The organism is Pseudomonas sp. WS 5021, assembly GCF_012985535.1.
In the GTDB taxonomy this organism is placed as follows: Bacteria; Pseudomonadota; Gammaproteobacteria; order Pseudomonadales; family Pseudomonadaceae; genus Aquipseudomonas.
Genome location: NZ_JAAQWP010000008.1, coordinates 57,672 through 115,342, shown reverse-complemented (window position 1 = coordinate 115,342; position 57,671 = coordinate 57,672). Strand labels below are relative to the sequence as shown.

At 61.2% G+C, this 57,671-nt stretch carries 14 protein-coding genes (2 of these 14 cut by a window edge); 5 read left to right on the top strand and 9 right to left on the bottom strand.

All coding sequences use genetic code 11. The features are described 5' to 3' along the window. The 3 genes in view from HBO19_RS23485 to HBO19_RS23475 are tightly spaced (at most 57 nt apart) and all read left to right on the top strand, a layout consistent with a single transcriptional unit that may run on beyond the window. A protein-coding gene (locus tag HBO19_RS23485) for a non-ribosomal peptide synthase/polyketide synthase (protein ID WP_170058412.1) crosses the window boundary here: on the top strand, positions 1-7,228 show its 3' portion. It extends 5,090 nt beyond the left edge of the window; only the last 7,228 of its 12,318 coding nucleotides appear in the window; the start codon falls outside the window, past its left edge; the stop codon is at positions 7,226-7,228. Continuing rightward, positions 7,228-24,762, top strand: a complete 17,535-nt coding sequence (locus HBO19_RS23480; RefSeq protein WP_170058411.1) for a non-ribosomal peptide synthase/polyketide synthase — start codon at positions 7,228-7,230, stop codon at positions 24,760-24,762. The genes HBO19_RS23485 and HBO19_RS23480 overlap by 1 nt, the downstream gene beginning before the upstream one ends. A 57-nt stretch (positions 24,763-24,819) precedes the next feature. Next, positions 24,820-25,782 carry an alpha/beta hydrolase gene (locus HBO19_RS23475; RefSeq protein ID WP_170058410.1) on the top strand — a complete coding sequence of 321 codons (963 nt, stop codon included), beginning with the start codon at positions 24,820-24,822 and terminating at the stop codon, positions 25,780-25,782. A 70-nt stretch (positions 25,783-25,852) separates the two neighbouring features. On the opposite strand, the gene HBO19_RS23470 is transcribed toward HBO19_RS23475, so the two are convergent. The 8 genes from HBO19_RS23470 to HBO19_RS23435 form a co-directional block, all read right to left on the bottom strand. Next, positions 25,853-28,405 carry a TonB-dependent siderophore receptor gene (locus HBO19_RS23470; protein ID WP_170043713.1) on the bottom strand — a complete coding sequence of 851 codons (2,553 nt, stop codon included), beginning with the start codon at positions 28,403-28,405 and terminating at the stop codon, positions 25,853-25,855. A gap of 337 nt (positions 28,406-28,742) precedes the next feature. Then, positions 28,743-31,265 (bottom strand): TonB-dependent siderophore receptor, encoded by a 2,523-nt coding sequence (locus HBO19_RS23465; protein ID WP_170058409.1) that lies wholly within the window; start codon positions 31,263-31,265, stop codon positions 28,743-28,745. Positions 31,266-31,463: 198 nt separating this feature from the next. Next, positions 31,464-33,950, bottom strand: a complete 2,487-nt coding sequence (locus HBO19_RS23460) for a TonB-dependent receptor (RefSeq protein WP_170058408.1) — start codon at positions 33,948-33,950, stop codon at positions 31,464-31,466. A 106-nt stretch (positions 33,951-34,056) separates the two neighbouring features. Continuing rightward, complete coding sequence (locus HBO19_RS23455; protein ID WP_170058407.1) at positions 34,057-34,989, bottom strand: FecR family protein; 933 nt, start codon at positions 34,987-34,989, stop codon at positions 34,057-34,059. Beyond that, a complete protein-coding gene (locus HBO19_RS23450) occupies positions 34,986-35,492 on the bottom strand; it encodes an RNA polymerase sigma factor (protein ID WP_262377088.1) in 507 nt (168 codons plus the stop codon). Before HBO19_RS23450 ends, HBO19_RS23455 begins: the two co-directional genes overlap by 4 nt. A 125-nt stretch (positions 35,493-35,617) precedes the next feature. Further along, on the bottom strand, positions 35,618-38,788 hold the full coding sequence (locus tag HBO19_RS23445) for an amino acid adenylation domain-containing protein (RefSeq protein ID WP_170043710.1): 3,171 nt from the start codon (positions 38,786-38,788) through the stop codon (positions 35,618-35,620). Continuing rightward, positions 38,785-44,523: a non-ribosomal peptide synthetase gene (locus HBO19_RS23440; RefSeq protein WP_262386314.1), complete on the bottom strand. Its 5,739-nt coding sequence runs from the start codon at positions 44,521-44,523 to the stop codon at positions 38,785-38,787. Before HBO19_RS23440 ends, HBO19_RS23445 begins: the two co-directional genes overlap by 4 nt. Then, positions 44,516-56,812 carry a non-ribosomal peptide synthase/polyketide synthase gene (locus HBO19_RS23435; RefSeq protein WP_170058405.1) on the bottom strand — a complete coding sequence of 4,099 codons (12,297 nt, stop codon included), beginning with the start codon at positions 56,810-56,812 and terminating at the stop codon, positions 44,516-44,518. The genes HBO19_RS23440 and HBO19_RS23435 overlap by 8 nt, the downstream gene beginning before the upstream one ends. Before the next feature lie 196 nt (positions 56,813-57,008). Between HBO19_RS23435 and HBO19_RS23430 the strand changes: the two genes are divergently transcribed. Next, positions 57,009-57,260, top strand: coding sequence for a type II toxin-antitoxin system HicA family toxin (locus HBO19_RS23430; RefSeq protein ID WP_057439099.1), 252 nt, complete (start codon positions 57,009-57,011; stop codon positions 57,258-57,260). Continuing rightward, on the top strand, positions 57,257-57,622 hold the full coding sequence (locus tag HBO19_RS23425; protein ID WP_169954779.1) for a type II toxin-antitoxin system HicB family antitoxin: 366 nt from the start codon (positions 57,257-57,259) through the stop codon (positions 57,620-57,622). Before HBO19_RS23430 ends, HBO19_RS23425 begins: the two co-directional genes overlap by 4 nt. A gap of 1 nt (position 57,623) precedes the next feature. Here the strand turns inward: HBO19_RS23425 and HBO19_RS23420 are convergent, their stop codons facing one another. After that, positions 57,624-57,671: the end of an MFS transporter gene (locus tag HBO19_RS23420; RefSeq protein ID WP_169954780.1), read on the bottom strand. 1,125 nt of this gene lie beyond the right edge of the window; the window shows 48 of its 1,173 coding nt (coding positions 1,126-1,173); its start codon lies off the right edge, out of view — the gene reads right to left on this strand; it ends in the stop codon at positions 57,624-57,626.

The following is a 57,671-nucleotide window of genomic DNA, read 5'->3' as shown; positions in this document are numbered from 1 at the left end:
GATCCTCCAACGCTACGCCGGCCAGACCTTGCCGGCCAGAATGGGGCGCTACCGCGACTACATCGCCTGGCTGCAACGCCAGGACAGCAGCGCCAGCCAAACCTGGTGGGCAGCCCAACTGGCGACACTGCAAGAACCCACCCGCCTTGCCAGCAGCCTGGTCAGCGTACCTACCACCGCCACCGGCCACGGTAATCATTACCAGCACTTCGGTATCGTCGAGACCCGTTACTTCAACGAGTTTGCCCGTCGCCAGAAAGTCACCCTCAACACTCTGCTGCAAGGCGCCTGGCTGCTTCTGTTGCATCACTACACTGGACAGGACAGCCTGTGCTTCGGCGCCACCGTCGCCGGGCGCCCGACAGATATCGCCGGTATCGAGCAGCAAGTCGGACTATTCATCAATACCCTGCCGGTGATTGCCACGGTCAACCCGCAAACCCGGGTCGATCAATGGCTACAGGCCGTGCAAACGCAGAACCTGTCGTTGCGCGAACACGAACATACCTCGCTGGCCGATATTCAACGCTGGGCCGGGCACAACGGCGAAGCGTTATTCGACACGCTGTTGGTGTTCGAAAACTACCCGATCGCCGACGCTCTTGAACAACAGGCCCCCAAAGGCCTGGAGTTTGGCAACGTCGACACCTACGAACAGACCAACTACCCGCTGACTCTGGCCCTGAATGCCGGGGAAACCCTGTCACTGCACTACAGCTTCGCCCACGACGCCTTCAGCGAAGCCGTGATCGAACGGATGGCGCAGCACCTGCACAACCTGCTGTTGCGCCTCACCGAACGGCCAGACCGAGCCATCGGCGAGCTAAACTTGCTGGACGACAGCGAGCGCGCGCAGGTTGTGCATCGCTGGAACGATACTGCCAGGCACTACCCGTTGGAGCGGCCGGTACAGGCGCTGATCGAACACCAGGTCGAGCAGACTCCCGACGCAGCGGCCCTGATATTTGCAGATGTTCGTCTCAGCTACGCCCAACTCAACGCCCGGGCCAACCAACTGGCCCATCATCTGATCGCTCTGGGCGTAGGCCCGGACCGGCTGGTGGGGATTGCGCTGGAACGCAGCGTGGAAATGGTCGTTGGTTTGCTCGCCATCCTCAAGGCGGGCGGGGCCTATGTGCCGCTGGATCCTGAGTATCCGACTGACCGCCTGGCCTACATGATCGACGACAGTGGTATCGACCTGCTGCTGACCCAGCAATCGCTGCTCAGCACCCTGCCACTGCCAGCAACACTCCATACGTTGTGCCTGGATACCCTGGCATTGGATGCCTTGCCGGACACCAATCCAGCTATTAGCGTGGCAGCGGAAAACCTCGCCTACGTGATCTACACCTCGGGCTCTACCGGCAAACCCAAAGGTGCCGGCAACCGCCACAGTGCCCTGACCAACCGTCTGTGCTGGATGCAGCAAGCCTATGGGTTAAGCGGCGACGACACCGTGCTGCAAAAAACCCCGTTTAGCTTTGATGTATCGGTGTGGGAGTTTTTCTGGCCCTTGATGACCGGTGCCCGCCTTGTCGTGGCGGGTCCTGGGGATCATCGTGACCCGCAAAAACTGGTGCAATTGATCACCGAGCACCAGGTGACGACCCTGCATTTCGTACCGTCGATGCTGCAAGCCTTCCTGCAGGACGATAGCAGTGAGCGTTGCACCGGCCTGACCCGGATTGTCTGCAGCGGCGAGGCCTTGCAGGTGGATACGCAACAACAGGTGTTCGCCCGCCTGCCGGGTGCCAGCCTATACAACTTGTATGGCCCTACTGAAGCTGCCATCGACGTCACCCACTGGACCTGCCGCGAGGAACAGGCTCACACCGTACCGATCGGCCAGCCCATCGCTAACCTCAGCACGTTCGTTCTCAATAGCGATCTGGCCCCATTACCGGTGGGATTGGTGGGCGAGTTATACCTGGGCGGTGAAGGCTTGGCCCGTGGTTACCACCGCCGTGCGGGCATGACTGCCGAGCGCTTTGTTGCCAGCCCCTTTACCAAAGGCCAGCGCCTGTATCGCACCGGCGACCTGGCGCGGCAGCGAGCCGATGGCGTGATCGAGTACATCGGCCGTGTCGACCATCAGGTGAAGATTCGTGGTCTGCGCATTGAGCTGGGAGAAATCGAGGCACGCCTGCTGGAGCAGGCCGAGGTTCGTGAGGCCGCCGTGCTGGCTGTGGACAGCGGTCGCGGCCTGCAACTGGTCGGTTACGTGGTGCCAAGCGCCAACGCCAACGAAGCAGTGCGCGAGACCCTCAAGAACACCCTCAAGGAGCACCTGCCGGACTACATGGTCCCGGCACTCTGGGTGTTCCTCGATGCCCTGCCGCTGAGTCCCAACGGCAAGCTGGACCGCAAGGCCCTGCCGGCACCAGATGCCAGCCAGGTGCAGGTCCGGTACGTTGCCCCGCAGAGCGAGTTGGAACAGCAAATCGCCAATATCTGGCAAGACGTACTGAAGGTACAGAACGTCGGCCTGACCGATAACTTCTTCGAACTGGGCGGCGATTCGATCATCTCCATCCAGGTAGTCAGTCGCGCGCGCCAGGCCGGGATTCAATTCAGCCCCAAAGAACTGTTCGAAGCCCAGACCGTACAACAACTGGCCATCCTGGCCCGCACCGGTACGCCCGCGCAGGAAATCGATCAACAACCGCTCACGGGGCCGACCCCTCTACTGCCGGTACAGCAGGCGTTTTTCCAGCGGGCGATCCCCGAGCGTCACCATTGGAACCAGGCAGTACTACTATCGGCCCAGGCACCGTTGCAGGCCGATGCGCTCGAGCAGGCGCTGCAGGCCCTGATCCTCCATCATGACGGTTTGCGCCTGAGCTTCAGCGAAAACACTGCAGGCTGGCAGGCCAACTATCGCTCGGTGGCGCAACAGCAGCAGGACTGGCAACAGGCTCCTGCGTTGTACCAAGCCTGCGCCCTCTCCACCACGGAGCTGGACGAGTTGTGCAACCAGGCCCAGGCCAGTCTCGACCTGGCCCAGGGCCCCCTGCTGCGAGCGGTGCTGGTGACCCTGGCCGATAACACCCAGCGCCTGCTGCTGGCGGCCCACCACCTGGTGATTGATGGCGTGTCGTGGCGCATCCTGTTTGAAGACTTGCAGACCGCTTACCAGCAAGCCTTAGCGGGGCAGATCATCAGCCTGCCGGCAAAAACCGACTCAGGCAAAACCTGGGCCGAGCATCTGCAACGCCATGCCACCCAGGGTGGCCTGGCGGGAGAGCTCGCTTACTGGCAGTCCCAGTTGAAAGATGCCCAGGGCAAGCTGCCTGGTGCTCGCTGCGACGCCAGCCTGGAAAACCGTCACGGTCATAGCGTCAATACCCGGCTGGACAAGGCCCTTACCCGGCAGTTGCTGCAAGAAGCTCCCGCCGCCTACCGCACCCAGATCAATGACCTGCTGCTGACAGCGCTGGCACGGGTGATCAGTCGATGGACCCACCACCCACAGTGCTTGATCCAGCTTGAAGGCCATGGCCGTGAAGAGCTGTTCGAACCCGTGGACCTGACGCGCACCGTAGGCTGGTTCACCAGCCTGTTCCCGGTGGCACTGACGCCTGTTGCCAATGACCTGGGTGCGTCGATCAAGCAGATCAAGGAACAACTGCGGGCCATCCCCAACAAAGGAATCGGCTTCGGTGCCTTGCGCTACCTGGGCGATGCCCGGGCCTGCGAAACCTTGGCGGCCCTGCCTGAGCCGCGCATTACCTTCAACTACCTGGGCCAGTTCGATGGCAGCTTCAGCGCCGATGCACAGGCCCTGTTCAGCCCGGCCAGCGAAGGTACGGGTGCCGAGCAAAGCCCGGACGCGCCGCTGGGCAACTGGTTGACGCTCAACGGCCAGATCTACGCTGGCGAGTTGAGCCTGAACTGGCTGTTCAGCCGTGAGATGTTCGACGAGGCCACCATCCAGTACCTGGCTGATGAATACGCCGAAGAGCTTGCCGCCCTCATCGCCCATTGCCTTGATCCGGCCCACCGCGGCCTGACGCCCTCGGATGTGCCTCTGGCCGCTATTGGTCAGGCACAGCTGGATCGCTTGCCCATACCTGCCGCACAGATCGCCGACCTCTACCCATTGTCGCCGATGCAGCAGGGTATGTTGTTCCATACCTTGTATGAACAAGGGACCGGCAATTACATCAACCAATTGCGCGTGGATATCGACGGGCTTGACCCGCAGCGTTTCCAGCAGGCCTGGCAAGCTGCGATGGACAATCACGACATCCTGCGCACAGGTTTTGTCTGGCAAGGGCTGGAGCAACCATTGCAGTGGGTACTCAAGCAAGCGCAGGTGCCGTTCAGCGTATACGCCCTGGGCAGCCACGATGCACAGCAACTTGACGCGCTGGCCCTGACTGAACTGCAGCGGCCGTTCGTGCTGGATCAAGCACCGTTGTTGCGCCTGGCCCTGGCACAGACCGGCGCCGAGCGCTATCACCTGATCTACACCGGTCATCACATCCTGATGGACGGCTGGAGCAACTCCCAGCTCATGGGCCAGGTGTTGCAGCATTACAGTGGGCAAGCCGTAACCGCCAATACCGGGCGCTATCGCGACTATATCGCCTGGTTGCAGCAGCAGGACAGCGCCGCCAGCCAGCGCTTCTGGCAAGAGCAATTGCGCGGCCTGGAGTCGCCAACCCTGCTCGGCCAAAGCGTGACGCTAGTACCTGGAGAAGGCCATGGCGAATACCGCAAGGTCATTGACCCCGCCACTACCGAGCGCCTCAACACCTTTGCCCGCCAACAGAAAGTGACCACCAACACCCTGGTGCAAGCGGCGTGGCTACTCCTGTTGCAGCGTTACACCGGCCAAACCACGGTGTGCTTCGGTGCCACAGTGGCCGGGCGTCCGGCACAGCTCAATGGCGTCGAGCAACAGATCGGCCTGTTCATCAACACCCTGCCCGTGGCGGCCAGCCCGCGCCCAGAGCAAAGCGTTGCGCAGTGGCTACAGCAGGTCCAGGCACAGAACCTGTCCTTGCGTGAGCACGAACACACACCACTGTTCGAAACCCAGCGCCAGGCAGGAGTGGGCGGCGAAAGCCTGTTCGACAACATCCTGGTGTTCGAGAACTACCCGATCTCCGAAGCCCTGGAACAAGGCGCACCGCAAGGCTTGCGTTTTGGTCCGGTGCATAGCCAGGAGCAGACCAACTATCCACTGACCCTGAGCGTTGGCCTGGGTGCCAGCCTGACCCTGCAGTACCGCTACGTGCGGGCGAATTTCAGCGATGCGCTGATCGAGCAGATCGCCCGGCACATGGATCAACTGTTGAACGGTTTGATGGACAGCGCCGACCGTGCGCTGGGCTCGCTAAACCTGCTGGACAAGTCCGAACAAGCCTTGATCCTCAACACATGGAACAGCGCTCCACTGTCGGTTGCCGATGAGCAGTGCATTCACCACCTGATCAATCGCCAGACCCAGGAAACCCCCGGGCAGTTGGCACTGATCGACGGTGAGCAACGCCTGAGCTACCAGCAATTGGACCAACGTGCCAACCGCCTCGCCCACAAGTTGATTGAGCTTGGGGTCGGCCCGGAAGTGCGGGTCGGCGTAGCCATGCCACGTACCGGCGACCTGCTGATCGCATTGCTGGCAGTACTCAAGGCCGGTGGCACTTATGTGCCGCTGGACCCCGACTACCCGGCCGACCGCGTGGCTTACATGCTCGACGACAGCCGCGCGCACCTGCTGCTGGTTGGCCAACAATTGCCGGACGAATTGCGCGCCCACGCGACCACTCAAGTGCTGACGATCGAGCCCGGTGACGCCTGGCTGGCCGGTTACAGCGAGCAGCCGCCTATCACTACGGTAACCCCCGATAACCTGGCCTACGTGATCTATACCTCGGGTTCCACTGGCCTGCCCAAAGGCGTGGCCATTGCCCATCGCAACGTTTGCGCCCTGGTTCGCTGGTCTGCTCAGGTGTATTCACGCGAAGACTTGCAAGGGGTACTGGCCTCGACCTCGATCTGTTTCGACCTGTCGGTGTGGGAGCTGTTCGTGACCCTGGCCTGCGGTGGCCATATCGTTCTGGCGCGCAATGCCCTGGAACTGCCAACCCTGCCAGCACGCGATCAGGTGCGCCTGATCAATACCGTGCCTTCTGCTATCAACGCCTTGCAACGTGCCGCGCAGATTCCAGACAGCGTACGCATCATCAACCTCGCCGGCGAACCACTGAAACAGACCCTGGTGGATACGCTCTACGAACAGACCAGCGTCACCCACATCTACGACCTGTACGGCCCCTCGGAGGACACCACCTACTCCACCTGGACCCGCCGCGAAGTCGCAGGCTCGGCCAACATCGGCCGCCCGGTCGGCAATACCGCCAGCTATCTGCTCACCCAGGACCTGCAACCGGCTCCCCTGGGCGTTGCGGCCGAGCTGTATCTGGCCGGCGCCGGCATAACCCGAGGTTATCTGGGCCGGGCGGCGCTGACCGCTGAAAAATTCGTGCCCAACCCGTTCTCGGCAAGTGGCGAGCGGCTCTACCGCACCAGTGACCTGACCCGCTATCGCCAGGACGGGGTGATTGAATACATCGGGCGTATCGACCACCAGGTGAAAATCCGCGGATTCCGCATCGAGCTGGGCGAAATCGAAAGCCGCCTGCTACAACACCCCGACGTACGCGAAGCAGTGGTGCTGGCCCAGGAACACCTCGACGGCCAGCAACTGGTGGCGTACGTGGTTACCCGTCAATCACTCCCAGACGCAGCATCCCAGGACCAACTGCGCCCGCTGATCAAGGCCAGGCTCCAGGAAAACCTGCCGGCCTACATGGTCCCTGCGCACCTGGTGTTCCTCGATCAACTGCCGCTGACGCCCAACGGCAAACTGGATCGCAAAGCCTTGCCTATGCCTGAGGCCGTCCAGTCGCAACGCGCCTTTGTCGCCCCCCAAACCCCGTTGCAACAACAGATGGCGGATATCTGGCAACAAGTCCTGGAACTGGAGCGCGTAGGCCTGGATGACAACTTCTTTGAACTGGGCGGGCATTCCCTGCTGGTGGTGCGTGTGGTCTCACGCGCCCAACTGGAGTTGGGCATGCAACTGACCCCACAACAACTCTTTCAATTCCCCACCCTGGGCGCATTCGTCAGTGAACTGCAAAGCAGCGGTGGGCAATTCGATACCGAAAAATTGAGCAAGCTCGAAGCGCTGCTTGACGATATGGAGCAACTGTAATGGACAAGAGCGTCGCCACCCGAATCGCCAAGCGTTTCATCACCCTGCCCCTGGACAAGCGCACGCTGTACCTGGAAAAAATGCTGGCCGAAGGCGTCTCGCCCGCCAACCTGCCGATCCCCGAAGTGCGCAGTGAGTTCGAGCTCATCCCGCTGTCGTTTGCCCAGGAGCGCCAATGGTTCCTCTGGCAGTTGGATCCCACCAGCGCCGCCTACCACATCCCCACCGCCCTGCGTCTGCGCGGCGCGTTGGACGTGCCAGCACTGGAACACGCGTTCAACACCCTGGTGGCACGCCATGAAAGCCTGCGCACCACCTTCCAGCAAATCGATGAGCGCGCGGTGCAAGTCATCGCCCCTCACATGCCTCTCGCGGTGGAACTAGTCCGCCTAGACGCACACCTGAGCGAAAGCGAACAACAACAGCAGATCAAAGACTTCGTCGAACACGAAACCCAACAACCCTTCGACCTGCACAACGGCCCACTGCTGCGAGTCAAGTTGCTACACCTGGCCAACGACGACCACGTACTGGTACTGACCCAACACCACATTGTCTCCGATGGCGCCTCCATGCAAATCATGGTCAGCGAACTGGTGCAGGTTTACGGCGCCTTCGTCCGGGGACAGGACATCACCCTGGCGCCGTTGCAGATCCAGTATGCCGACTACGCCATCTGGCAACGGCACTGGATGGAAGCGGGCGAGCGTGAGCGGCAACTGGCGTACTGGAACAAGCAATTGGGCGGCGAGCAGCCGGTGCTGGAATTGCCGACGGACTATCCGCGGCCGGCGGTGCAGAGTTTTCGTGGGGCGCGCCTGAACATCGCCTTGGAGCCCACGCTGGACCTGGCGCTCAAGGAGTTGGGCAAACAGTTCAGCGTGACCCCGTTCATGTTGCTGCTGGCCTCGTTCCAGACCTTGTTGCATCGCTACAGCCGCCAGACGGATATTCGTATCGGTGTGCCCATCGCCAACCGCAACCGCGTCGAAACCGAAGCTTTGATCGGTTTTTTCGTAAACACCCAAGTGCTTAAGGCAACGTTCAACGATCAGACCCGGTTCAGCGACTTGCTGCTACAGGTCAAGCAAACAGCCCTGGATGCCCAGACCTATCAGGACCTGCCTTTCGGCTATCTGGTGGAAGCCCTACAGCCAGAACGCAGCCTGAGCCACAGCCCGCTGTTTCAGGTGATGTACAACCACCACAGTGACAACCAGCATAGCTCTGAGCCAGCGAGCACCAATCCACAGCCACTGATTGTCGAAAGCCTGACCTGGGAGGACCGTAATGCACAATTCGACCTCACACTGACCACGCTCGAGTCCGGGGATGGCCTGTCGGCGACCCTCACCTATGCCACCGACCTGTTCGATACCTCGACTATTGAACGCATGGCCCGTCACTGGCTGCATCTGTTGCAAGGCATTGTTGCCAATCCCCAACAACGCGTTGCGGCGCTGCCGTTACTGGACAGCGCTGATTATCAACAGCAAATCCGTGATTGGAACACGACGGTATCTGAATACCCTGTGGAACGCAGTATTCACCAGTTGATCGCCGAGCAAGTTGAGCGTCAGCCGGACGCCCTGGCCCTGACCTACGGCACCAAGACCCTGAGCTATCGCCAACTGGACGGCCAGGCCAATCAACTGGCCCACAAGCTGATCGAACTGGGCGTTGGTCCCGAAGTGCGGGTCGGCGTGGCCATGCAGCGTTCCGACGCGTTGATCGTCGCCTTGCTCGGGGTGCTCAAGGCCGGCGGCGCCTATGTGCCGCTGGACCCGGATTACCCCGCCGACCGCGTGGCCTACATGCTCGAAGACAGTCGCGCCCAGGTGCTGCTGACCGAGGCCGATCTGCTCGCAGACTTGCCCCAGACCCAGGCGCAGGTGCTGCTGATGGATCAACTGTCGGGATACCCGCTGACAGTACCGGTTACTCGGGCCGCGCCCGATAACCTGGCCTACGTGATCTACACCTCCGGTTCCACTGGCAAGCCCAAGGGCGTGGCCATTGCCCATAGCAACGTTTTGGCGCTGATCCACTGGTCGCAGCAGGTCTACAGCTACGAAGATATCCAGGGGGTACTGGCCTCGACCTCGGTGTGCTTCGACCTTTCGGTATGGGAAATCTTCGTCACCCTGGCCAACGGCGGCTCGCTGATCCTCGCGCGCAATGCCCTGGAACTGCCCGACCTGCCGGCCCGCGACCAGGTGCGCCTGATCAATACCGTGCCGTCGGCGATCAATGCCTTGCAGCGCGCCGGGCAGATCCCCGAGAGCGTGCGCATCATCAACCTTGCGGGCGAGCCACTGAAGCAATCGTTGGTCGATAGCCTCTACCAGCAGGCCACGGTTGAGCACGTCTACGACCTTTATGGGCCATCCGAGGACACCACTTATTCCACCTGGACTCGCCGCGAAGTAGCAGGCCAGGCCAACATTGGCCGGCCGCTGCACAATACCCAGAGTTACTTGCTCGATGCCGACCTGCAGCCAGTACCCACCGGGGTTGCCGCTGAGCTGCATCTGGCCGGTGCCGGGATAACCCGGGGTTACTTGGGCCGGGCAGCGATGACCGCCGAAAAGTATGTACCCAACCCCTTTTCCACCACCGGCGAGCGCTTGTACCGCACCGCTGACCTGACCCGTTATCGCGCCGATGGCGTGATCGAGTACGTCGGGCGCATAGACCATCAAGTGAAGATTCGTGGTTTCCGTGTCGAACTCGGTGAAATCGAAACTCGGCTGTTGGCAATGGATAACATCCGAGAAGTCGCGGTGCTGGCGCTCGAAGGTGTCGGCGGATTGCAGTTGGTGGCATATATCGCACCATCCCACTGCGGGGAGGTGCTGGCGCACCCAGCAGTTCAGTCACGCCTGCGCGACTCGATCAAAACCCGCCTCAAGACACATCTGCCGGAATACATGGTGCCGGCGCAACTGATTTTCCTTGCACAGCTACCACTGACCCCCAATGGCAAGCTCGACCGAAAAGCCTTACCCGCTCCCGACGCTGTGCAGACGCAGCCTACATTTATCGCGCCACAAAGTGCCCTGGAACAACATATCGCAGCGATCTGGCAAGACGTGCTCAAACGTGAACATGTGGGGCTCACCGATAATTTCTTCGAGTTGGGCGGCGACTCGATCATTTCGATCCAAGTAGTTAGTCGCGCCCGACAGGCCGGGATCTACTTCACCCCCAAGGAGCTGTTCCAACACCAAACCGTTCAGGGCCTGGCGTCAGTAGCCCGTGTTGGCGAGGCCGGCCAGGTCATGGATCAAGGCCCTGCACAGGGTACGCTTGCACTGCTGCCTATCCAGCAAGTGTTCTTTGAGCAAGACATTCCGCAGCAGCACCACTGGAACCAGGCAGTCATGCTACGGCCCGCCCAGGCGCTGCAATCTGAGCACCTCAAACAAGCACTACAAGCCCTGGTGCTGCACCACGATGCCCTGCGCGTATCCTTCAGCGAACAAGCGGGTAACTGGAGCGCTCACTATCGGTCGGTAGCCAGCCAGCAACAGGCCTGGGAGAAGGCCGCGCTGCTGCAACTGATCAGTGCCGATCACAGCGAGCTGCCCACCATTGCCAACGCCACCCAACGTAGCCTCGATCTGCACGAAGGCCCTCTGTTACGGGCGGTGTTGATTAACCTGCCTTGCGGCGAACAACGCCTGCTGTTGGTGATTCATCACCTGGCCGTTGATGGCGTCTCGTGGCGCATCCTGTTTGAAGACCTGCAAACCGCATACCGCCAACTACAAGCTGGGCAAGCGTTAAAACTGCCGTTCAAGACCAGCTCGGCCAAGGCATGGGCCGAGCAACTGCAAACCTACGCCACCAGCGAAGCCCTGCAGCAGGAGTTGGCGTACTGGCAGCAGCAACTGCAAGACGTCACCTGCGACCTTCCGTGCAAAAACCCGGCGGGCAACCGCCAGAACGCCGATGCCGTAAGTGTGCAGACTCATCTTGACCAGAAGCTGACTCGCCGACTACTGCAAGACGCGCCAGCCGCTTATCGCACCCAGGTCAACGACCTGCTGCTCAGCGCATTGGCCCGCGTCATCACGCGCTGGACCCAACAACCGTCAGTGCTGGTACAACTGGAAGGCCACGGCCGCGAAGACTTGTTCGACAGCATCGACCTGACACGTACCGTCGGCTGGTTTACCAGCCTGTTCCCACTGAAACTGACCCCTGCCACCGATCCGGGGCAATCGATCAAGCATATCAAGGAACAACTGCGGGCAATCCCGAACAAAGGCATTGGCTTCGGCGCCCTGCGTTACCTGGGCGACGAGCAGGCGCGCGCTTCCTTGCGCGAGCTGCCCGAGCCACGCATCACCTTCAACTACCTCGGCCAGTTCGACGGTAGTTTCGATAGCGAGGACCACGCGCTGTTCGCCCCATCCGGGGAAAGCACCGGTGATGAGCAAAGCCCGCAAGCACCGCTGGCAAACTGGCTGAGTATCAATGGCCGGGTCTACGGCGGCGAGTTGAGTCTGAACTGGACCTTCAGCCGGGAGATGTTCGATGAGACAACCATGCAACGACTTGCAGACGAGTATGCGCAAGAGCTGGCAACGCTGATCGAGCATTGCTGCCAACCACAAAATAGCGCAATCACCCCCTCGGACGTGCCATTGGCGCAGTTGTCACAAGCGCAGCTGGATGCACTGCCAGTGCCGGCTCACCTGATCGAAAACCTGTACCCCTTGTCGCCGATGCAGCAAGGTATGTTATTCCATGCCCTTTATGATCAGGACTCTGGTAGCTACATCAATCAGATGCGCCTGGATATCGACGGGCTGTTGCCCGAGCGTTTTCAGCAGGCATGGCAGGCGGCGGTCGAAGCCAACGATATCCTGCGCACCAACTTCCTTTGGCAGGGCGAAATCGATACCCCACTGCAACTGGTGCATAAACAGGCAACGCTGCCTTTCACCCTGCACGACTTGCGCAATGAGGGGCAACAAACTGCGGCTCTCGACGAACTGGCCCACCGCGAACGCCTGGGCTTTGACCTGAGTCAGGGCCCGCTACTACGCCTGCAATTGGTGCGCACCGGCGACACTCGCTATCACCTGATTTATACCCATCACCACATCCTGATGGACGGCTGGAGCAACTCACAGCTGCTGGGCGAAGTCCTACAGCGCTACAACGGGCAGCTCCAGGCCAAAACACATGGCAGCTACCGCGACTACATTGGTTGGTTGCAACGCCAGGACAAAGCCGTCAGCCAGGACTTCTGGCGCGAACAGCTAGCGGGGTTGCAGGAACCAACACGTCTGGCCCAGGCAGTCGCTCATCGCCCTGATACCGAAGGTTACGCCGAGCACTTCCAGCAATTGGACCCGACCCGTACCCTCGTCTTGAGCGAATTCGCGCGCCAGCAGAAAGTTACCGTCAACACCTTGCTACAAGCGGCCTGGCTGCTGTTGCTGCAACGCTACACGGGTCACGATACCGTGTGCTTCGGTGCCACCGTGTCGGGACGCCCTGCGGAACTCAAGGGTATCGAGCAACAGATCGGATTGTTCATCAATACCTTGCCGGTCATCGCCAGCCCCCGCCAGGAGCAATCCGTGGCACAGTGGCTGCAACAGATCCAGAACCAGAACCTGGCACTGCGCGAGCAGGAGCACACACCACTTTACGAGGTACAGCGTTGGTCCAATCTGGCCGGTGAAGCTCTCTTCGACAACCTGCTGGTCTTTGAAAACTACCCGATTTCCGAGGCGCTGGAGCAAGGCGCCTCCGACGCCCTAAGCTTCGGCGAACTGAGTAACCATGAGCAAACCAACTACCCGTTGACGCTCGCTGTGGGTCTGAACGACAAGCTGTCGTTGCGCTACAGCTACGACCTCAAACACTTCAATCCAAGCTTCATTGAGACAATCAGTGCTCATCTGACGCAGTTGCTCGACAGTCTTTGCCACTCAGCACAACAGGCACTGGGTGATCTCAACCTGTTACTCGAACCTGAACAGCGCCTGCTATGCACTTGGAATGACACAGCGGGTGCATATCAAGACCAAGGTACTGTCGGCCAACGAATTCAAGATCAAGCCGACCGAGCACCGAACGCCCTGGCACTGATCGATGCCGAGCGCACGTTGAGCCGTAGCCAATTGAACGAACGGGCCAACCGCCTGGCCCACAAGTTGATCGCCATGGGCGTTGGCCCAGAAGTCCGGGTTGGCGTAGCCATGCAGCGTTCGGACGCGTTGATTGTAGCCCTGCTCGGCGTGCTCAAGGCCGGCGGCGCCTATGTACCGCTGGATCCGGACTACCCAGCCGACCGTGTCGCCTACATGCTTGAAGACAGTGGTGCCCAGGTTCTACTGACCGAAAGTGAGCTGCTCGCCGATCTGCCACGCACCCAGGCACAGGTATTGCTGATGGATCGATTGGTGGAGGAACTGGCTGGCTACCCACTGACCGCACCGATCATCTCGGTCTCGCCCGATAACCTTGCCTATGTAATCTATACCTCCGGTTCCACCGGCAAACCCAAAGGCGTCGCTATCGCCCATCGCAACGTGCTGGCGCTGATCCATTGGTCGCAGCAGGTCTACAGCCGCGAAGATATCCAGGGCGTATTAGCCTCCACCTCGGTGTGCTTCGACCTGTCGGTATGGGAAATCTTCGTCACCCTGGCCAACGGCGGCTCGCTGATCCTCGCCCGCAATGCCCTGGAACTGCCGGAGCTGCCGGCACGCGACCAGGTACGCCTGATCAACACCGTGCCGTCGGCAATCAATGCCTTGCAGCGTGCAGGGCAAATCCCCGATAGCGTGCGGATCATCAACCTGGCCGGTGAACCCCTGAAGCAATCACTGGTGGATAGCCTTTACCAACAGGCCACAATTGAGCATGTCTACGACCTCTACGGCCCCTCCGAAGACACCACCTATTCCACTTGGACCCGCCGCGAGGCCGGTGGCCAGGCCAATATTGGCCGGCCGCTGCACAACACCCAAAGCTATCTGCTTGATGCTCAACTACAACCCGTCGCACCGGGCATCACTGCTGAGCTTTACCTGGCCGGTGCAGGGATTACCCGGGGGTACTTGCTCCGCCCGGGCATGAGCGCCGAGAGGTTCGTTCCCAATCCATACGCAGCCCACGGCGAACGTATGTATCGCACTGGCGACCTGGCTCGTCATCGCGCCGATGGCACGCTTGAATACGTCGGACGCATCGACCATCAGGTAAAAGTCCGCGGGTTCCGAATTGAACTGGGTGAAATCGAATCACGCCTGCTGGCACAGGACAGTGTGCAAGAAGTCGCGGTACTGGCAATGGAAGGGTCTAGCGGTCAGCAGTTGGTGGCTTACCTCGTTCCTGACCAATTCCTGGCAAATAGCGATGCTCAAGCGTCGTCGTGCGAAACGATCAAGACAGCACTGCGGGAACACCTGCCGGAATACATGGTGCCAGCCCATCTGATATTCCTGGCCGAACTGCCGCTGACTCCCAACGGCAAACTTGACCGCAAGGCCTTGCCCGCTCCCGAACTTGGCGTACCGACGGACCGGTTCGTTGCACCGCAAAGCGTCCTTGAACAGCAGATTGCCGCTATCTGGCAAGACGTACTCAAGCTGGAGCACGTTGGGCGAACCGATAACTTCTTTGAGCTGGGCGGCGACTCGATCGTCTCGATCCAGGTGGTCAGCCGGGCGCGCCAGGCCGGGATTCACTTCACCCCTAAAGAGCTGTTCCAGCACCAGACCGTGCAAGCTTTGGCCTCTATCACCCAATTGACCAGCGACCGTACGGGAATCGATCAAGGTCCGGTTTCCGGAGAGGTGGCGCTGCTACCGATTCATCAGTGGTTCTTCCAGCAGGCAATCCCTGAACGTCACCACTGGAATCAATCAGTAGTGCTCAAACCCCATGAGGCCTTGAATGCCCCGGCATTGGAACATGCACTGCAAGGGCTAGTCGCACACCATGACGCGTTGCGATTGAACTTCAAACCGCAAGGCACCGGCTGGGCTGGACACGTTGTCGCCCATACCCCGCGCGCCATGCTTTGGCAGCAGGATGTCGCCGACGTGGCAGCACTGGTCCCTCTTTACGACCAGGCCCAACGCAGCCTGGACCTGCAAGAAGGCCCGCTGCTCAGGGCAGTTTTGAGCAACCTGCCAAACGGTGAGCAACGCTTGTTGATCGTCATCCATCACTTGGTGGTTGACGGTGTGTCCTGGCGCATCCTGTTCGAGGACCTGCAAGCTCTTTATCGCCAACAGATTTCCGGACAAACACCTCAACTACCACACAAAACCAGCTCGGTGAAAGCTTGGGGCGAGCGCTTGCGGGGGTATGCACAGAGTGGTGCCCTGCTGGAGGAAGTCGATTACTGGCAACAACAATTGAACGGCGTTGCCACTGACCTGCCCTGCGAACATCCAGACGCCAGCCTGCACAATCGCCATAGCCGTAACTTGCAGGTCGGACTGAGCCAGGCCCAGACGCGCCAGTTGCTTCAACAAGCCCCAGCGGCTTACCGCACGCAAATCAACGACCTGCTGCTCACAGCCCTGGCCCGGGTAGTCGGCCGCTGGACCCGGCGTGACGATACCCTGATCCAGCTTGAAGGCCATGGCCGCGAAGAATTGTTCGACGATATAGACCTGACCCGTACGGTCGGCTGGTTTACCAGTATCTTCCCAGTCAAGCTTTCGGCGGCCGGTACACTTGAACAGTCGATCAAGCACATCAAGGAGCAACTGCGAGCCATCCCGAAAAAAGGCCTGGGGTATGGTGTCTTGCGTGAAATGGGCGACAAAACGGTACAACAAACCCTAAGCGGCTTGCCCCAACCACGCATCACCTTCAACTATCTAGGGCAATTCGACGCCAGCTTCGATGCTGCACAAGGCGCACTGTTCGCTCCTTGCGGCGAAAGCGCTGGCGCCGAACAACACCCCGACGCCCCCCTGGCCAACTGGTTGAGTATCAACAGCCAGGTGTATGGCGGTGAGTTAAGCGTGAGTTGGCTATACAGCAGTCAAATGTTCGACGAGCAGACCATCGAACGCTTGGCCAATGACTACATCCTCGAACTCACTGCGCTGATCGAACATTGCTGTCAGCCGTATAACCAGGGCACCACCCCTTCCGACTTCCCACTAGCAGGTCTGAACCAGCGGCAATTGGATGCACTTACGGTGAAGGCTGCGGAAATCGAAGATATTTATCCGCTGTCACCGATGCAGCAGGGGATGTTGTTTCACTCCTTGTATGAGCACGACTCAGGCAACTACATCAACCAGATGCGCCTTGACGTCGAAGGGCTGGACCCCGAGCGCTTCCAGCAGGCCTGGCAAGCGGCGATGGATGCGCGGGATATCTTGCGTACCCAGTTCCTCTGGCAAGGCGATTTGCCGGGCCCAGTGCAACTGGTACGCAAACACCTGCACTTGCCATTCACCCTACATGACTGGCGCGCGCAAACTCATCTGGAAGAATCACTCGATACATTGGCCGTTACCGAGCAGGAAGGTTTCGAACTCAATGAGTCCGCCCTGCTGCGCCTTCAACTGGTACGTACAGGTGAATCGCGGCATCACCTGATCTATACCCATCACCATATCCTGATGGACGGTTGGAGCAACTCGCAGTTGCTGGGTGAGGTGCTACAACGCTACAACGGCCAACACGACGCCAAGCCTGCCGGACTCTATCGGGACTACATTGCTTGGCTACAACTCCAGGACCAAGCCCAGAGCGAAAGCTTCTGGCGTAGTCAATTGGTTGATCTGACCGAACCTACCCGATTGGCACAAGCTATCCCGGCGCCCGCCAAATCTGGCAAAGGCTACGGCCATTGCCCTCGGCAACTTGAAGTGGCACAGACCCAGCGCCTGAGCGAGTTTGCCCGCCAGCAAAAGGTCACGGTCAATACCCTCCTGCAATCCGCCTGGCTGTTGCTGCTACAACGCTATACCGGACAAGACTGTGTGTGTTTTGGCGCAACCGTAGCGGGCCGCCCGGCAGAACTCAAAGGCATCGAACAGCAGATTGGCCTGTTCATCAACACCCTGCCAGTCATTGCCAGCCCATATGCAGAGCAAACCGTCGGACAATGGCTGCAAACGGTGCAGGCGCAGAACCTGGCCTTGCGCGAACACGAACACACTCCTCTTTTCGAGGTGCAACGCTGGTCGCAACTGTTCGGAGAAGGACTGTTCGACAGCCTGCTGGTGTTTGAAAACTACCCAGTCTCCGAGGCCCTGGAGCAAGGTGGTTCTTCACAGTTGCGCTTTGATGGCATCCGTCTTCAGGAGCAAACCAATTATCCGCTGACGCTGATGGTGGGTTTGAGCGACACCCTGTCCCTGCATTACCACTATGCCAACAGCAACTTCTCTGAACAGGCTATCGATCAACTCAACCGGCACCTGACCGGCCTGCTGTTGAATATGCTCGACCATCCTGATTGCGCCTTGGGCGAACTCTCGATGCTTGATGCCGCTGAACAACAGGTCATGGTGCAATGGAACCCACCCGCAACAGACTACCTACTCCAGCATAGTGTCAATCAACTGATTGAAACCCAGGCTGAACGCACACCGCAAGCTGTTGCCCTGATAGTGGGTCATCAATCGCTGACCTACCGCCAACTCAACGAGCAATCCAATCAACTGGCCCAAAAGCTGAGAGATTCAGGGGTTGGCCCGGATCGCCTTGTAGGAATAGCCCTTGAGCGTGGCATACCGATGATTGTCAGCCTGCTGGCAACACTTAAGGCCGGTGGTGCCTATGTGCCGCTGGACCCGGACTACCCCGCCGACCGTCTGGCGTACATGATGCAAGACAGCGGCCTGGAAGTGCTGATCACCCAGTCCGATGTGCTCGAATCACTATCAGTCCCGATCGGCGTGCAACCGCTGGTATATGAGCACGCAAACGGGTGGCTCGACCGCTACCCACGCAGCAACCCAGCGACGCAAACGAACCCGGACAACCTGGCCTATGTGATCTACACCTCCGGTTCGACCGGAAAACCCAAAGGCGTGGCTATCGCCCATCGCAACGTGCTGGCGCTGATCCATTGGTCGCAGCAGGTCTACAGCCGCGAAGATATCCAGGGCGTATTAGCCTCCACCTCGGTGTGCTTCGACCTGTCGGTATGGGAAATCTTCGTCACCCTGGCCAACGGCGGCTCGCTGATCCTCGCGCGCAATGCCCTGGAACTGCCGGAGCTGCCGGCACGCGACCAGGTACGCCTGATCAACACCGTGCCGTCGGCAATCAATGCCTTGCAGCGTGCAGGGCAAATCCCCGATAGCGTGCGGATCATCAACCTGGCCGGTGAACCCCTGAAGCAATCACTGGTGGATAGCCTTTACCAACAGGCCACAATTGAGCATGTCTACGACCTCTACGGCCCCTCCGAAGACACCACCTATTCCACTTGGACCCGCCGCGAGGCCGGTGGTCAGGCCAATATTGGCCGACCGCTGAACAATACCCAGGGCTATATGCTCGACGCCGACCTGAATCCGGTGCCTGTCGGGGTTGCCGCCGAGCTACACCTAGCCGGCGCCGGAATCACACGGGGCTATCTCGGCAAGGCCGCGTTGACTGCAGAGAAATACATCCCCAATCCGTTCTCCTCCACCGGCGAGCGCCTGTACCGCACCGGTGACCTGACCCGTTATCGTGCCGATGGCGCGATCGAATATGTGGGGCGTATCGATCATCAAGTCAAAATTCGTGGATTTCGTATCGAACTGGGTGAGATCGAAGCGCGCCTACTGGTACAAGCCAGCGTACGCGAAGCGGCTGTACTGGCCGTAGAGGGTGCCAGCGGCCTGCAACTGGTGGCGTACATCGCTCCGACCCGCCCCGATGGAACCCTCGACAGCCTCGAAACACAGGCCCAACTGCGCGAATCAATCAAGATCCAACTCAAATCCCATCTACCGGAGCATATGGTACCGGCACAACTGATATTCCTTACGGAGCTGCCGTTGACCCCTAACGGAAAACTGGACCGCAAGGCCCTGCCGGCTCCCGATTCGGCTCTGTCACAGGCGACCTTCGTTGCGCCGCAAAACGCCCTGGAACAACAGATCGCTACAATCTGGCAAGACGTCCTCAAGCGTAACCAGGTGGGCATTAACGACAACTTCTTCGAACTGGGTGGCGATTCAATTATCTCTATCCAAGTGGTCAGTCGAGCTCGCCAAGCAGGTATCCATTTCACCCCCAAAGAATTGTTCAAACACCAGACCGTACAAGGCCTGGCGTCCGTCGCACAACTCGACCAGCCAGATATGGGAATTGACCAGGCACTGGTTAGCGGCGAAATGCCGTTGCTGCCAATCCACCACCAACTACTGGGCGTGCCAAATGGTGCAACGCTGATGGTGCTCGAACCACATACCCCATTAGTGGCTGAAATCCTTGAGGAGGCTTTACGGGCCCTGATCCACCATCACGATGGCTTGCGCCTGCGCTTCACCGACCAGGTGGGACATTTCGCGACACATGACGGACCTTTGCTACAACACCGGGCAATCCGGGACCTCAGTGGACTGAAGGCGCTTTACCAAGTACTGCAACAACAATCCACGCTGATGGATGGCCCGTTACTGCAAGGGATGCTTGCAACGTTGCCTTCAGGCGAACAGCGCCTGGTACTGGCCGCCCTGCCATTAGCTGTCGACGAATACTCCTGGTCAATTCTGCTTGAGGACCTGCAAGCTGCCTACGCGAACTTGGCAGCCAACCAGGCGGTCATGCTGCCGGCGAAAACTACCAGTGTGAAAGCCTGGGCCGAACACCTGCACACCGTTGCCGCAAATCCTCATCAGGCGTATTGGAGCCAAGTGCCTGTTACCCATGACCTACCACGGGAACGATCCGAGACTGCGGATCATCAAGTCCTGACGCTACGCAAAACCTTGGACAAAAACCTGACGGAGCAACTATTGCAACAAGCACCACTGGCTTACCGGTGCGACGTTGATACCTTGCTGCTCACAACTCTGGCCCGCGTTCTCCATCGCTGGACTGGGCAGGACAGCTGTCTGATCGAGTTGCAACTGCACACTCGTCCTGAGGCGTTCAATGGCCTGAACATGACGCGCACTGTTGTTGGTGCAACACCGGGTGTCCCGGTGCGACTGTCGACGACAAATATCCTGGATCAATCGATCAAGCAGACCAAGGAGCAACTGCGAGCGATTCCTGATGCGGGTCTTGGTTTCGGCATTACCCGTTATCTGGGAAATGGAACGCTCGCACACGTTGCAAGACCGTTGATTCGTTTCAACGCGCTGCCAGCTGTCAACAGCTACCCGTTGTTCAGCGCACACAGATTGTCGCCGATGGCGGCCAATCTGCCAGAGAAAGGTCTGAACATTGTCAGTCAACTGGAGGAAGGCCAACTGGCGCTGAGCTGGAGCTTTGATACCCAATGGTTCAACAGCACCAGCGTTGAGCGATTGGCTCAGGAATACTTCAACGAGCTACAAGCGATGATTGTGCATTGCACTCGCCCAGACAGCGCAGGCCTTAGCCCGTCTGACTTCCCACTGTGTAGCCTGACACAGGCCCAGTTGGACAATCTGCCCATCGCAGCCCACCTGGTCGAAGATATTTACCCCCTGTCGCCAATGCAGCAGGGAATGCTCTTCCACACGCTGGAGGACACTGAAGCTGCGGTCTACATCAATCAAATGGATGTTGAAGTAGACGGCCTGCACGTCGAGCGATTCATCTGCGCATGGGACAGTGTTATCAAACGCCACCCAACCCTGCGAACAGGGTTCTGGAACTCAAACCAACTCGCCGAACCCTTGCAGGTGGTCTATACCCACGCACTTCTGGCAACACAGGTACTCGACTGGCAAGACACGCCTGTCACATCCGAACGCATAAAAGCACTGGTTGCAGAGGACTACGCCCAAGGCTTTGATCTACTTCAGGCGCCGTTGATGCGCGTAACGCTGGTCAAGCTTGCGGGCAACAAGGTTCATCTGATCTGGAACAGCCACCACATCCTGATGGATGGCTGGTCCAGTTCACGTCTGCTGGGTGAAGTACTGCAAACCTATCTGGGTCAAGCACCGAGCACCCCGCCTGAAAGTTATCGGGACTACATCGTCTGGCTTAAAAACCAGTCGAAGACTGACGTCGAACAGTTCTGGAAAGACAAGCTACAAGGGTTCAGCGGTGCAACAACCTTGGCCACCGGCATTGCTCCACGCCCGGGGCAGCAGCTTCCAGGGCACGAAGCGCTGTACCTCAACTGGACCAAGGAACCGACCCAGCGCTTGCGTGAGCAGGCCCAACGCTGGCGTGTGACCCCCAACACGTTGATCCAGGCCGCGTGGCTGTTGCTGCTGCAACGCTATACCGGTCACGCGACCGTGTGCTTCGGTGCCACAGTGGCCGGTCGCCCCGCCACCCTGCCGGGGTCGGACTCCATACTGGGGTTGTTTATCAATACATTGCCGATCATCCAGACACCAGAACCAGAAATGCTCCTGGGTCAATGGCTACAGGCGCTACAGACCTACAACATTGAGGTGCGCGACTATGAGCATGCCTCTTTGGCAGATGTGCAGCGCTGGTCTGGCCAGGGTGGGCAATCATTGTTTGACAGCATCATCGTCTTTGAAAACTTTCCCCTGGATGAGCGACTCCATGATACTGAACAGCAGCAACTGACCTTCGGTGATGTGAAAGCGCGAGGAGTAACCAACTTTGCCATGGACCTGGAGGTCCGTCTGGGCAATACCCTAACCATCGAGTTCATGTACCTGCGCAACCGCTTCACCCCAGAAGCGACCGAGCAAATCCGCACAAGCTTCGAAACCTTGCTGTGCGCCATGCTCGACACCCCCGATGCAACCCTCGGCAGCCTGGCCATGCTCAGCAACAACGAGCAGCAACGCCTCAACCAACGCAACATACTGGCCCCTTTGCAGGAAACGGCGCCGTTGCTGGCCGAGGTCATCCGAAGCCACGCAGCAGCCACACCAGACGCCGTCGCAGTGGTATGTGCCGAAGCTCAGTTGACCTATGGACAACTGGAGTCCCGCGCCAACCGCCTGGCCCATTACCTGATCGCCCAAGGAATAGGCCCGGAAAGTTTTGTCGGGGTTGCCTTGGAGCGCTCAGTTGACGTCATCGTCGCGTTCTACGCGGTCATGAAAACCGGAGGTGCCTATGTGCCGCTGGACATCGACTATCCCCAGGAGCGCGTGCAGTGGATCGTCGAAGACTCGGCCATGAGTTTGCTGATTACCCACGAAAGCCTGCATTCGCGCTTCAATCAACCGTGGGCGCCGGCACTGATCGCGCTCGACGGCCTGAGCCTGGACAGTCAGCCCGACCATTGCCCTGCCAGCGCTGTACTGGATGACAACCTTGCCTATCTGATCTACACCTCCGGTTCCACTGGCAAACCCAAGGGCGTAGCAGTCAGCCATGGGCAGATCCGCATGCATTGCCAGGCCATCGCCCGGCGCTACGACATGGACGCAAGCACCCGCGAGTTACTGTTTATGTCGTTCGCCTTCGACGGTGCTCAGGAGCGCTGGCTCTCGACGTTGGCCAGCGGTGCTCGCCTGGTGGTACGCGACAATCGCCTGTGGACCGCGGAAGAAACCTGGCACGCGCTGCACCAGCATGCCATCAGCATCGCCTGCTTCCCGCCGGCCTATCTGCAGCAACTCGCCGAGTTCGCCCAGACTCAGGACCAGGCGCCGCCACCGGTACGCATCTACTGCTTTGGCGGAGATGCGGTGGCCGACGCCAACTTCGAACTGGTCAAGCGCGCCCTCAAACCGCAGTACTTGACCAACGGTTATGGGCCAACTGAAACCGTGGTGACCCCACTGCTGTGGAAAGTCCCGGTAGACGCCGTGTGTGGCGCGGTTTATGCGCCGATCGGCGAGCGTGTCGGCGAACGTACTCTCTACGTACTGGATGATGCCCTCAATGTTGTGCCAGAGGGTGTGGCCGGTGAGTTGTATATCGGCGGCGAAGGTGTGGCGCGCGGTTATCACCAGCGCCCCGGATTGAGCGCCGAGCGTTTTGTCGCCGACCCGTTTTCCAGTACCGGCGCACGCCTGTACCGCACAGGCGACCTGGTGCGCCAGCGTGCGGACGGGGTGATTGATTATCTCGGGCGCTTGGACAATCAGGTAAAAATCCGTGGCTTCCGCATTGAACTGGGAGAGATCGAAGCACGTCTACGCGAACTTTCAGATGTTCAGGACGCTGTAGTGGTTGCCCGGGAAACTGCCGGTGGCAAACAACTGATCGGCTACGTGGTCGCCTGCGACGTGGCCGGCCTCGGTGAGCGCCTGCGTGGCGAACTGCAACAGGATCTGCCGGACTATATGGTGCCTGTGCAAATCCTCGTGCTGGAGTGCTTGCCACTCAACCCGAACGGCAAACTAGATCGCCAGGCCCTGCCCGACCCGGACTTCAAGGGACGCCAGTTCATCGCCCCGCGCAACGCGCTGGAAAAAGCCTTGGCAGCGATCTGGCAAGAGGTGTTGGAGGTAGAGCAAGTCGGGGTCACCGACAACTTCTTCGAGCTGGGCGGCGACTCGCTACGAGTGCTTAAAGTGTTGTCCAAAGTGCGTAGTCAACCGGAACTGGGGCTGGGCCTCAAGCTGCGCGACATGATGGGCAAACCGACCATTGCCGAACTGTCGGGCTACACCCCGAGCGAGCAGAACCTCGACCCGCTGTTGCTGCTCAACAATCGTGTGGCCAATGCTGCGCCGCTGTTCTGCCTGCACGCCGGTTTCGGCACGGTGTTCGACTACGAGCCCCTGGCCCGGCGTCTGGACGGCCAGCGCAGTGTTTATGGCCTGCAGTGCCGAATGCTGCTGGACCGCGATTGGGAGGATGAATCCTTGCAGGCCATGGCCATTGACTACGCCCAGTACATCCGGCAGAAACAGGCCGATGGCCCATACCACCTGTTGGGCTGGTCCCTCGGTGGCCCATTGGCGTTACTGGTGGCGCAGGAGCTGGAAAGCCAGGGCCAAGTCGTGGAGTTCGTGGGGTTGGTCGATGCCTTCACCCCGACTGCAGAACAGGCGCAGCCTGAGGACGACTGGAGCGATGACTTGCGCGGTTTCCTCGCAGTCATCTTCGATGTGGCTGTCGGGCGTTTGCCGGCGATTGAAATTCCGGCGGGCAGCGACATTGCGCGCCTGGAACAGTTGATCGCATCGGTGCAAAGCAATGTCGCTGGCGACTCGGCATACAGCAGCATCAGCACCGAAGAATTGGCCCATACGTTTATCGTGGCGATGAAACTCAAGGCGTTGTCCGAACAATTGCAGGTCCTGCCAGATACCGGCTGCCGTCCTCATTGTTGGTGGGCCAGCACGCCGCAAGCAGACTTCATCAGCCCAGTGCCTGGTGCACTGAGCGACGAACTGATTGCCGCTGGTCATTACGACATCCTGAAACACCCGGACTGGCTCCATGACCTGCTGCAGCAACTGCCGCAAAACGAAGCCGTGACCAACTGAACCCAACGCCGCCCCTGCACAGGGGCGGCACTGTATTGAATCAATAAGGAACACGTAATGCCCCTGGACCCCGATCTCGAAGGTTTTCTGGAGTTGGCTGAAATGGGTCGCCTGAGTGGCAAGAGTCAGCCCATGCATGCCTTGAGTGTGAGTCAGGCACGGCAGGAGTTCGAGTTGAGCTCGCAGATCCTCGACCCTTCGCCGCCCGCCAGCCTGACGATTACAACCTTGCACATTCCGACACGCGACGGCGCAAAGATAGAAGCCCGGCTATATCGCTCGGCACATCATGCCCAACCTTCACAACCGAGCATTCTGTATTTCCACGGCGGCGGCTACGTGGTCGGCAGCCTTGACTCCCATGACTCGATTTGCCGCCGCCTAGCATCAAGCGGACGCCATGCCGTCCTGGCCCCGGCTTATCGGCTGGCTCCGGAGCATCCGTTCCCCACGGCCGTCAACGATGCCCTGGATTGCGCCAACTGGCTGGCTCGCGAGGCGCACTCCCTGAATCTGGACCCGGACAATGTCAGTGTCGCCGGCGACAGTGCCGGCGCCACCCTGGCCACGGTACTGGCCATCAGCGCCGTGCAGACACCCGAACACCTTGCGCTAAAGCCCAAGACCCAGTTGCTGTTTTACCCGGTGGCCGACACTCAGCGTACGCGCCCTTCCCACCAGCTGTATGCCGAAGGCTACCTGCTGGAAAGCGATACCTTGCAGTGGTTCTATCGACATTACACTCCCGACGCTGAGCAACGCGGTGACTGGCGCACATCACCGTTGTTGGCAAAAGACCTCGATCCTCTTGCACCGGCCTACGTCAGCCTGGCCGAGTACGATCCGTTGTATGACGAAGGACTTGAATATGCCCAGCTGCTTCGCGATACCGGAACTGACGTTACTTTGTTGACTCAGGGTGGGTTGACCCATGACTTCCTGCGGATGTCGGGGATCAGTGCGGACATTGGCGGGATTTATGTGGCAGTCGAGGGTTGGTTGGAAGTGCATACCGCCTGAATATGCGGTCTTTTCCGTCAGACAAAGAAAGGGACATCTCACGATGTCCCTTTTTCTCTTCAAACTGCGCTTACCAGAAGGTACCGCGCAGGGTCAGCATGTGATTACGGGGATCGCCGTACCAGTTACCTGTGGTCGAAGTTCCGACGGTCGAATAATAGGTTTTATCGAACACGTTATTGAGGTTGTAGGCCACCGTCCAGTTTTCATCCAGACGATATTCAGCCATGGCATTCCACACAGCGTAACCCGATTGTTTGTAGTCGAAAGGAATCGACAGGTTGTTACCGTTTCCGTCCTGAACGGGTTTACCGTCGCTGCCTATCACTCCCGCAGTGCCACTGACGAAAGTCGCACTCTGCAAATTAACCCCACCCCCCAGTTTCACATCGTTGAACACTCCCGGCAGACGGTAGGTGCTCCAGAGCTTGACCATGTGCTTGGGGGTAATGGTGCTGAATGTGGAGTTTTTGGTACGGTTCTGGTTGTTGTTATAGGTATAACCAGCAATCAACATCCAGTCGGGCATCACTTCACCCGATATCTCCATGTCGAAACCTTTGCTGATGACTTTACCTTGCGGCAAATAGCAGCAGTTGCCACCAAACTGCACCTGGCTCAGTGGATAACGGGGATCTTCTACAGCCTCATTTTCCCGTTCGGTGTAGTAAATCGCGAAGGAGGTATTTACTGCTCCGCCAAACAGTTCGCCCTTGAGCCCGGTTTCATAGGTGCGACCCTCCATCGCCTCGATGGCCGAGCCCGGTTTCGGCCCCTGCATTTTTTGCTGCTGAGGGCGATACTGCTCAGAGTAACTGACGTAGGTCGACCACTCATCTGTCAGGTCGTAGACCAGACCACCATAAGGTGTGACCTTGGTCGATTCCCGCGTCGACACGTCTGATTCAACCTCCCAATTCCCCACCTCGGCCCAATCCGCCGTATAGAGTTGGTCGAACTTGAAGCGTTGGGCACGCGCTCCCACAATCAAATGCAGCGGCTCGGCCAGTTGCAGCCGTAGGGTCGAATACAGACCATATTGGACTTGGGAGTTGGGGTTGTAGTCCCGGAAGTAGTCTTTACGCGTCGGCGGTTGAGGCCAGGGAGTAGTATCTGGATCAAACACGTCCACTTCACCAAGCGCGCCTAAACTTCGCTGGGTGCCGCGCCAGCGACTGTTGATCTTCTGATGGTCCATGCCGAGCAAAAACTCATGGCGTAAACCAAACGCATCGAACTTGCCCGACAAGTTAATATCTGCCGACCCCTGTTCGCTGCGATAGGCAGTAGTATTCCCCTGCCAGTAAGTACCTTTGCCAGTGACCGGGTTTACGCCGTTAAGAGCAAAAGCACTTTTTGAGAGTCCAGACTCAAGGGTCTTGGTGTAAGTCGCGTTTATCTTCCAGTCATCGTTGAGTTCGTGGTCAATCTTGGCAAACAATTCCTGCGAGCGTCCATCCTGGTAGGCCCAACCCTGCGTGAGGCTGGTACGCCGGGATAGACCCAGGTCTTTGCCGTTGCTGTAGCGAGGCAAGCCTACACCGGAGCCATTCACATGAATACGCTCGGAGCGGCCACCGAAGGTCAGCCGTGTGCTGGGCAGGATGTCAGCTTCCAAGACTCCGTAAACCGTGGGTTTTTCGTCGCTCACATGATCCTGGAAAGAACCGTTTTTGCTGTAGGCCGTGACCAAACGCCCGCGTAACTTGCCGTCAAACCCCAGCGGCCCCGTGACATCAAGCTGGGTACGGTAACGATCCCAAGAGCCCGCCGAGGTGTCGATCTTCAACTGGTAGGCATCCAACGGACGCTTACGCACAAGGTTAATCATGCCACCTGGGTCGCCCGTACCGCCGAACAAACCGGAAGCACCACGCAGAACCTCAACGTGGTCAAACTCCACCAGGTCGTAGTTTTTGTTGGAGTAAAAACTCCCTGAGGAGTTACCCAAAGCCATAGGCGCGGCGCCGTCGATCTGGATGTTCTGGATCATGAAGCCGCGAGAGAAAAAGTCTGATGTACGCACGCTGGTTTTTTGCAAGGTGATCCCGGGTGCTAGCTTCAACGCGTCGTTCAGGTCCACTGCTCTCGTGTCCTGAATCGCCTGTGACGTCACCACCGACACCGACTGTGGCGTCTGCCGCAGACTGGTCGGGGTTTTCGAGCCGATACTGGTCAAGCCGGTGGTGTAGGAGCCGGAGTTCTCCGTCATCTCTCCCATGCCCTGGCCCTGGATGGTAGTGGCGCCCAGCTCAAGAGTTGAACTCGTACTATTTTCGGGGCCGAGGATGACGGTATTGTTTTCAATCCGGAAAGTCAGGCCCGCGCCTTTGAGCAATGTTTCAAGAGCTGCCTCGGGCTCCAGGGTGCCTTTGACGGCGGTGGACTTCTTGCCCGCAACCATATCCGGCCCGAAAAGCACTTGCAGGCCGGTCTGCTTACCCAGCTCGGTCAGGGCCTTGTCCAGCGACTGGGCTGGCACATTCACCTGTATAGGCTGGGCGAAAGCCACGCCGCAGACACTGAGAGCCAACCCAAGGAGCGCTACCGACACGCAACTGCGGCATGAAGAGAGGGGAGCATTGAAGAGTTTTTGCCTGAACCTTTTACTCTCGCGTTTCATTGTTTGGTTAAGCCCCAGATATGTCATTAATGTCGAAGGCCTCCCACTCTTGAGGCGGAATGACCTGAATTTAGTTAAACCGTCCGGACTCCACTCCCTGTTGCAGAGGGACGGTTTTGGCTTGAATCGGTGTCGAGCCATTAATGAACGTTTGGGATAAAAATAATTTAGAAGGATTCTCAATCACTTTGTAACAGTCGCAAAACCTTTGCCTTAGGTCCACACCGCTTCTTGTCAGCCACGCAGTGGAGCGCTCACCTCTAAATCATTGGCGAGCTTCGCGCACGTAAAAAAAATCACCTCAGGTGAGGTGATTTTCTACGACGATAGGGACAGCCTAGAACGTACCCCGCACAGTCAGCATGTAGTTGCGCGGTTCACCGTAGTAATTGCCATACTCGGAAGTCTTCAGAGTCTCGAAGTACTTGCGGTCAAACAGGTTGTTGCCGTTGAGGGCAACGGTCCAGTTTTCATCGACTTTGTATTCGACCATGGCGTCCCATACGGCGTAGCCGCCTTGGGCCATATCAAAAGGCTTTTCATCGTACGCATCATACCCGTCACCTGTTTGGTTCTTTCTAACCCTATAAGATGTTCCGCTGGCGTAGCTGGCACTCTGAATGTTGACACCACCACCTACTTTCCAGTCAGAAAGACGATCAGGCAGTGTGTAAACGGTCCAGAACTTCGCCAAATGCTTGGGTGTAACCGTAGTGAGGAAAGTGTCCTTGGTACCATTGTCTGTGAGATTCAAGGTGTAGCCGCCCATCACCATCCACCCAGGCAACACCTCACCACTGGCTTCAAGCTCAAGACCCTTGCTGACGATTTCGCCCTGGGCCAGATAACAGCAACTACCGCCATACAAGACTGACTCAGCCACGAACCGAGGATCTTGAATCGCCTCTTTCTCCCGCTTGGTATAGAACAGCGCAGCCGAAACGTTCAGCGTTGCGCCGTAGAGTTCCCCCTTAATGCCGGTTTCGTAGGTCTTGCCAACCATGGGTTCCAGGACTTTTCCAGAAGTACTTGGACCTTGCAGTTGCTGGGCCTGGGGCTTGAAGATTTCCGAATAGCTGGCGTACGCCGACCATTCATCATCGAGGGCGTAAACCAAACCACCAAAGGGAACCAACTTAGTCGGTTCACGATGATTGCTCTGGGACTCAATGCCCCATGCACCTGTATCAGCCTTTACGGCCATGTAGGTCTGTTCGAACTTATAGCGCTGCACCCTGGCCCCGATGATCAACTTGAGCGGATCTGTCAGTTGTAAACGCAAGGTCGAGTACAGACCATACTGCTTACGGGTATTGGGGCTGTAATCACGCTCAAGCTTGTTGCCAATGCTGTCAGAAGGTAGAGGTGTGAGGTCTGGATTGTAGACATCAATAGGATAGAAGCCCTGCATAGCTTTCGTTGAGCGCCAGCGGCTGGTCACCTTCTGCGCATCAGCACCGATCAGCAGTTCATGCTCACGATTGAACGCCGTAAATTTTCCGGAAACGTTGGCATCGAACAGCGTCTGCTCACTCCAGCTTTTAATGTAACTCCCTCCCCAAGTAGCGCCTTCAAGCGTTACCGGATCAGGAGAGCCCCACAGGAATGCACCTTTGGTCTCGGATTTATCGAAGGTATTGGTCAAGGAAACGTTCAACTTCCAGTCGTCAGCCAATTCCTGGTCGTACTTGGCAAAGATTTCCTGGGAGCTGTTATCGCCATAGGCCCAGTTCGGCGAGTACCAAGTGCGGCGACTGAGCTTCAAGTCCTGCCCGGTGCTGAAGCGCGGCAAACCGTCGCCGGTGCCATTTTCATGAATTTTCTCGTAGCGCCCCCCGACGGTAACCCGCGCCGTGTCTGTTACATCAGCCTCCAACACGCCGTAAATGAAAGGTTTCTCGGTGCTACGGTTATCCATGAAGTACTGGCGATCGGTGTTGGCGACCACCACACGCCCACGCAATTTACCGTCAAAGGCCATTGGCCCCGTCACGTCGACTTCAGTACGGTAGTTGTCCCAGGAACCTGCCGATGTATTGAACTTGAGCTGGAAGTAGTCCAGCGGACGTTTACGCACGGCGTTGATGATGCCACCCGGATCACCAGTCCCACCGAACAGGCCGGATGCTCCCTTCAACACTTCGATATGGTCGAACTCAGCCATGTCATAGGTTTTGTTGGCGTAGAAGGTACCGATACCAGAGCCGATATCCATCGGCGAGGCGCCATCAATCTGGATGTTATCGATACGGAAACCACGAGAAATGAACTGCGGCAGGCGGTAGTTGGCGTTTTTGACGGTGATGCCCGGCGTGCGCCGCATGGCATCGGACAGATCAACAATACGCCGGTCTTGCAGGACCTGCTGGGTGATGACAGACACAGACTGCGGTGTGTCCCTCAGACTGGTAGGCGTTTTTGAACCGGCGCTGACAAGTCCGGTAGTGTACGACCCCGAATTCTCCGTCATTTCCCCCATCCCCTGCCCCTGAATCGTGGTAGCCCCCAACTCCACCGCCCCTCCCTGCACCGGGGCCTTTTCAATCAAGATCACATCATCACTGAGCCGGGCGACCAGGCCGCTGTTCAGCAACAACCGGTCAAGCCCCTCCTGCACCGGGTAGTTCCCCTTCAACCCTTGCGACTGCTGACCCGCCACCCACTCGCTGACGACCATCAACCGCAACCCGGATTGCTCGGCAAAGCGCGTCAGTACCTGGTCAAGTTGACCGGCTTCGATATCGTAGGCCCGGTTGTCGGTCTTCTGCTGCTGCGCCGCCTGTGCCGGCAGGCTTATTCCCACGGCACTGGCCGTGGCTAGTGCCAGGCTCAAGGCGGTGTGCCTGATCAGATGCTGCATAACGCTCCCCCTGCTGAAATCAGCCAAATAAAAATCAATCTCAACAGGAAAGACGTCAGCCTTATGAACACCGACAGTGGCGATATGTATTTATTTTTCGCCAGAAACTGCGCTCATGACGAACCATCACAGGCTGCCAAGGCTGGCATGCGCTCATTAAAAAACCCGCAATCACGCGGGTTCATTTTTATCTGCGACTTACCAGAAAGTACCGCGCAAGGTCACCATGTGGTTGCGTTCATCGCCATACCAGTTGCCCGAGGACGGTGTCCCCAGTTTGCTGTAGTAATGCTTGTCGAACAGGTTATTGATGTTGTAAAGCACGCTCCAGTTCTCATCCAACTGATACTCGGCCATGGCGTCCCAGACGGCGTATCCGGACTGGCTGTATTTAAAATCGTAATACCGCTTTTGAGGGGCAAACCAGGTTGTCCCGCTGACATCCGTAGCACTCTGTAGATTCACGCCGCCGCCCAACTTCAGGTCATTGAATACGCCTGGCAGACGGTAGGTAGACCAGAGTTTGACCTGATGCTTGGGTGTCACACTGCTGAACACTTTGGCTTGAGTGCGATTGCGGTTGTGGTTATAGGTGTAACCGGCCAGTACGTTCCAGTCCGGCAACACTTCGCCGGTGAACTCCATATCAACACCCTTGCTGGTTACCTCGCCTTGAGGTAAGTAGCAGCAGTTACCGCCGTGCAGCACACTGGACGCTTCGTAGCGAGGATCAAGTACTGCCTCGTTTTTACGGCTGGTGTAGTAAAGCGCAAACGACGTATTGACAGCCCCGCCCCACAGTTCTCCCTTGACCCCCGTTTCATAGGTCTTGCCCGTCATGGACTCGATAGGGCTACCTGGATACGGCCCCATCAGTTTGGTTTGCTGTGGTTTGAAAATCTCGGAATAACTGGCGTATGTCGACCATTCATCCGTGAGGTCATAGACGATGCCGCCGTATGGCACCACCTTCGTGGGTTCGCGAACAGAAACATCTGAATCAGTACCCCAGACCCCCTTGTCGCGGGAACGATAGAGTTGATCGAATTTATAACGTTGCGCACGAGCACCGACAATCAGGTGCAACGGCGCGGCCAATTGCAAACGCAGGGTGGAATACAGGCCGTACTGCACTTGGGTGTTAGGGCTAAAACGGTGGAAAAAATCTTTGTCGGTGTCGGGCTGTGGCCATGGTGCTGGGTTAAAGACATCGATTGGCACACCCGACCCAGTGGCCTGGGCAGTCCCCGCCCATGAACTGGTGATCTTCTGGTGATCCATCCCCACAAGGAGTTCGTGCTGCAACCCCATTGCCTCGAATTTGCCGGCGAGATTCACATCAAACAGCTTTTGATCGCTACGATATTTGTTATTAGAGCCCCCGGTATTGGGCCCTGTCATGGTCGCAGGATCAACCGCGCCAAATGAGAACGCGCTTTTGGAAAACCCTGAATCCAGGGTCTGGGTATAGGAAACGTTCCCCTTCCAGTTCTCGTTGAACTCATGATCGATCTTGCCAAAGATTTCCTGGGATCGACCATCCAGGTACGCCCAGTTCTGTGTCAGGCTGGCGCTTCGCGAAAGTCCTAGATCCCGGCCATCAAGGTAACGCGGCAAGCCCGTACCTGAACCCGTCTCGTGGATGCGTTCAGAACGCCCACCCAGGGTCAGTCGTGTGTCATCCGTGATATCCGCTTCCAACACCCCGTAGAAAATCGGCTTTTCCAGGGCGCGATCATCAGCCATGTATTGGCGATCCGTGTAGGCCGCCACCATGCGCCCACGCAGCTTGCCGTCAAACCCCAAAGGTCCGGTGACATCCATCTGCGTGCGGTAGTTGTCCCAACTCCCCGCCGAGACATCGATCTTTAACTGGTAGGCATCCAACGGGCGCTTGCGTACCAGGTTGATCATGCCGCCTGGATCGCCTGTACCGCCGAACAACCCGGACGCACCCCGCAAGACTTCAACGTGGTCATACTCCACCAGGTCGTAGCTCTTGTTGGAATAGAAACTTCCCGACGTGGTACCCAGGGCCATGGGAGCGGCACCGTCGATTTGAATGTTCTCGATGTTGAAGCCTCGAGAGGAGAAGTCTGACAACCGGAAGTTATTGTTGGTGACCGTAATGCCTGGCGTGGTTTTCATCGCTTCGGCCAGGTCGGTCATGCGCTTTTCTTCAATAACCTTCGCAGTCACCACCGACACCGACTGCGGCGTCTGCCGCAGGCTGGTCGGAGTCTTCGAGCCGATACTGGTCAGGCCGGTGGTGTACGACCCCGAATTCTCCGTCATCTCCCCCATCCCCTGCCCCTGAATCGTGGTAGCCCCCAACTCCACCGCCCCTCCCTGCACCGGCGCCTTTTCAATCAAGATCACATCATCACTCAGCCGGGCGACCAGGCCGCTGTTCAGCAACAACCGGTCAAGCCCCTGCTGCACCGGGTAGTTCCCCTTCAACCCTTGCGACTGCTGACCCGCCACCCACTCGCTGACGACCATCAACCGCAACCCGGATTGCTCGGCAAAGCGCGTCAGTACCTGGTCAAGTTGACCGGCTTCGATATCGTAGGCCCGGTTGTCGGTCTTCTGCTGCTGCGCCGCCTGTGCCGGCAGGCTTATTCCCACGGCACTGGCCGTGGCTAGTGCCAGGCTCAAGGCGGTGTGCCTGATCAGATGCTGCATAACGCTCCCCCTGCTGAAATCAGCCAAATAAAAATCAATCTCAACAGGAAAGACGTCAGCCTTCTGAAACCCGACAGCGGCGGCCAGCGTATTTTTTGCGCATGGGTTACTGTCGGCGCGAGTCGTCGCGCTCGATCACGGTCAGCCACGGCAGCAGGCGCACCCGCAGTGGCAGGGTGCGTTGCAGCAGTTTGAGTTGGGCGTCGGTATCGTCGGTGGCGATGATGCCGGTCACGGGCAGGTCGCGCAGGCTGTTGTCGCGGACCCAGATCACGCCGCGATGGTAGCGACCCAGTTGCTCCAGCACCTCGCCCAGGGGTTGGCGGTTGAACACCAGTTTGTCGCGGCGCCAGGCCGTGGCGGTGCCGACGTCGACCGGTTGGGTGCGCGCGCGGCCGTCCGGGCCGTATTGCACGGCCTGTCCGGCCTCGACATCGGTGGTCTGCGGGTCGCCGTCCAAGGTCACACGCACGGCGTGTTCGGTGACGACCATCCGCACCTGCTCGCCCTCGCGTCGCACGTCGAAGCCAGTGCCCAGCGCGCGCAGGCTGCCGCGCCCGGCGCGTACTTCGAAGGGGCGTTGGGTATCGGGGGCGACCTGGACGAACAGTTCGCCGGTATACAGATGCAGCACCCGGCGACCACCTTGCATGTCGATATCCACCCGGGTGCGCGGCGCCAGTTCCAGGTGCGAGCCGTCGTCCAGTGTGACGCGGCGGTGCTCACCCAGGCCGGTCACCTGGTCCGCCATCCAGCCGTGTTGCTCCGCCTGCCAGGACAAGCCGCCCGCCAGGCTCAATGCGACGACCAGCCCCAGTTGCAACAAGCGGCGTGACGATCCAGGTGGGCGCTCCAGTGCGCTGCCCAGGCTCTCCCACAGTCGTTCCGCCGCATGGGCGGCACGCTGGTGTTCGGGCGAGGTTTCGCACCACTGCAGGTAGGCATCCCAGGTCGGTGCCTCGGGGCTGCCTGAATGCAGGTCGACCAGCCACTGCAACGCCTGCTCGGTCAGCAATGGCGAAGGTTTTTCCAGTGTCACTCGGTCATCCCAAGACGCCGGGCGCAATGCAGCACCGCGCTCATGATGTATTTGCTGACCATACTGGGAGACACCCCGAGTTGCTTGGCAATCGCCGCATGGCCCAAGCCGTCGAGGCGGTTGAGCAGCAAGGCCTGGCGGCTGTTCTCGGACAATTCTCCCAACGCCTGCTGCAACAGCTGCAATTGCTGGCGCATTTCCACCAGTGCCGCAGGGCCCGGGCATGGGTCGAGCAACTCGTGTTGCACATCCTCCAGCGAGTCCATCGGCCCGCGCCGTGTGCGGCTGCGGCCCAGGTCGATGATCAGGTTGCGCAATACGCGAATCAGGAAAAACCGCGGATTGGTGATGGTATGGGTGCGCTGCTGCCGGTCCAGGCCGACGTAGCGCACAAACGCGTCCTGCATGAGGTCGGCCGCCATTTCCCGGTCGCCCAGCCGACGGTAGGCAATCTGCTGCAGTTCGCGATGATAGAGGCGAAACAACCGATCCAGATTATCCAACGCACACTCCATGGGCATCCGTGTGCAGGGCACACATAGGGGGCGCTAGACTACAATTTATGAGAATCGTTCGCAACAGCATAAAACGTGCGGGCGCTGACTGACCGCCAGCGCCCGCAACCGTCTCAGCTCTGCACTGCCGCCTGTTGGCGCGCCTTCTCCAGTAACGCGGCCTTCTCCTCTGGGCTCAATGCATCCAGGCGCAAACGTGCCTGGGCCAGTTTTTCCAGTTGGCCAGGGCTGTCTTCCTGGGCGCGCAGGGCCTGGGCCAGCTCGCCGGGGCTTGGGTGGTCGAACACGATGCCGGGATGGACTTCGCAGTGCAGCAGTTTGCGAATCCCCGCCACCAGCTTGATCACCAGCAGCGAATGGCCGCCGGCGGCAAAAAAGTCGCGGTCGCGGCCCAGGCGGTCACGACCCAGCAACTGGGCCATGCGGCTGGCCAGCAAGGCTTCGAGGGCGTCCTGGGGTTCGGCGAAGTTGTCGTCTTCATCGATGGGCTCCAGGCGCTGCAAGGCCTGGCGATCGACTTTGCCATTGCCCAGGCGGGGCATGTGCTGCACCACTTGGTACTGACGCGGCACCATCACCGCCGGCAAGTGCTCGGCCATGTGCTGCTTGAGGGTTTGCAGCCAGTGCGCTGGCGCGTCCTGCCTCGGCAGTACAAAGGCTACCGGCTCATCCTGCGCCAGCAGCACCACGGCTTCACTCACTCCTGGGGCACGCAGCAGGTGTTGTTCGATCTCTGCCAGTTCGATACGGAACCCGCGCACCTTCACCTGGTGGTCGCGCCGGCCATACAGGGCGATGCCGCCTTGGGGCAGGTAACGGGCCAGGTCGCCGCTACGGTACAGGCGCTCGCCAGGGACGAACGGACTGCTGATAAACGCGGCATCGGTCTGCACCGGGTCATTCAGGTAGCCTCGGCACAATTGCTGGCCGCCGATATACAGCTCACCCAGTTCACCGCTGGCCACCAGTTGCTGGTCCTCGTTGAGGATGTACAACTGGTTGTTTGGCAGCACCCGAGTCAGGGCAATCGCCATCTGCTGCAAGTCGTCCGGGCTGATCCCATGCACGGCGACGCCGACGGTGGTTTCGGTGGGGCCGTAGTGATTGAACAGGCGGCAATCGGCGCGCAGGTTGAAGATGCGCGCCACCAACCCCTGGCCGATGGCCTCGCCGCCGAGGATCAGGGTCGCCGGTACTGTCGGCTGCGGTGCTTCGAGCAAGGCCGCAAGATGGGACGGGACGATTTTCAGACAGTCGATGCCCTGGGTCTGGATAAACGCTGCAAACGCCTGCGGATCCTGCATCGTGGCTTCATCAGCGATATGCAAGGTGGCGCCGTTGTACAACGCACCAAACAGGCTGGTATTGCCCAGGTCGGCGGCGACGGTTGAGCCCTGAGCGAAGTGCCGGCAGGCGGCCAGGTCCAGCTCACCGCTGACACCCGCGACATAGTTGAGCAATTGCCGATGCTCAACCACCACGCCCTTGGGTACACCGGTGGTGCCGGAGGTAAACAGCACATAGGCCGCGTCCTGGCCTTGCAGGTTCGCGCTCGGCCCTTCCGGCAACGGCTGCTGCACCGGTTGATCGAGATCCAGCACCGCACAGCCCAATCCATCCGGCGCCGCGCCCTGGGTGACCAGCAGTTGCGCGCCGGCCTGCGCCACCAGTTGGGCCTGGCGGGCCGCGGGCCAGCTGGGGTCCAGCGGCAGGTAGGCGGCCCCTGTGCGCCAGGTGGCAAGAATGGTCAGCACCTGGGCCACGCCGCGCGGCAACGCCAGGGCGACGATACCGCCCGCAGTAACGCCGTGCTGGCGCAGACGGCCGGCCAGTTGGCGCACACCGGCGTCCAGCCCGGCATAGCTCAACGATTGCCCACCCGCCACCAACGCCAGCGCATCCGGGGTGATTTCGGCCCAATTGAGAATATGCTCGGGCAACAGCACCCGCTCTTCCAGCACTTGGGTCGCAGGATTGAATGCCAGCAAGCGTTGGCGCTCCGCTTCCCCCAACAGGCTCAAGGTAGCGATGGCCGCGTCCGGCTGCTCCAGCACACTGGCCAGCAGCACTTGATACTGCGCCAGCAGCGTGTGCATCGATGCCTGGCTGTACACGGCGGCGGCATAGTCCAGCGACAGCCCGGTAACCGCGCCGCCCTCCTCCACATCGACATTCAGCGCCAGTTCAAACAGCGGCCGCAGATCAGCACTGTAGGCGCCACTCCAAGTGCATGCCCCCACTGCGCGCGCTGCCGGCTGGCGGCGCACGCCAAAGCCATGGGTCAGCGGCAGGCCAGCGTCGAGCGGCGCATATTCCTGCCAGGTGCCATGGCTGTCCAGCACCCCCGCCAACTGCGCCAGGACGCTGCTGAACGAGGCCGTCGGCGCCAGGTCGAGGTGCAGCGCCAGGGTTCTTTGCAACAGGCCCACGGTCGGCGCGAAGAACTCATAGTCCGCGCGCGCGTCATGCCGCAGGCCTGCGACAAACCCTTCGCGCCCGCTGATCCGCGCCAGCAGCACCCACCAGGCGGCTTGCAAGAGCGTGGTCACCTGGGTGCCGTGCTGGGTCGCCAACTGGCCCAGGCGCGCCAACACGCGCGGGTCAAGGTCGGTACTCAGGGACTGCCCAACGGCCTTGCCCTGCACGGTATTGGCGTAGCGGCCCGGCAAGTCCGGCGCCAGCGCGCCAGCGCCCGCCAGGTAGGTTTGCCAATAGGCCTTGGCGGTATCCGCGTCTTCGTCAAGCACCACTTCTGCGTGCCATTCCAGGTACTGGGCAAACTGCCCCAGTTCCTCGTCCACGCTGCAACTGCCCTGCTCATAGGCTGTGCACAGGTCTTGATAGAGAATTTCCAGGCTGGCCTGGTCGCCGATAAAACCCGCCAGGCCCAGGGTCAGTTGCCAGTGCTGCGTGTCGATACGCTGCAACAGGCCCTCAAAAAACACTCCGGACGCCAAGCTCACCGGGCGCTGACACCACAGCGCCAGGACCTGCGCGGTGTTACTGGACTCATCCACCGCCAGTGCCCCATTCGCCGCCCCGGCATCAAAGAACTGCCGCAGGCCACGGTAACCGGGCGCGGTCGCCAAACGCGCCGCGAGCGCTGTGTGACGCTGGCGCAATCCACTAAACGCCGCTTGCAGCCGTGGCACATCGAGCGCGCCGCTGATCTGGATAGACAGCAGGTGCGCAATGTCGCCCCAGCTCGCGCCGCCCTGGGCGTCCAGCACCCGCTGCTGCTGTTCGGCGAGCAGCGCCAGGCCTGCATCGTTAAGCGTACTCATGCGTCAGTCCCTTCAGTTTGCATACGTGTGGAGGGCACTACCGTTTCCAGGTCGCGCCGTTCGATCATTTCGCCCATGGCCACGACGATTTTGCGTGGGCCTTCAAAGGGGTCGCGGGCGTGGGCGGCGAGCATGTTGTCCAGCAGGATCACATCGCCCTTGCGCCAGTCAAAGCGCACCGCACAGGCCTCGTAGAGTTCGCCCAGTTGCTGCATCACCGCGTCTTCAATCGGGCTGCCGTCGCCGTAGTACACGTGGCGCGGCATCCGCTCGGGGCCGAACAGGCCCAGCAAGTCGTCGCGCACATCGGGGTCCAGGCAGTAGATATGGTGCAGTTGCACCTGGTTGAAGAAGGTTTTCTCGCCGGTGCTCGGGTGGGTGATGATCGCCGGGCACGGGGTGCGGATCTGCAGTTCGTCGTTGTCCAGCCAGGCCCACTGGATGCCAGCCAGCGCGCAACGCTGCTCGACCTGGGCGCGGTCTTCGGTCTTGAAAAAATGCTGCCAGGACACGTCGAGCTTGTCGGCAAAGGTACGCACATACAGCAGGCCCTTGCTTTCGAAGGTATCGCGCAACGCTTGCGGCAAACGCAGGTACATCTGCCGGCAATCGACCACCGGCGTGGCCCCGCCCACGGGCGACGGTTGCTCACAGAAAAACAGCTGCTTGCGCGGCCAACGATCCTGGTGCGAGCTCTCGTTATGGAACAGGATCATTTTCTTTTCCGGGTAAGGTGTGGAGCGATAGGTGTTCTTGCCGCCCTCTTTCTTCGGCAAGTCGCCGTACTGGCCATACAGGCCCGGCTGGACGGCTTCGGCAAAGGCCTCAAAGTCGTGGATGTCACGCATGGCGAAGCCTCGGAACAGGATCCCCGCATGCCGCGCGAGCTTCTCTTCGACCAGGGCGCGATTGGCCTGGACCCAGGTCACCAGGTCGAGCCCCGGGTCGTTGGGTTCCATCAGCAACGGGAACACCTGATCGGCGTTCAACAGCGATTCACGCATCGCCGGCAGCGGGGCCCTGGCCACCGGGCTCGACGGTTTCTTGAGGAACTTGCCCAGCTTGTCGGCCTTCGGGCTGGCAGGTGCGGCAGGAGCAACAGCGGTATTCGACGGCATGATGATGTCCCCTAATCGGATGTCTGGATCCATGACAATCTGTTGAAGAATTCCCATCCAGGCGCTCACAAGTTCGGTGATGCGCTCTTGTTTGAATAAGTCATTGGCGTACTGCCAGGTGCCCTGCCACTGGCCGTGGTCTTCGTCGATAAACAACGCCATATCGAACTTGGAATAGCCGCCCAGGCTGGGCACCATTTCCACCGCAATGTCCGCCAGGCCCGCGCTGTGCACCGGCAGGTTGTTCATCACGAACAGCACTTGCACCAAGGGGTTGAAACCCTTGTGACGCGGCACGTTGCTGGCTTCGGCGATCATGTCCAGGGGCAGGTCCTGGTGTTCGAAGGCACTCAGGGAGGTTTCCCGGGCCGCGGCGAGGAAATCGCTGAAGCGCGCCCGGGCGTCGAAGCGCGAGCGCAGGGGCAGGATATTGACGAAGAAACCAATCAGGCCTTCCAGCTCGGCATGCTGGCGCCCCGCCACATCGGCACCCACCAGCAGGTCGTCGCTGGCGGCGAGGCGGTGCAGCAACACCTGGAATGCGGCCAACAACGTGGTGTAAGGCGTGACACCCTGGCGTGCGGACAGGCTTTTCAGTGCCTCGCCCAACGCCGGCGGCACGCTGAATGACTCGCTGGAGCCCTCGAACGACGGCATCGGCGGCCGCGCAAAGTCTGTCGGTAGCAGCAGTTGCCCAGGGTGACCGGCCAGGGCGTCCTTCCAGTAGCCGGCCTGTTGCTGCAATACCCCGGCCTGCTCCAGCGCCAGTTGCCATTGCGCATAGTCGCTGTATTGCACCGGCAGCGGCGGCAGATCGATGCCACGCCCCTGCTTGAGGGCGGCGTAGTGTTGCACCAGTTCACCCACCAGCACCGCCATCGACCAACCATCGGAAATGATGTGGTGCATCGAATACAGCAGCACATGTTCATGGGCGCCCAGGCGCAGGATCTGCCCACGGAACAACGGCGCCTGCGCCAGGTTGATCGGGCGCCGGGTATTGTCCAGTGTGGCCTGGGCGACCTGGGCTTCCTGTTCGATGCGGTCCAGGTGCGACAGGTCGACCACGGCGAAGTCCACATTCACTTCAGGCGCGATCACCGCCAGTGGATCGCCGTCATCGTCGGCGACATAGGCGGTACGCAGCACCTCATGGCGTTGCACCACACACTTGAGGCTTTCGATCAACAACGCCAGCGAGACTTCGCCACGCAAGCGCAACGCCAAGGGCATGCCATACGCGCCGTTGCCGGCCGAGAACTGCTCGGCCACCCACAAGCGACGCTGGGCCAGGGACAACGGCGCAGTGCTGCGCGGGCCATGGGCGTGCAAGGCGATTTGCGCCGGCTGCACAGCCGAACGGCTTGCCAGCAATGCGGCAAAATCTTCCAGCACCGGAGCGTTGAACAGGTCACGCAAGCCTGGGTTGCTGGCCAGGGTTTGCTTGAGTCGCGCGATCACCTGGGTGGCCAGCAGCGAGTGCCCGCCGAGCTCGAAGAAGTTGTCGCTCACCCCCACTTGCGCCAGGCCCAGCACCTGCTGCCAGACCTCGGCGATCTGCTGCTCCAGGGCGTTGCGCGGCGCGATGTAGTGTTGCTGCAGGGCGCTGGCATCCGGCGCCGGCAACACTTTGCGGTCGAGTTTGCCGTTGGGAGTCAGCGGCAGGCTGTCGAGGAAGACCCAATGGCTGGGCACCATGTACTCCGGCAGGTCGCCCTTGAGCTGACGCTTGCACGCCTCACGCAGCGCCTGCTCATCGCTGACCGCTTGCACGGCAACCACGTACGCCACCAACTGCGGATGGCCAGCGACGTCCCGCACCACCACGGCGGCTTCGCGCACTGGCGGTTGCTCCAACAGCCGCGCTTCGATTTCCCCCAGTTCGATCCGCAACCCACGGATTTTCACCTGATGGTCCACGCGGCCGATGTACTCGATCACCCCGTCCGCGCGGTAGCGCGCCAGGTCGCCGGTGCGATACAGGCGCGCGCCGGGCGCACCAAATGGGTCAGGCAAGAAGCGTTCGGCGGTGAGTGCCGGCCGCTGGAAATAACCCCGCGCCAGGCCGTCGCCGCCAATCAACAATTCGCCGGCGACCCCGACCGGCACCGGCGCCAGGTTATCGTCGAGAATATACAGGCTGGTATTGGCAATCGGCCCGCCGAGCCACGGCTGTGGCTGGGTCGGCGTGAGTGGGTACTGCGCCGACCAGATGGTGGTTTCGGTCGGCCCGTAGAGGTTCCACACCTGGGGCGAGAGCGCCAAAAGTCGGGTCGCCAGCTCCAGGGGCAGCGCCTCACCGCCGCACAGCAGCTTGCAGCCCTTGAGGGCCTCGGCCTGGGGGTGATCGAGCAGCATGCGCCACGTGGAAGGCGTGGCCTGCAACACGCTGATGCGCTGCTGCTTGACCAGGGCCAGCAAGGCTTGCGGGTCGAGGTTGATGTCCTGCCCGGTCAGCACCAGGGTCGCGCCGACCAGCAGCGGCCCGTAGATTTCCAGGCCGAAAATATCGAACGAGAAGGTGGTCAGCGACAGCAACCGGTCCTGGGCGTGCAACCCCGGCTGGCGGGCCATGCTGCACACAAAGTTGGTCAGCGCACCATGGCGCACCATCACGCCTTTGGGCTTGCCGGTGGAGCCGGAGGTGTAGATCACGTAGGCCAGGTGTTCGGCGGTGCTGCGCGGCAGTGGGTTTTCCACGCTGTAGCCATCGAGCCACGCACCCGGCTGGTCCAGGACCAGCGCACTGACCCCGGCCGGGATCGGCAAGCGCGCGAGCAACGGCGCCTGGGTCAGCAGCAGGGCCAGGCCGCTGTCTTGCATCATGTAGGCCAGGCGATCCTCGGGGTACGCCGGATCCAGCGGGATGTAGGCGCCACCAGCCTTGAGAATCGCCAATAGCCCGACCACCAGGTCGACGCTGCGCTGCACCGCGATGCCCACCAGCACATCCGGGCCCACGCCGGCTTCGATCAAACGATGGGCCAGGCGGTTGGCCTGCTGGTTGAGCTGGGCAAAGGTCAACGACTGTGTATCAAACACCAACGCCACAGCGTCCGGAGTACGGGCGGCCTGGGCCTCGATCAACTGGTGGATGGCGCTGTGGCGAGGGTAGTCGGCGGTGCTGCTGTTCCAGCTTTGCAGCGCCAGGCGTTGTTCGGCGGCGGTAAGCATCGGTAGTTGGCCAATGCGCTGGCGGGGGTCATCGAGCATGCCCTGCAACAAGGCCTGCCAGTGCCGCGCCAGGCGCTCGACAGTCGAGGCGTCAAAGATGTCGGTGGCATAGGTGAGCGCCGCCGACAGGCCATCGGGCCCGTCGAAGGTATTGAGGGTCAGGTCAAACGGCGCACTGCGGTTTTCCGAGTCGACCGGGGTGCACAGCAACCCGCCCAGGGGCTGGCCATCGGTAAATCGGCCAGCTTCCATCTGGTGGTTGAACATGACCTGGAACAACGGCGTGTGCAGGCTGTTGCGCTCGGGTTGCAGCGCCTCCACCAACTGCTCGAACGGCAGGTCCTGCCAGGTCTGGGCCTCGTGGGCGGCGGCCTTGACGGTCTGCACAAAGTCCGCAAACGGCTGCTGGCTGTCGAGCGTGGCCTGCATCACCTGGGTGTTGACGAAAAAGCCGATGACCCGCTCCGTCTCGGCGCGGTTGCGGTTGGCGGTGGGCACGCCGACGCGGATATCCGACTGGCCGCTGTAACGGTGCAACAGCACCTGGAACGACGCCAGCAGCAACATGAACGGGCTCACCCCTTGCTGCTGCGCCAGGCCCTTGAGGCCATCGCTCAGGGCGCGGTCCAACGCCAGCGGCAGCGTCGCACCCTGCTGGTCCGGCGGCCCCAGGCGCGGGCGATCCACCGGCAGCTCAAGCAGGACGTGCTCTGTGCCCAGTCTGCCACGCCAGTAATCCAGCTGCCGGCGCCCTTCCCCGGCCTCCAGCCATTGCCGCTGCCAGGCGGCATAGTCGGCGTACTGGATGACCGGCGCCGGCAACGCGCATGGCGTGCCCGTAACCTGGGCGATGTACAGCGCCAGTAGCTCATCGATCATGATCTGCATCGACCAGCCATCGGTGATGATGTGGTGCAACGTCAGCACCAGCACATGCTCATCGTCCGCCAGGCGCAACACTGCGGCACGCAATAACAGATCGTGTTCCAGATCGAACGGCTGGCTGCTCTGCACCTGGACAAACGCCTTGATGACCGACTCGGGGTCGCCCGCCGCAGCGTCCTGTACCGCAAGTTCCAGCGCGTCAATCGGCCGAATGATGCACCGCACCCGCTCATCCTCCTGCACAAACCCGGCGCGCAGCCCTTCATGACGCGCCAGCACCTGCGACAGGCTGCATTGCAGCGCCTCGACATCCAGCTCGCCCTTCAAACGCAGGGCCGCGCAGATGTTGTAGGCACTGCCCAGGGGGTCGAACTGCCAGAGGAACCATTGCCGCTGCTGGGCATACGACAGGGCCTGGGGCCCGGTCTCGCTGGCCGGCACAATCGGGAAACGCGCGACATTGACCCCCTGTTGTTCCAGCTTGCTGAACAGTTGCGCGCGCTTGGGTGCGCTCAAGTCTTTGATGCGCGCCACCAGTTCCGCAGTTTTGTTAAGCATTGCTTTCCTCCAGGTTTTCCTGCTCCAGCTCATCGAGGACATCGAAGATCAGGTCAAAGTCATCGGCCAGGCCATCGCCCTGGGCCGCGTCGGCCAGGGTTTTGGCCAACGCCCCAAGGCTGTCCTGGGCATAAAAGTCCTTCACCGCCACGTCCACCCCAAGCACCGCGCGCACGCGAGACAGCATCACCACCACCTGCAGGGAGTGCCCGCCCAGGTCGAAGAAGTTGTCGCCAAGCCCGATACGCTCGACCTTGAGCACTTGCTGCCAGATTTCGGCCAGTTGCTGCTCGAGCGGCGAGGCCGGGGCCACATAGGCCCGTTGCATCTGGCTGACGTCCGGCGCCGGCAGGGCCTTGCGGTCCAGCTTGCCGTTGGGGGTCAGGGGCATCTGCGTGACAAACACCAGGTGCGCCGGGACCATGTAGTCGGCCAGGTGCTGCTTGAGGCCGGCCTTGATCGACTCGCGCAACGTCGCGTGCCGTTCGGGGCTATCGCTAGGTTCGGCGAGTACCACATAGCCCACCAGTTGTGGCCCGCTGGGCCCGTCCAGGGCCAGCACCGCCGCTTCCCGCACAGCGTCCTGGGACTGGATGCGCGCCTCGATTTCCCCCAGTTCGATGCGAAAGCCACGGATTTTCACCTGGTGGTCCAGGCGCCCGAGGTATTCGATCACCCCTTCGGCGCGGTAGCGCGCCAGGTCGCCGGTGCGGTACAGGCGCTGGCCGGGCGCACCGAATGGGTCGGGCAAGAAGCGCTCGGCAGTCAGGCCTGGACGCTGGAAGTAGCCACGCGCCAGGCCATCGCCGCCGATCAACAACTCGCCGGGCACGCCGACCGGGGCCAACGCACCGTCCTGGCTGAGGATGTACAACGCGGTGTTATCGATTGGCCGCCCCAGCCATGGCTGGCCGTCGAGGCGGTGGGCTGCCGACCAGATGGTGGTCTCGGTCGGGCCATAGAGGTTCCACACCGCGCCGCCGAGGGCGAGCATGCCTGCCGCCAGTTCGTCGGCCAGGGCTTCGCCACCGCAGAGCAAGGTGCAACCCTGCAACGCCGCCACCTGCGGGCTGTCGAGCAACATGCGCCAGGTCGAGGGCGTGGCTTGCAGGGTGTTGACGCGCTGGCTCGCGACGGTGCTGAGGATCGCGTCCGGGTCGAGGGTGGTGTCTTTGTCCACCAGCACCGCACAGGCGCCGACAGTCAGCGGCAGGTAGATCTCCAGGCCGAAGATATCGAACGAGAACGTGGTCAGCGAGAGGATCCGTTCACCCGCCGCAAGCCCCGGCTCGCGGGCCATGCTCGCAATGAAATTGCCGAGGGCGCCATGGGGCACCATCACGCCTTTGGGCTTGCCGGTGGAACCGGACGTGTAGATCGCATAGGCCAGATTGTCCGGCCCGGCCGACGCCGGTGGGTTGTGGCTCGGGTAACCGGCGAACCAGCCTGCCTCGCCCTCCAGCACCAGCGCCTGCACGCCGCCCGGAATCGGTAGCGAACCAAGCAGCGGCGCCTGGGTAATCAATAACCTCAGGCCGCTGTCTTGCATCATGTACGCCAGGCGATCGGCCGGGTAAGCCGGGTCCAGCGGCACGTAGGCGCCACCGGCCTTGAGGATCGCCAGCAGGCTGATGATCATCGGCAAGCCGCGCTCCACCGCAATCCCCACCAGACGATCCGGCCCGACACCTTCGGCCAGCAACCGATGCGCCAGTTGGTTGGCCTGCTGATTCAGCTCGGCATAGGTCAGCGACTGTTGGCCAAACACCAGCGCGACGGCCTCGGGGGCCCGCTTGGCCTGGGCTTCGAACAATTGATGAATGCACTGCTCGCGCGGGTAATCGACCGCCGGTGGATTCCATTGCGCAACCACCTGTCGTTGACGGGCCGCACCTTGCATCGACAAGTCACCCAGCGCCAGTTCGGGCTGATCGAGCATGCCCAACAGCAGGCGGCTGAAATGCTCGCTGAGTTCATCGATGGTGCCCACGCTGAAATGGGCGTGGATGAAGCGCAAATGCACGGTCAGGGTTTCCCCCAGGCTGACCAGCAGGCTCAACGGATAGTTGGTCTGCTCGACACTGCGCACCTCACCGAACACCAGCCCCTGGGGTGCGCCACGCTTGAGGGTTGCGGCCACCGGGTAGTTTTCAAATACCAGCAGGCTGTCGAACAGCGCGTCACCACTGTGCCCGGCCCAGCGCTGGATATCGAACAACGGCGTGTGCTCATGCTCGCGCAGGGCCAGGTTTTGCTCCTGTACGGCGTGCAGCCATTGGCTGACCGTTTGCTCGGCACGCGGGCTGGCAATCACCGGCAAAGTGTTGATGAACAGGCCAACCTGCTGCTCGATACCCGCCAGGTCAGCCGGGCGACCGGCGACCGTGGCGCCAAAGGCTACACTGTCCTGCCCGGTATAACGCTGCAACAGCAACAGCCACGCGGCCTGCACCAGGGTGTTGGGGGTGACTTTCTGCTGGCGGGCAAACTCGCCCAGGCGGCGGGTTTGCGTCACATCCAGCGTCAGGTAATGATCGCCATGACCACCGGCCAGCGCCTGCGCCGGGTCGCTGACCGCCTGGGCCAGCAGAGTCGGCTCTTCCAGTGCCGCCAGGTTGGCGCGCCAGAACTGTTGGCCAGCCTGCTGATCCTGGCGTTGCAGCCAGGCGATGTAATCGCGATAGCGCCCCACCGACGGCGTCGGCACCTGGCCGTCATAGCGTTGCAGCACCTCGCCCAACAGCTGGGAGTTGCTCCAGCCATCCATCAGGATGTGGTGGTGGGTGTACAACAATTCGCAACGACGCGCGTCCAGGCGCACCAGCACCAGGCGCAACAACCCGGGCTGGTTCAGGTCAAAACCCTGGGCCAGCTCGGCGGCGGCCAGCGCTTGCAGCGCCTGTGGCTGGTCGCTGCGTTCACGCCAGTCGAGCACGCTGAACGGTACTTCAAGCTGCTTGTGCACCACCTGCACCGGTTGCGGCAAACCACCCTGCCAGGCAAAGGCGGTGCGCAGGATAGGATGAGCATCGACCACCGCCTGCCACGCCGCCCGGAAGCGTTCGGGATCGAGGCCGTCGATGCTGACCTGCATCTGGTTGACATACTCGCCGCCGCCTTGCTCCAGCAGACTATGGAACAACATGCCCTGCTGCATGGCCGACAGCGGATAAATATCCTCGATGGCTTCGCAGGCGTCGGCCAGGGTATCCACTTGCACCTGGGTCAACGCCGCCAGCGGGAAGTCCGACGGGGTCACGCCGTGATGGCCGGCGCTCGTGCAGTGTTCAATCAGCGCCTTGAGCTCCAAGGCCAGGGCGTCGGCCAGGGGCTGGATGGTGGCGGCGTCGAACATCTGCTGGCTGAAGGTCCAGCCCAGGCACAACTCACCGTCGAACACCTGCCCGTTAAGGGTCAGCCAGTTGCCCAGCGGCGCGTCCGGGTGCTGCTCAAGCCCGGCACGTTCGCCACTGGGTACGAACAGTGCGCTGTGCTCGCCTTCAAGGCTACTGTCGAACTGGCCCAGGTAGTTGAAGGTGATACGCGGCACCGGCAGTGCCGCCAGGGTGTGCCGCACCGATGCGTCGCCCAGGTAACGCAAGGCGCCAAAACCCACGCCCCGATTGGGGATGGCGCGCAGTTGCTCCTTGACCTGCTTGATCGAATCGTCCAGCGCCTCGGCGGGTACCAGGCGTACCGGGAACAGGCTGGTGAACCAACCCACGGTGCGGGTCAGGTCCAGGTGGTCGAACAGCTCTTCACGGCCATGGCCTTCGAGCTGGATCAACACTTCACGGCGCCCGGTCCAGCGCGTGATGACCCGCGCCAATGCCGTCAGCAGCAGGTCATTGACCTGGGTGCGATAGGCCGCTGGTGCGTCCTGCAACAGGCGCCGGGTCAGGTCGGCGTCCAGGCGCGTATCCAGCGTAATGCCGTCGCGGCTGCGCAGGCTGGCGTCCACCCTGGCGCCCGGCAGGTGGTTGTCGGTGCCGTGCAGTGCTTGCCAGAACGCAACCTCGGTGGGTAGCGCGGGACCGCGGGCAAGACCTTGCAGTTGCTCGGCCCAGGTTTTGAACGCGGTGGTCTTGGCCGGCAAGCTCACGGTGGGCTGGCGGTAAGCGTCCTGCAGGTCTTGCAGGAGGACGCGCCAGGACACGCCGTCGACCACCAGGTGATGGATGATCACCAGCAGGCGCTGGCTGCCATCAGCCTTGTCGAACAACACCGCGCGCAGCAGCGGACCTTGTTGCAGGTCCAGGCTGGCCTGGGCCTGGTCGGCCAGCGCCTGAAGCTCGGCGTCGTGATTGACCCGGTGCTGCCAGAGCAGCTCCTGGGTTGACGCCGCGCCGTGGCTGGCGAGCCACTGCGCGCCGTCGTGCTGGAAGTTCAGGCGCAGCGCATCGTGATGGGCGACCAGCACCTGCAAGGCCTGGGCAAGTCGCGCCCCGTCCAGGGGCTGGCGGGGCGTCAACAGTACGGACTGGTTCCAGTGTTGGCGCTGGGGAATATCCTCGTCAAAAAACACCTGCTGCACCGCCAGCAACGGCATGCCACCGACCACCGGGCCCTGGTCGATGCTCGGCAGGCCATCGCCACTGCGGGTGACACTGGCCAGGCCTTGAATGGTCTGCTGCTCGAACAACGCCTTGGCAGTGAAGTGCAGCCCCGCCTGACGGGCTCGGCTGACCACCTGCATCGACAGGATCGAATCACCGCCCAGCTCGAAGAAGTTATCGCCAAGCCCCACCCGCGGCAGGTTCAACACTGCTTGCCAGATAGCCGCCAGTTGCTGCTGCACGGCGGTGACCGGCGCCACATAGTCCTGCTGCAACAGGCTGGCGTCCGGCTTGGGCAGGGCCTTGCGGTCGAGCTTGCCGTTGGGGGTCAGCGGCAAGTGGTCGAGCAGCATCCAGTAGGTCGGCACCATGTAGTCCGGCATGTTCGCCTTGAGACTGGCCTTGAGGCGCTCGCGCAACCCAGGCTCGGCCTGCGCCGGCACGATATAGGCCACCAGTTGCTGCGCGCTCGCGCCCTGATGGGCCAGGACTACCGCGTCACGTACACCGGGCTGTTGCAACAGGCGCGATTCGATTTCGCCGAGTTCGATACGGAAACCACGGATCTTCACCTGGTGGTCGATCCGCCCACAGTAATGCACCACCGCCGCCGCGTCGCGTCGCGCCAGGTCGCCACTGCGGTACACGCGGCTGCCGGCCACAGCGGCGAATGGGTCGGGAATGAAACGCTCGGCAGTCAGTGCCGCACGCTGGTGATAACCCTGGGCCAAGCCCTCGCAAGCGGCGATGCACAACTCACCGACCACGTCATCGGGCAGTGGGTTGGCGTCGCGATCGAGCACATACAGCGCCCGACCCGGCAAGGCACGGCCAATCGGCACACCATTGGCCGCGTCGGCATCCATCAGTTGGCACAGGTGGGTGCTGGACACCACCGTGGCTTCGGTCGGGCCATAGGTGTTGAGCAAGCGCACGCCGCCTAGGCCTGCGGCGTGCCAGAGCTTGAGCCCTTCCACCGACATCGCCTCGCCCCCCACATGCACCTGGCGCAGTTGCCCGCGACTGCGCTGCGGGTCGGCGGCCCAGTCCTGGGCCAGCAGGAACCAGTACGCCGCCGGCAAGTCGGCCAGGGTCACGCCGTGCTCGATGATCTGCTCGTACAGGGTCACGGTGTCCCAGGTGTCGTCACCGCGCAGCACCAGGCAGGCACCTTCGCACAGCGGCGGGAAGCATTGTTCGACAAACCCGTCGAAGCTGAATGTGGCGAATTGCAGCACCCGCTCCTGAGGGGTGAGTTGCGAGTACTCGGCGGCTATCGTGCAGAACTCGCGCAGCGCGCCATGGGCGATGGACACCCCCTTGGGCTGCCCGGTGGAGCCGGAGGTGTAGATCACGTAGGCCAGGTGCTCGGCCAGCGCCAGGTTGGCGAGGTTGGTGCACGGATAGTCGCGCTCCGATCCGTCGAGCAGCAGGCACGGCACGCGTGCATCGGCCAGGGCGTCGTCGAGCACGCCGGGCTGGCGCAGCAGCAGGTCCATGGCGCTGTCATCAATCATGTAGGCCAGGCGCTGGGCCGGGTAATCAGGGTCCAACGGCACATAGGCGGCGCCGGCCTTGAGGATCGCCAGCAGGCTGGCAATCATCGCCCCACCGCGACGCACCGCCAGCCCGACGCGCTGGCCGGGCACTACACCCTGCTCGCGCAAGCGATGGGCCAGGCGGTTGGCGCGCTGATTGAGCTCGGCATAGGTCCAGCGCTCGTCACCGCTGATCAAGGCCAGGGCATCCGGGGTCGCCGCAGCGCGGCGCTCGATACGCTGGTGCGCCAGCAACGGGTCGACGGCCGGCTGCACCGCCGCCCGCTCCAGGGCCGGATCGCGCAGGCTCAGGTTGCCCAGTGCCTGGCCGTGCGCCTCGACAAACTGCTCAAGCAGTTGCAACAGGCTCGCGCCGATAGTGTGTATCTGCTGCGGGCTGAAGGCGGCCCGGGCATAGCTGAAGTCCAGGCTCAGGGTTTCACCCAACTCGATGCCCAGGGTCAGCGGATAGCTGGTCTGCTCGTGGTTGTGCAGCCCGCTGAAGCTCAAGCCGGCCGGTGCACCGGCTTGCAGCGCCTGGGACACCGGGTAGTTTTCGAACACCAGCAAGGTGTCGAACAGTGCGCTGCCCGGCTGCCCGGCCCAGCGCTGGATGTCGTACAGCGGTGTGTGCTCGTGCTCGCGCAGGACCACACTGTGCGCCTGCACCTGTTGCAACCAACTGGCGACGCTCTGGGTGGCCTCCGGGCTGCAAATAATCGGCAACGTATTGATAAACAGCCCGACCTGCTGCTCGATCCCCGGCAGATGGGCCGGACGCCCGGCCACTGTGGCGCCAAAGGCCACGCTCGGCTGGCCGCAATACCGTTGCAGCAAAATCGCCCATGCCGCTTGCAGCAGGGTGTTGAAAGTGACCTTATTGTGCCGCGCGAACTCCCCCAGCCGCGCGGTGGTGCTGGCGTCCAGCAGCAGGTGGTGACTGGCCTGACCGCTGCCCCCGCGCGGCGCCGGCAGAGCGGTGGCCAGCAGGGTCGGCGCGGCCAGTGCTTGCAGTTGCGCGCTCCAGAATTGCTCGCTGGCCTGAGGGTCCTGGGCCAGCAGCCAGCCCACATAGTCGGCATAGCGCCCGGTGACCGGCGCCGGCACCTGCCCGGCGTAACGTTGCAGGACTTCGCCCAGCAACTGCGCGTTGCTCCAGCCGTCCATCAGGATGTGATGGCTGGTGTAGATCAGTTCATAGCGCTGAGCCGCCAGTGGCACCAACACCAGGCGCAACAACGGCGCCTGGTGCAGATCGAAACCTTGTTCACGCTGTTCAAGGGCCAGTTGGTCAAGGTCGTCGGGGGCGACGTCGAGCACCGTCAGCGGCAGTTGCACCGCACGCTGGATCGCTTGCAACGCCTGCGCCTGGCCTTCCCAGACAAACCGCGCACGCAGTACTTCGTGGCGCTCCAGCACCGCTTGCCAGCATTGGCCAAACCGCTCCACGTCCAGGCCATCGATGGTCAGGCGCAGTTGGTTGATATAGGCGCCAGCCCCGGCATCGTAGGCACTGTGGAACAGCATGCCCTGCTGCATGGGCGACAGCGGATAAAGGTCCTCGATCTGCGTCAGGGGCAAGCCCAGGCCTTCCAGTTGTGCCTGGTCGAGGCTGACCAGCGGGAAGTCCGAAGGCGTGGCCCCGCCCTGCTGCGGGTCGAGACAGTGTGCGATCAGCTCGTGCAATGTCCGGGCGCAATGATCCACCAGGGCCTGGATGGTCTCGCGACGGTAGACTTCGCCACTGAAACTCCAGTCCAGTTCCAGCTCGCCGGCGTACACCCGCCCTTCCACGCTCAGCCAGTTGGCCAGGGGCGCCTCCGGGCTCTGGGCCTGGCCGCCGCCTTCGCTGGCCGGTACGAACAGCGCATCATCGCCAAACTGCTGGTCGAACTGCCCCAGGTAGTTGAAGGTGATCCGTGGCTGGGCCAGCGCCGCCAGCTCTTGAGCCGCAGCACCGTAGCGCAGCACGCCGTAGCCAATGCCTTTGCGGGGCACCTGGCGCAATTGCTCCTTGATCGCCTTGAGGGTCGCGCCCGCCTCGTTGCCAGGGGTCAGGCGCAGCGGGTAGAGGCTGGTGAACCAGCCGAGGGTGCGGGTCAGGTCGATATCATCGAACAGCTCTTCGCGACCATGGCCTTCGAGCTGGATCAGCGCCGAGGGGTGGCCGGTCCATTGGCAGATCGTGCGGGCCAGGGCGGCCAGCAGCAGGTCGTTGACCTGGGTGCGGTAGGCCGCCGGCGCCTGTTGCAGCAGTTGCCGGGTGTGTTTACGGTCCAGGCGCAGGCGGATGTGTTCAGCCACCGCCTGGGTCTGCCGGCCGTGGGGATTATCCCGTGGCAAGTCGCTGGCAGCGCCCTGCAACTGCCCGCGCCAGTACGCTAACTCGGCCAGCAGCGCCGGGCTGCGGCTGTAGTCGTCCAGGCGCGCGGCCCACTGCTGGTAGGCACTGGTCTTGTGCGGCGCGGTCAGCGGTGCGCCGGCCAGGCCCTGGGCGTAGCCGCGCTGCAAGTCTTCCAGCAGCACACGCCAGGACACCCCATCCACCACCAGGTGATGCAGCACCAACAACAGGCGCTGGCTGCCATCGGCCATGTCCACCAGCAAGGCCCGCATCAACGGGCCGTGTTGCAGGTCCAGGCTGGCCTGGGCCAGATCACACTGCTCGCGCAATGCCTCGACGCTGGCGGCCTGGCGCTGCCATAGCTCCACCGTCGTGGATTGCGCATGCGCTTGCTCCCAGCCCTGCCCACCCTCGACGAAACGCAGGCGCAAGGCATCGTGTTGTACCACCAACGCCTGCAACGCAGCGGTCAGTGCGGCGACCTGTATCGGCTGGCGCGGGGTGAGCAGCAGCGATTGGTTCCAGTGCTGGCGGGCGGGAATGTCCTGGACAAAGAACCATCGCTGCACCGGGGTCAGCAGCACCGGGCCTTGGGCCGGGCCTTGCTCGATGGCCAGCGTCGACACTTCACGGGCGGCGGCGGCCAGGCTGCGCAGGGTCTGGTGGCGGAACAGGTCGCTGGGCGCCAGTTGCAAGCCGGCCTGGCGGGCGCGGCTGACCACCTGGATCGAGACGATGGAGTCGCCGCCCAGCTCGAAAAAATTGTCATCCAGGCCAATCTGCGGCTGGCCAAGAATGTCCTGCCAGATCCCGGCCAGCAGCAATTGCCGAGGCTCCTGTGGTGCGCTGAAGGCCTGTACCTTGGCCTCGCCGGCCCGTGGCAAGGCCTTGCGGTCCAGCTTGCCGTTGGGGGTCACGGGGAATTGCGCCAAGGCCATGGTTACCGTCGGCAGCATGTATTGCGGCAGGGTTTCGGCCAGATGCGCGCGCAGGCTCTGCTCAAACGCACCCTGGTCTTCAGGCATCGTCGCCGGTACCACATAGGCCACCAGCAAGCGGCCATCCTGGGCAATCACCAGCGCTTCCTTGACCTGTGGGTGGCTGAGCAGACGGGCCTCGATTTCCCCCAGCTCAATGCGCAGGCCACGGATCTTCACCTGATGGTCGATACGCCCGACGTACTCGATCACCCCATCGGCGCGATAGCGGGTCAGGTCGCCGGTACGGTACAGGCGCTCGCCGGTGGTGGAAAAAGGATTGGGCACGTACTTTTCGGCGGTCAAGGCTGCCTTGCCCAGATAGCCACGGGTGATCCCGGCGCCGGCCAGGTGCAGCTCGGCAGCGGCCCCGGTAGGTACTGGCTGCAGGTCGGCGTCGAGGAGGTAGGCCTGGGTGTTGCTCAACGGTCGGCCAATACTCGGCTGGCCCAAGGCTTCGCGTGGCGTCCAGGTGGAATAGGTGGTGTCTTCGGACGGGCCATACAGGTCATAGACCTGCTTGATCGACGGCTGCTGGTAGAGGCGGTCCACCAGGGATTGCTTGAGCGGCTCGCCGGCCAAGTTAATGATGCGCACGCTCTCGGGGATCTGCCCGGCGCGCTGCAAGGCATTGATCGCCGACGGCACGGTGTTGATCAGGCGCACCTGGTCGCGGGCCGGCAGGTCGGGCAGTTCCAGGGCATTGCGCGCGAGGATCAGCGAGCCGCCGTTGGCCAGGGTGACGAAGATTTCCCACACCGACAGGTCAAAACACACTGAGGTCGAGGCCAGCACGCCCTGGATATCTTCGCGGCTGTACACCTGCTGCGACCAGTGGATCAGCGCCAGTACGTTGCCATGGGCAATCGCCACGCCTTTGGGCTTGCCGGTGGAGCCGGAGGTATAGATCACGTAGGCCAGATTATTGGGCGCCACGGCGGTGACCGGTGCTGTCAGCGGATAGCCGGCCAGTTGATCCATCAGTAGCACCCGGGCCTGAGTCTGGGGCAAGTCGGCGAGCAACTCGGCCTCGGTCAGCAGCACCTGGGCGCGACTGTCTTCGAGCATGTAGGCCACGCGGTCGGCGGGGTAATCCGGGTCCAGCGGCACATAGGCGCCGCCGGCCTTGAGCACCCCGAGCAAGGCGACGATCAACGCGTCGGAACGCTGCATGGCCACGCCGACCCGCACTTCAGGGCCCACGCCCAGCTCGATCAGCTGGTGCGCCAGTTGATTGGCCTGGCCGTCCAGCTGGCGATAGCTCAGGGTCTTGGCGCCGTAGGTCAGGGCCAGGGCATCCGGTTGACGCTCGACCTGCTCGGCGATCAGTCGATGGATGCTGCGCTCTTGCGGGTACTCAGAAGCTGTGGCGTTCCAGTCATGGATCTGCTGCTGGTAGTGCGCAGCGTCGAGCATCGGCAGTTCGGCCACGCGCTGCTGCACGTTGTCGACCATACCAGCGAGCAAGTGGCTCCAGTGGCGGGCCATGCGTTCGATGGTGGCGGGCGTGAACAGGTCGGTGGCGAAGGTCAGTGCGGCCCGCAGGGTGCCGCCCTGCTCCCAGGTGTCGAGGCTCAGGTCGAATTGGGTGGTGCGGCTTTGCCACTCCACCAGGCTCAAGGACAGGCCGGATTCCAGCACCAGCGCCTCAAGATCAGCCACTTGCGGCTGATGGTTGTACAGCACCTGGAACAGCGGCGTGTGGCTCAGGCTGCGCTCCGGCTTGAGGGCTTCGACCAGGCGTTCGAACGGCAGGTCCTGATGGGCCTGGGCGCCGCTGACCACGTCCTTGAGCACCTGCAATAAGTCACTGGCCCGCGCCTGCCCATCGACGTGCGCGGCCATCACTTGAGTATTGACGAACAGGCCGATCAAACCCTCGGTTTCACCGCGATGCCGGTTGGCAATCGGCACGCCCACCCGCAGGTCGGTCTGGCCGGTGTAGCGAAACAGCAGGATCTTGAATGCAGCCAGCAGCACGGTGAACAACGACACATTCTGCTGGCGCGCCAGCAAGCGCGCGCCCTCGGCCAGTGGCGCCGGCACCGCGAACTCATAGCGTTGGCCCTGATGACTGGCCACGGCTGGGCGCGCAAAGTCCAGGGGCAACTCCAGTACCGGGTGCTCATCGCCCAGCTGCTCGCGCCAGTAATCCAGTTGCCGCGCCTGCTCCCCGGCTTCGAGCCAGCGGCGCTGCCACAGGGCATAGTCGCTGTACTGGATCGGCAGGGCCGGCAGTTGCGGCGCCTGGTTGCGCTCAAAGGCGTCATAGCAGCGGATGAACTCGTCGATCAGCACGTTCATCGACCAGCCGTCCGAGACGATGTGATGCAGGGTCAACAGCAACACATGCTCCTGCTCGGCAAGCTTGAGCAATTGCACGCGCAGCAGTGGGCCCGTGGCCAGGTCAAAGGGCTGCAGCGATTGTGCGGTAGCGGCGGCCATCACGGCCTGTTCGCGCTCGGCCAGTGGCAAGTTGCCAAGGTCCAATGGCTCAATCGCCAGCGCCGGTTTGCAGGGCACTTGCAACAGGCGCTCATCGGCCTGGCGCTGGAACACCGTGCGCAGGGTTTCATGGCGTGCGACCAGGCTGGCAAACGCCTGCTCGATGGCTGACAGGCTCAAACGGCCCTTGAGGCGCACCGCTCCCGGCAGGTTGTAGGCGGCGCTGGCCGGATCCAGTTGCCAGAGAAACCACATGCGCTGCTGGGCGTAGGACAACGCCTGACGGTCCTCGGCCTCGACCTGGGCCGGAATCGGAAAACGCGAAAAATCGATCCCTTCCTTTTGCAGCGCCTGGAGGAACATCTGGCGTTTTTCCAGGGGCAACCCGATAAACCGGCGAGCAAGTTTCAAGGAGTCTTCAGCGTTCATTTCTTGGGATCCGGAGCAATAGGCAGGAAGCACAAAGGCACGTCGTCCCTATAAAACGAATCCAGACAGGAAAAATTAGCGCAGGCGAGTGCAGTCATCGGGCGTTACATCAAACCCGACAGAGGCCCGCGAAGGCGTCCTATCATTGACGGATCAACGCATTTGCAACTACATTTAGTTACACGCAGGGAACGCCGTGTCCAAAAATGAAAAGCTGCTCGCCAAACTGCTCAACCTGCAGATGGCATTTACCTGGCCTGAGCTCGTCACGTTGCTGGGCTGGCTGGGTTATCGACAAATCGAAGGGGCTGGGAGCCGCGTCAAGTTCGACATTGGCGACCCGAGTGCAATGATCACCCTGCACAAGCCCCACCCTGGCAATGAGCTGAAGTACTACATTCGGCGCCAGATCATTGAACAGTTGGAATCAGGAGGCTTGATTCAATGAGCAACCAGTTGAGACACAAAGGCTACATCGGCTCCATAGAAGCCAGCGTCGAGGACAATTGCCTGTTCGGCAAGCTGCTGTTTATCCGCCCGCTGGTCAGCTACGAAGGCCAGACCGTGGCCCAGTTGGAAGCGGCCTTTCGCGAGGCCGTGGAGGATTACCTGGCTACTTGCCAGACCCTGGGCCAGACACCGGAAAAGCCCTGCAAAGGCTCGTTCAATGTGCGGGTCGGCCATGATCTGCACCTGGCCGCGGCCCTGGCGGCGACGCAGAAAAAGGTCACGCTCAACGACCTGACGCGCCAGGCGTTGCACGAGTTCCTGCGCCATCACGGTGCGGACAGTCACCCCGCCCTGGGGTGACTCATCCGAGGCGGCGGTAGCCCAACACCGCGGCCACCAGCACCACCGC

Coding starts and splice junctions, on each gene's coding strand:
- HBO19_RS23480 (WP_170058411.1), top strand. CDS start 7,228: ATGGACAAGAGCGTCGCCACCCGAATCGCCAAGCGTTTCATCACCCTG.
- HBO19_RS23435 (WP_170058405.1), bottom strand. CDS start 56,812: ATGAACGCTGAAGACTCCTTGAAACTTGCTCGCCGGTTTATCGGGTTG.
- HBO19_RS23475 (WP_170058410.1), top strand. CDS start 24,820: ATGCCCCTGGACCCCGATCTCGAAGGTTTTCTGGAGTTGGCTGAAATG.
- HBO19_RS23460 (WP_170058408.1), bottom strand. CDS start 33,950: ATGCAGCATCTGATCAGGCACACCGCCTTGAGCCTGGCACTAGCCACG.
- HBO19_RS23440 (WP_262386314.1), bottom strand. CDS start 44,523: ATGCTTAACAAAACTGCGGAACTGGTGGCGCGCATCAAAGACTTGAGC.
- HBO19_RS23465 (WP_170058409.1), bottom strand. CDS start 31,265: ATGCAGCATCTGATCAGGCACACCGCCTTGAGCCTGGCACTAGCCACG.
- HBO19_RS23425 (WP_169954779.1), top strand. CDS start 57,257: ATGAGCAACCAGTTGAGACACAAAGGCTACATCGGCTCCATAGAAGCC.
- HBO19_RS23470 (WP_170043713.1), bottom strand. CDS start 28,405: ATGAAACGCGAGAGTAAAAGGTTCAGGCAAAAACTCTTCAATGCTCCC.
- HBO19_RS23445 (WP_170043710.1), bottom strand. CDS start 38,788: ATGAGTACGCTTAACGATGCAGGCCTGGCGCTGCTCGCCGAACAGCAG.